We start from the raw sequence: 57,671 nt of genomic DNA, 5'->3' as shown, positions 1-57,671 counted from the left end.
AGCAAACAACCAAAGCCGCGGAATCATGAGTTATGATTATATGGTGGCTCTGGTTGTAAATTATTTTGAAGATAAAACGCTGTGAAATCAAAATCGAAATCGAAACTGAAAATCGCACTTCTCACGTCTCACGTCTAAAATTTCAAGTCTATTTAACGTATTCTGCCTCGGCAGGTTTTGCGAAAACAGAAGCATCGAGCATCGTTTCGGTAGCTGTGATTTTATCGAATTTATAAGTTAACTTTTTATCTTTTGGCTTATTGTTTTCAACATTCCAAAAAGTAAATCGCTCTGGAAGCAACAATCCATTTACATTTTCCCATTTGTCGTATTTTATAAAATGCCAGTCATCACTTTTCTTTTGGTCTCTGAATGTTACTGTATAAGCCAACCACGTCATTTGGTTTGTTACGGAATCGAAGTATAAAATATACTCATCATCGGGCGAATCGCCCACGCCGTCGTTATATGAAATTTTAAAACCATTGTACATTTTTCCGTCTAATTCAGTTGCTTCAACGGCGGTATAATTGGTTCCGGGATCTGCGATTATAAAAGGCATTGCGTAAAAGTAGAACATCAAATTATGATAGAAAACAGGATTGCCTTTGTAGCCTAATTCGTTTTTTAGTAACCAAACGCCCTTATCGTCAAGACCAATGCTCCAATCTTTAGATTCAATTTTGGTCTTCCTGTCTGGCAATGAAATTGTGTGGATTTCGTCGCCATTTTTGCCTTTCATTTCAAAACAAAGATTGTTCATTTTTTGCCATTGCTTCAGGCCTCCGTGAGCTGTAAATATGTTTTGAAGTTGAGACGGAAATGTTTTTTCAACATTCATTGCCGTGTTTTTCGCTTCCCCATCGGGCGCTTCTATTCCGGTGCTGTCTAGTTCTGTTCCTTCTATCCGTGGATCTTCGCCACTCGTTTTTTTGTCGTTTTTACATGCCCAAAGTGAAAGGACAATTGCAGCTAATAAAATCAGTTTTTTCATAATTGGTTGGTTTATTAACCACTAAATGTAAAAAAGCTTCCCGTGTTGGGGAAGCTTTTTAGAAATGTTTATGATTAATAGATGTGAGATTGGAGATCTAAGATTTTAGACTTGCGTGATTAGTGCTTTATAATTTTCTTCACTGTTGAATTTCCTTCCGAAGAGATTTTCACGAAATACACTCCGTTTTCCAAAACAGAAACATTCATCTTCAACTTGCCGTTTTGCGGGAGCATAGTTTCAGAAAACAATTGTTTCCCTTGAATATCATAAAGTGAAATGGTTGTTTCTAAAACCAATTGGGACGATTGTACTGTAAAGTTTTCAGCAGTTGGATTTGGGTAAACACTTAAATCTTCAAAACCGAATGAATTTACAGAAAGGAACACTTCATCATCCAAGAAATCTGGAATGCTATTTCCATTAATATCGTCGTCTAATGGTGTGCCGTTGTTGTTATAGTCTTCATCAATAGTTAAAGTACCATCGCCATCATCGTCGTTGTCTAAATAATTTTCTACGTCGTCGCCATCGGTGTCAATATAGATATAAGACGGTGCAACGCCAGCGCCAATTCCAGTTGTTTCTACCAATGTTAAAACTGAATCGCCGTCGTCATCATCATCTAAATAATTTGGAATACCATCGCCGTCGGTGTCGTCATCGTTTAGGTTGCCGTTGTTGTTTATGTCTTCATCTTCATTGGCAATGCCATCACCGTCTGCATCGGGGGCTAGTTCATCTGTAGCGATTTCAAAAGTAGTTACAACAGAGCAGCTCGTATTTATATTTTCAACTCGAACATAAATTGTCTGTGGGTTGGAAGAGTTGGTGTACGAATTTGAATTCATTATTGGATTTAAACTGTTTAAGGCATCTGCCAGTGTTATATAAAACCCTACTATATAATCAGAAGGGTTCAACCCAGCCAAAATCACCGGAATATTCACCGTAAGATCAAAAATTGCAAACCCGTCGCCATCGCCTTCATTTATAAAGAGGTTGTTAGGTGGGGTTATTAAAGGATGATTAATTACCCTTAGTTCCAATTCAACAATAGTTGCACATTGAATTTGGTTACCTTCAACACGAACATAAACAATTTGTGAGTATGCTACTATATTTTCATATGGGCTAGGCAGTGGGGATGTTGCGTTCTCTGCGTCAATTAACGTTTCATGATAAGTAATACTAATATTAGATTGTCCATTGCCAATTTCAACATCCTTCACTGTAAGATCGAAAATAGCAAAGCCATCATTATCATCATCACACATTTCAAGCGGATAGGGGTTTTGATTGGGGCTTGGATTTGGCATTACAACCAACGTAAGCGTAACAAGGGTTTTGCAACCGTTAGTGGCTGCGACTCTACCAATTACGGTTTGTGGGGTAGAAGTGTTCTGAAAAGAATTTGGATTAGGAATAGGTACATTCGCCGCTTCATCGGCAGCGTTCATAAACCATACAACTGTTAGGCTGGGATCGCCATTTGTTACTTCATTGTGGACACTGGTAAGATCGAAAGTAGAGATTTCATCGGTTGGTGTGCTGCCGTTGATTTCATCATCACACAGCATCATTTCAAAAGGGCCCAGGTTTGGTGGTGTTGGGTCTATTATTAATTCAAAATTAGTTGTATCAAAATCGCCTGTTACAACAATTTCAATTCTAGCAAAAATAGTTTCTCCAGCACTTACATAGCTCTCAGGGTTTGCTATTGCATTTGTACCATTTAAAGCATCAATCAAAGTTTGGTAATAAGTAACACTATGTTCCGCGGGATTTTGAGTGCCAATAATAATAGTATCGTTTACTGTTAAATCAAACATTTCAACGCCGTCATTATTTAAATCGCAAGCATATAAATCTAGAGCTGGATTTGCCACTACTTGGGCAGATATTGTAATGGTAGTTATAAGAAAGCCTACTAAAAGTACAAATTTCTTCATAAGAAATATTTTTCTTGCAAGATATAAAAACAATTCAAAGCGTTAAGAAAGTTTTAACACTGAGTGCCAAAAATCAAATCGGTTCTAATTCCTGAAAGTTCAATCTGATTCTATGCTGAAATAGAAAGCAAAAAGCTTCTTCATAAATAATTTTCAGTAGCGTATCTTTGCGCAATGCACAAGTCCATTACAAGTTTTCATAATCCGTTGATAAAGCAGATTGTCCTGTTACAGGAAAAATCGCGCGAACGCCGCAAAACAAGTCTTTTTATTATTGAAGGCTTTCGCGAAATTTCGCTAGCAATAAAGGGCGGCTATCTCTTTAAAACCTTCCTTTTCTGTTCCGAAATTATTTCCGAAGAAGAAATATTCACGTTGAAAGAATCGGCAAATAACGAAGCAGAATTCATCGAAATTACTTCAGAAATCTATGAAAAACTCGCTTATCGCGGTTCTACCGAAGGTGTTTTGGCAATTGTGCATTCTAAAACTTTGGAACTTGCCAACCTGCAACTTGCAACCAAAAACCCTTTAATCCTAATAGCCGAAGCTCCCGAAAAACCAGGCAACATCGGCGCCCTACTTCGCACTGCAGATGCGGCAAATGTGGATGCTGTAATTATTGCCAACCCAAAAACAGATTTGTACAATCCCAACATCATCCGCAGCAGTGTGGGGTGTTTGTTTACCAATAAAATTGCTACGGGAAGCACTTCAGAAATTATTGCGTTTTTGAAAGCAAACAAGGTCAATATTTATTGCGCCGCATTACAAGCTTCGGTACCTTACCACACTTGTAATTTCAAAAAAAGTACAGCGATTGTTGTTGGAACTGAAGCCACCGGACTTTCGGATGAATGGCTCGAAAACAGCACCCAAAATATCATCATCCCAATGGAAGGTGAAATAGATAGTATGAACGTTTCCGTAGCTGCGGGAATCCTTATATTTGAGGCGAAGCGGCAACGAATTGCCCCCTAAGCCCCTTAGCCCCCAAAGGGGGAACTCGCTCCCAGTCTTTGAAAAAAAATGAATTTTGAATTTTAAACCTTGAATCTTTCCATTTGAAACCCGAAACCCTTTTCCTCATAATAATAGCAATATTAATTGTCAGTTTTATAATTGATCAATTGCTTGATTTTTTAAACGCCAAACATTTTAATGATCCACTTCCCGCAGAATTGCAGGACGTTTTTGATGAGGATGAATATAAAAAATCGCAGCGCTATAAAAAGGAAGGTTACAAATTCGGGATACTCAGCTCAGCAATTTCACTTGTTGCTACCCTCCTATTTTTCTTTTTTGACGGCTTTGCGTATGTAGACGAGTTAGCGCGTTCCTTTGCAAACAATGAAATAATTATCGCTTTAGCTTTCTTCGGAATCATAATGATTGCTAGCGATATTCTCAGCACGCCTTTTAGTTATTACAGCACTTTCGTTATTGAAGAAAAATACGGTTTTAATAAAACCACTCGTAAAACTTTTTTTCTCGATAAACTGAAGGGGTGGTTGATGGGCGCTGTTATCGGCGGTATTATTTTGGGTGCCATTATTTGGTTTTACCAAACTACGGGCAAAAACTTTTGGCTGTACGCTTGGGGAATCGTCACCGTTTTTACCGTTTTAATGAATCTGTTTTATGCACGTTTCATCGTTCCACTTTTCAATAAACAAACTGCGCTGGAAGAAGGTTCGCTGCGTTCACAAATAGAAACGTACGCGTCACAAGTGGGTTTTACGCTCGATAAAATATTCGTAATTGACGGCAGTAAACGCAGTACAAAAGCAAACGCCTATTTCTCTGGCTTCGGAAGTGAAAAGCGCATAACCCTTTACGACACCCTAATAAAAGATTTAAACGAAGAGGAAATAGTAGCCGTCCTCGCGCACGAAGTTGGACATTACAAACGCAACCATATCATCATCAATCTATTTGCCGCAATCCTAACCACAGGATTTACGCTTTGGTTACTTTCACTATTTATCGGCAATCCTTTATTTTCTGAAGCGCTGAATGTTTCGCAACCTTCGTTTCATATCGGGTTGGTTGTTTTTGGGGTTTTATACAGTCCTATTTCTGGGATAACAAGTCTTTTGATGAATTTCCTTTCCCAGAAATTTGAATACCAAGCAGACAATTTTGCGAAACAAACGTATGCCGCTCCCCCATTGATTTCAGGTTTAAAAAAACTTTCAAAAAATAGTCTGAGTAATCTAACTCCGCATCCATTGTATGTTTTTGCCCATTACTCGCATCCTACGCTTTTGCAGCGGTTTCAAAATCTGAAAAAATAAACTACCTTTCCTAGACCAACTAAGAAAGGTAAAGTGAAAACCACAATCACCCGCACCGTTTGGATTCTCTCCCTCGTCAGTCTGTTTACAGATATGGCCAGCGAAATGCTTTACCCAATAATGCCCATTTATCTAAAAAGTATTGGGTTTTCCATTATTTTAATTGGTGTTTTGGAGGGATTGGTGGAAGCCGTTGCTGGATTGAGTAAAGGTTATTTTGGACAGTTAAGCGATAGCAAAGCCAAGCGCGCTCCTTTCATCCAACTTGGCTACGCGCTCAGCGCTATTTCAAAACCGATGATGGCGTTTTTTGTATACCCACTTTGGATTTTCTTCGCAAGAACTACGGATAGATTGGGAAAAGGAATCCGCACTGGCGCACGGGATGCAATGCTTTCCAGAGAAACTACTAAAGAAAACAAAGGTAAAGTTTTCGGTTTCCACCGATCCATGGATACTTTTGGCGCCGTGCTGGGTCCTGCACTTGCACTACTCTATTTATATTTTTATCCCGCAGATTATATAAATCTTTTTTACATCGCTTTTATCCCAGGAGTTTTGGCTGTTGTTGCCTCTTTTCTTTTGAAAGATAAAAAAGTTGAATTCACTTCTGAAAAGAAAAAAATCAGTTTCTTTTCATTTATAAAATATTGGAAAACAAGCCCCCCCGAATATAGAAAAGTAGTACTCGGACTTTTATTTTTCGCGCTTTTTAATAGCAGCGACGTTTTTCTATTGTTAAAAGCGAAAGATGCTGGATTGGACGACACTTGGGTAATTGGCATTTACATTTTTTATAATTTAATATATGCCCTCACAGCATATCCTTTGGGTAGTTTCGCAGATAAAATTGGACTTAAAAAAATGTTCGTTTTTGGATTAGTAATTTTCAGTCTGGTGTATTTTGGAATGGGTTTAACCACAAACTTGTACGTTATTATTGCTCTTTTCTTTGGTTACGGAATATACGCCGCAGCCACCGAAGGCATTTCCAAAGCATGGATTACGAATATTTCCAAAGACGAAAATACCGCCACCGCCGTGGGCACTTATTCTGCTTTCCAAAGCATTGTTGCAATGGTTGCCAGTGTTATGGCGGGGCTATTGTGGTTTTATTTTGGCGCAAGCGTAACGTTTTTTGTATCTGCTTTTGCAACATTAATAGTCGTTATTTATTTTCTGGGGAATATTTCATCGTCGGTTAAACAATAATCTTTAGTGAAGACCTACAAGGTTTTTGAAACCTTGCAGGAGGTTTTAATAATACTTGTTTCGAATAATTCAACAAACGGCCACATTTCCAAAAAACAATAAACGATAAACAATAAACAATAACCAATAGAATATTATCTTTGCCCACTGTTTAGAATTTTACACTTATGACAATTTCATTTAACTGGCTAAAAGAATTTATCAACCTACCTTGGGACGCCGAAAAAACTGGCGAACTATTAACAGACCTCGGTCTTGAAGTAGAAGGAATAGAAGATTTTTCTTCCGTAAAAGGTGGCTTAGAAGGCGTAGTAGTTGGTTACGTTTTAGAATGCACCCAACACACCAACGCAGACCGATTGAAGGTAACAAAAGTAGATGTGGGCACAGGCGAACCAATTCAGATTGTTTGTGGCGCTCCTAACATTGCCGTTGGTCAAAAGGTTCCTGTAGCCACTGTGGGCACTACACTTTATGATGCAGATGGAAATCCTTGGCAAATAAATAAAGGTAAAATACGTGGCGAAGTTAGTGAAGGAATGATCTGTGCCGAAGACGAACTCGGCATCGGAAAATCGCACGACGGTATAATGGTTCTTAGCTCTAAATTAAAGCCTGGAACTGCATTAGCCAAAGTTTTACAAATTGAAAACGACAAAGTTTTTGAAATAGGTCTTACCCCTAACCGAGCCGACGCAATGAGTCATTGGGGAGTTGCTCGCGATTTAAAAGCGGGACTTCTTCACCATGGTATTTCAACAAAACTGAATACACCATCTTCTAGTAATTTTAGAATAGACAGCCGCACATTAAAAATTGATGTAAAAGTTGAAGACAATGCGCTCGCACCAAGATATTGCGGAATTACAATTAGCAATATAAAAGTTGGTCCGTCGCCTGCATGGATTCAAAATAGACTGAAAGCCATCGGGCAAACACCAATTAACAATATTGTGGATGTTACAAATTATGTGCTCCACGAACTTGGTCAACCCCTGCACGCATTTGATGCTGCAAAAATTTCTGGGAATACGGTACATGTAAAAACACTTCCAGCTGGCACAAAATTTACTACCCTCGAAGGTATTGAACGCGAACTTCACGAAGAAGATTTAATGATTTGTGATGCCGAAAAACCTATGTGTATTGCTGGTGTTTTTGGCGGAATGAATAGTGGGGTAACCGAAGAAACAACCAGTATTTTCCTAGAAAGCGCATATTTCAACCCTGTGAGCGTTCGTAAAACTGCAAAACGCCACAGTCTTAGTACAGATGCCTCTTTTCGTTTTGAGAGAGGAATTGATCCTAATATTGCAGATTATGCACTTCGCCACGCTTCTATTTTAATTCTTCAAATTGCTGGCGGACAAATAACCAGTGATTTGATTGATGTTTATCCAAAAAAGATTGAAGACCACCAAGTTTTTCTACATTTTGAAAAGGCGAATAAATTAATTGGCGAGGAAATTTCAAAGGAAACCATCAAGGAAATTCTTACATCGCTAGAGATGAAAATTATCAACGTAACTGAAACCGGAATTGGGATGACTATTCCAGCATACCGCAACGACGTTACCCGAGATGTGGATGTTATTGAAGAAGTTCTTCGGGTGTATGGTTATAATAACGTGAAATTCACCCAAAAATTAAACGCTTCTATTTCCACTATTTTGCCAGGTGGAGATTATACGGTTCAAAATAAAATAGCTTCGCAACTTACGGCGCGTGGTTTTCACGAAATGTTGAACAATTCGCTTACCTCACCAAATTATTCAGCTTTAAGCGAAACGTTAAAAGATCATTATAATATAACAATGCTTAATCCGCTAAGCCAAGATTTATCGGTGATGCGCCAATCTATGTTATTTTCTGGCCTTGAAGCAATTGAATACAATAGCAATAGAAAAAGTAGCGACTTAAAGTTTTTTGAATACGGAAAGACCTATCATAATTTTCCTGGCGGCAGAACCGAAACAAAGCATTTATCACTTTTTATTACAGGATTAAAGGCAGACGTTAATTGGGCTTTACCTGAAGCAAAGAGCAATTTTTTCTACGGAAAAGGTACCGTTTCAAGTTTAATGGAGCGTTTGGGTCTTGATGGTTATTCGGAAGAAAATACTGAAAATGATATTTTTTCCGAAGCAATTGCTTTCAAAAGAAACAAAGAAATTATTGTTGAATTCGGTATTGTGAAAAAGAAAATCACCAAAGAATTTGATGTTGATGCGGAAGTTTTCTATGCAGATTTTAATTGGGATGAAGTGTTGAAACAACTTACCACTAAAAATTTCAAATTAAAACCAATCGCGAAATTTCAAGCTGCACAACGCGACTTTGCATTGCTTTTAGACGATTCTGTAAAGTTTGATGATCTCCGCCAAGCGGCCTTTCAAACTGATAAAAAACATTTAAAAACAGTAACGCTTTTTGATGTTTACAAAGGTGAAAACCTTCCCGAAGGAAAGAAGAGTTATGCGCTTAGCTTCACCATTCAAGATGACGAAAAAACATTGACAGATAAGCAGATTGACAAAATTATGAGCAAGCTAAAGCAAAAATTCGAAAATGAATTTGGTGCTGCGCTGCGATAGATAAAACTTAAAATTAAAAAACGGCGACCCGAAAAGGTCGCCGTTTTTAGTAAAGGATTTTTTGGCAATATTACATTGGCAAAACCACGCTGTCAATTACGTGTATAACTCCGTTAGACTGATTTACATCGGCTATAGTAACTGTTGCCATACCACCGTTTTCGTCCATTAGCATTACTTTTTTACCTTTCATCATTACAGTTAAAGTTCCACCACTTACAGTTTTGTAAGTTGCTTTTCCGTTTCCTTTTTTTATGTCCATCATAATATCTGCAGCACTGTGTTTTCCAGCAACTACATGATACGTAAGTATAGATTGTAGTTTTGCCTTATTTTCAGGCTTCAACAATGTTTCCACTGTTCCTTTTGGCAATTTTTCGAATGCCGAATTGGTTGGCGCAAATACTGTAAATGGCCCATCACTTTGAAGTGTTTCAACTAAATCTGCTGCTTTTACCGCTGCCACTAGTGTAGTGTGGTCTTTTGAATTTACCGCGTTTTCAACGATGTTTTTGCTTGGGTACATTTCGGCACCACCTACCATTACTGTTTTTTCATTACTCATCATTTTGCTTTGTGCAAAACTAGAAGTTGTTCCTACTAAAAGTGCGATAGCAAATACTGCTGCTGTAAAAATGTTTGTTTTCATAATATGTTTTTAGGTTTATATTTATGTACCTATAAACGAAAGTCCCGAAGTTGCGGTTTCGCAATTTCGGGACTTTAATGTTTATTTAACTTTTATAAAACTAGTTTGCCGCTGGCGGAAAAACTAAACCATTCACTATATGAAAGAAACCATTTTTATGGTAGAAATCTGAAGCTATTAATGTTGCCGTATTATTATCCTCATCGAAAAGCATAAGTTGCCCAGCCTCCTCTTTTATTCCTAATTTTTGCCCTTCAACTGTAGTTAAATACGCAATACCACCATTTTTTTCAACCGCCATTATAAGGCTGTTGCTGTCTAATCTTCCTGGTACGGCTAAATATTTCACAACTGAATTTATCAACCTAGTATTTCCCAATACCGAATCTCTACTTTTCTTAGATAAATTAGTAAAAGCTTCATCTGCGATTGCGAAAATTGTAACCATTTCCTGAGCTTCCAACGTTTTGCGCAGCGGGTCGTTCTTTAATAATTTCGCCATAATTGTGAAATCTGGCGCTTCTTCCAGATTTTCATAAAAAGTTTTACTAGATGTAAAAGTACTTTCACCCAGTACTTTTGAAACTTCATCATTATTGGTCGAAATGTATTTCTGGGCCGAAACCGTGGTTGCGAAACATACTATTAAAAGCAGTAAAAATGTATTCTTGAGTTGCATAGAAAAAATTTAAGATTGTAAATATAACAAAGCCAACACTTCTATAAACGTAAAAGACTTGTACTTATTAAAAAAATGATTCGAAATGTGTTAAATTGTTGTCATGCTGGAATGTACTGTGTAATTTTAGTAATCTAAAAAATAGTTTCCATGTTTTCGAGGACCAATATTGAAAAGCAGCTTCTAAAGTCTCGATCTAAACGAATTGAAGAAGAAGCTATTATGGACGAAATTCAGTGTATATTTTCTGAAAACGAAAAACAACGCAAAGAAATTCTTTCTAATTTAACCGAAAAAGCTATTGAAGTTGAAAATCATTTCAATTTTGATTTATTGAATAGCACACATATTTTTCACATTGAAGATATTAAAAACCTCTGTATTACTTACAGATTACGCTTTTTAGACTCGCATTATTTTAAAGGAGATTTTCCCGAAGAAGCAATTTCAGAAATTAGAAGCCTTGAAAATTCACATAATATTACACTTAAAAACTTTAAAATAGTTGCTCCCTCAAAATTGATGAAATTAGAGAACGCAGACGACCCGATGCTTTTTGCACCAATGGGTAACGACTACTTTTACTTAATTTATAAATGGGGCAAAGACCTGCATCCCTTTAGAAAATTGATGATGTGGCCTTATAAAAATTTTGAGAACCTTTTATTTACTGTTACATTGCTGAGTGCTTTTATTACCACAATCGCACCTATGCATTGGTTCAGTAAAGAACCAAATTTTTCAGAATATTTATTTCTGTTCTTGTTTATTTTTAAAGGTGTAGGCGGAATGGTGATTTTCTATGGTTTTTCAAAAGGAAAGAATTTTAATGGCGCTATTTGGAACAGTAAATATTATAATGCCTGATTTCAATAGTCAGTGGTCAGTGGTCAGTGGTCAGTGGTCAGTGGTCAGTGGTCAGTGGTCAGTGGTCAGTGGTCAAAAAACATAAAAAATATATTAACTCAATAACATAAAAAATGTCAGATAACAAAGAAGAAACAATCCGCATATACACCGGATCAGATATTATGGCCGCAGCCTTAGTAGGAAGATTAAAAGACGCAAATATTACCCCAATACTTCGTGATGATGAACAAAGCGGCGTTATGTTTGGTTCCGGCAGCAAATATGACGATCAAGTGCGCGTATTTGTGCGTAAAGACGAACTAGCCACTGCACAACCTATCGTGGATGCATATCTTAAAGAAATAGAAGAATAAATGAATTAACAGTGAGCGGTGAGTGAAATACTTTTTTTTAACACGTTTACTATTCTACCTTTACCAAAAAAAACTATGTCTGAAACAAAAAGAATTTATACCGGCCCAACGCTTATTGCCAAAGGTTTGATAGCACGCTTAAATGAAATTGACATCAACCCAATTGAACGCAATGATCACGACAGCAGTGTACGCGCAGGCTTTACAATGAGTATTGCTAACCAAACTATGGTTTTTATCAGAAATGATGAATATGAAAAGGCGCAAAGCACCATAGAGGAGTTTTTAGTAGAAATTACTGAAGAATAAAATGAAGGTCAGTATTAATGAACTTTAACAACAAAAGAATATTCGCGTTTTTAATCGACTTACTGATTATCGCAACGATCTCGGCGCTATCTTCAGGGTTTTTTGAGATTGAAAGAGAGTTGGGCACAACGACAATTTTCGACACAACTTTTACCTACGGAATCAGTTGGTCCTTTTTATTCTATTCGATGTATTTTATTATTTTCGATATTTTCAACAATGCAATTACAGTTGGGAAGCAAGTGATGAAAATAAAAGTTGTTCTAAAAAACAATGACCAATTAAGCCTACAATCACGAATATATCGGACAGTATTAAAAATGATAAGTATTCTATTTCTTCCAATTAGTGCACTTGTATTTCTAATAAATGGAAATACTCTTGAAGACAAATATAGTAATACGAAAACGGTTGAAACTTCATTTAGTTTCTCCAATTAAAAAAAAGTCAGTATTGATTTGAAGGTTTTTCAAATCAATACTGACTTTTTAAATTTTTGATTAAAGCTATGCTTAAGCTTCTACAGCGTACATTTTATCGCGCTGCTCTTTCAATTTTTTATCGTTCATATACTCATCAAAAGTTGTGTAACGATCTATTGCGCCGCTTGGAGTAAGTTCTATAACTCGTGTTCCAACGGTTTGTGCAAACTCGTGATCGTGAGTTGTAAGCAAAATCGTTCCCTTAAAGTTTTTTAATGAATTGTTGAAAGCCGTAATAGATTCCAAATCTAAGTGGTTTGTAGGCTCGTCTAGCATTAAAACGTTTGCACGCTGCATCATCATACGGCTAAGCATACATCTTACTTTTTCACCTCCAGAGAGCACATTACTCGTCTTAAGTGCTTCTTCACCGCTGAAAAGCATTTTTCCTAAGAAACCACGGATGAAAACTTCTTCGCGCTCTTCTTCCGTTTTAGTGTATTGACGCAACCAATCTACTAGCGACAGATTATTTTTAAAAAAATCTTCGTTGTCTAGTGGCAAATAACTTTGGTTTGTAGTAATTCCCCATTGAAAAGATCCAGTATCTGCTTCCATATGGCCGTTTAATATTTCATAAAAAGCTGTAGCAGCACGAGAATCTCTAGAGTAAATTACTACTTTATCGCCTTTCGCTAAGTTGATATTCACATTTTTGAAAAGCACTTCGCCATCTATAGAGGCCGAAAGATTTTCACCAGTTAAAATTTGATCGCCAGCTTCACGCTCACGTTCAAAAATAATTGCTGGGTAGCGACGGCTTGAAGGTCTAATTTCTTCAATATTCAATTTTTCAATCATTTTTTTACGCGAAGTTGCTTGTTTGCTTTTTGCAACGTTTGCACTAAAACGCATAATAAATTCTTGAAGTTCTTTCTTCTTTTCTTCAGCTTTCTTGTTCTGCTGCGAACGTTGACGTGCAGCTAATTGGCTACTTTCGTACCAGAAAGTATAGTTACCGCTGTAATGCGTAATTTTTCCGAAGTCAATATCGCTAATGTGTGTACACACCGCATCTAAGAAGTGACGGTCGTGAGAAACAACGATTACGCAGTTATCGTAATTGGCTAAAAAGTTTTCTAACCAATTGATGGTTTCGTAATCCAAATCGTTGGTAGGCTCATCCATAATAAGCACATCTGGATTACCAAAAAGCGCTTGCGCTAAAAGCACTCGCACCTTTTGTTTTCCATCCAAATCTTTCATCAAAGTAAAATGAAGGCTTGCATCAATACCTAAGTTTGAAAGCATTGCTGCTGCATCACTGTCTGCATTCCACCCGTTCATTTCTTCAAAAGTTACTTGAAGTTCGCCAATTTTTTCGGCGTTATCATCGGTATAATCTTCGTAAAGTTTGTCTATTTGCGTTTTTATTGAAAACAATTCCTTATTCCCCCTAACAACGGTTTCCAAAACCATATAATCATCATAGGTGTTGTGGTTTTGTTCGAAAACAGACATACGTTTTCCTTTTTCCAAATGCACGTGGCCAGAAGTAGGATCTTGTTTGCCTGAAATAATTTTTAATAAGGTGGATTTTCCGGCGCCATTAGCACCAATAATTCCATATATATTGCCCGTAGTGAACTGTGTACTCACCTCGTCAAACAATACACGTTTTCCAAACTGTACTGAAAGATTTGAAATTGAAAGCATAACTTTTTAAATTTTGCGCAAAAGTAGGTATTTAAGCGACACCCCGAAAAGATTAACGTTTTAAAAATCCTTTTAACTACCATTTAACACATTGATGCCAATGTGTTGCTAAATTTGTTAGCTATCTTTAAATTAAAATCGATTGTTCAAAAAACTACTTCCTCTCTTAATATTTACACTATTGCTTTCCTGTAAAGATAAGGAAGAGAACATTGTAGAAATTACTTGGATAAGCGGCCAAATAATAAATCCAACTCTCGATTATATTATTTTTTCCAAAGGAGATAAAATATTAGACACCGTTAAATTAGACTCCAATAACTTCTTCTTATACAAAACCGATAAAATTAAGGCTGGACTTTATAATTTTAAGCATAACGAAACTCAAGTATTTTTTATTGAGCCCGGTGATAGTTTGTTACTCCACGTAAACACTATTGATTTTGATGAATCGCTAGCCTATTCTGGAAGAGGTGGCGAACAGAACAACCTACTAATGTATCTGTATTTAAATAATGAAACTGAAAATCAAAAACTTCCAAATTGGTATACACTCTCTTCTAAAGATTTCACAAAGAAGATTGACTCTTTAAAACAGATTAAACTTAAAGAATACAAAAATTATATAGCTCAAAACCCTGTTGCAGACGGTTTCAAAAGAACAGCCTTGGCAAATATTACTTACGATTATTATATAAAAAAAGAAAAATACACCGCAGCGAATAGAAAGAATATAGCCGAATTCGATAAAAACTTTTTCGACTATAGAAAAAAAATAAATTTTGAATTAGACGAACTTAAATTTTACTATCCATATTACCGATTTATGAACCGATATTTTGAAAATCTAGTGTTTTCAGAATACAAAGCAAATACAATTGTAGACCGTAACTCGTACAAATTTAATTATAGAAAAATTCAACTTATTGACAGCATAGTTACTTCAGACACGCTAAAAAATAGTTTGCTTCGTTCTAACGCTCTTTATTATTTTCTAAATGCTAAGAATGCCGACGAGGAAGGTAAATTTCTAGAGGCATTCACAAAAATGAATACGGATGAAAATTATCTGAAAGAGGTTCGCAAAATGTACAATACAACTGTTAAACTCACGCCTGGCAACACAATTCCCAACGTTACTTTGGTAAATGCAGATAATATTGTAAAAGATTTATTAAGCGTTATTAAAACACCTACGGTTCTTTATTTCTGGTCTGGAAAATCGCCTACGCTGTATAAAAACATACATAGTCGTGCCGCAGAACTAAAATCTAAATATCCAGAATATACCTTTTTGGGAATAAATACCGACACTCACTTTAAAAAATGGCGACAAACTATAATCAATGCTGGTTATAATCCATCAAACGAATTTCAAATTGAAAATTTAAATGATGCCGAAAAGAAGTTGCTCGTAAAATATATGAATAGCGCCATAATATTGGATAAAAACGGAGTAATACTTGAAGGGAAGATCAATTTGTTCAACACTAATTTTGAGCAACTACTTCTTGGTTTTCTAAATAAGTAACCGCTCCAAAAGATAATCTTTTCGTCTCTGTGCAACGCCTGCTATTAGATTGCACACAATAAACAGAATTGGCAGCCAAGAGGAGCCGAAGCAATTAGTGTCATTCTGACTCCGCTCAATTTCCCAAAATATTAATTACCCTTTTTATAATCTTCTAAAAATTGCTTTAAACCGCTATCGGTCAATGGGTGTTTTAGTAAACCTTCTATTGAAGAAAGCGGGCCTGTCATTACATCGGCGCCTATTTTTGCACAGTTAATTACGTGCATTGTATGGCGAATTGAGGCTGCAAGAATTTTTGTTTCGAAACCGTAATTATCATAAATCAAACGAATATCTGCAATTAACTCCAACCCGTCGGTCGAAATATCGTCCAAGCGTCCGATAAACGGCGAAACGTACGTTGCTCCCGCCTTTGCAGCCAACAATGCCTGTCCTGCGGAAAAAACCAAGGTACAATTAGTACGAATGCCGTGATCTGTAAAATATTTAATCGCCTTAATACCTTCTTTTATCATCGGTACTTTTACCACAATTTGTGGATGAAGTTCAGCAAGTTCCTCGCCTTCTTTTACCATTCCTTCAAAATCTGTTGCAATAACTTCTGCCGAAACATCGCCATCAACAATATTGCAGATATCAACGTAGTGCTTCAGAATATTATTACGGCCAGTAATGCCTTCCTTTGCCATCAACGATGGATTAGTGGTTACGCCGTCGAGCACCCCTAAATCTTGGGCTTCGCGAATTTGGTCAAGGTTTGCAGTATCGATAAAGAATTTCATAGGTAAGGTTTCAAATTAAGTTTAGCAAAAATAGCGAAGAATGTGTAAATTAAATACCGTTGTTTACAAAGATTGATAAGTTGAAAATTCAACAATTTTACTTCAACCCATAATGCTTCAAAAGCATGCGCTCATAAACTTTATCTGGCAAAACACGTTTCAGTACAATTGAAAATTTCTGTAGTGATGAGCCTACTTTATAATGAATTCTCGGATTCGGGTTTTCAATAATTTTATATACCACCTTAGCCATTTCCAACGGATCACCACCATTATCTACGTGCTCGTTCATCATTTTTAGCGTGTTGCCGTAGTTTTTGTTGTAAGGCGAATTTTCTAACACTGGCGCATGATAACGACCAGCGGCAATGTTTGTAGCAAAATCGCCCGGAGCAATATTCGCCATTTTTATTCCAAATTGCGAAGTTTCCATTCGCATTGCTTCTATGGTAATTTCCAATGCAGCTTTGCTCGCAGAATAAATTCCGCGGTACGGAAGTCCCATATATCCAGCGATAGAAGTAATATTTAAAATATGCCCAAAACCCTGTTTGCGCATTTGTGGCAAAACGGCTTTAATTACATTTATAGGTCCGTGAAAATTGGTTTGGAAGGCATTTTTAATTTCGCTTTCGGGAGTTTCTTCAATTGGGCCCGTAATCCCGACGCCAGCGTTGTTTATTACAACGTCTATCTTTTGGGTTTTACTAATAATTTCAGCAATTACCGCTTTAATGGAATCAGTTTCGTTCACATCCATTTTCAGAAGTGGAAACGCAGAATTAGTAATTTTATCGGGGTTTCGGCTAGTTCCGAATACTTGGTAGCCACGTTCAGAAAGATATTCGCCAATGGCTTTACCTATTCCCGAAGAACCGCCTGTAATGAGTACTACTTTTGGCATAAATGGTTGTTGAAGGGCAAAGGTGCGCTTATGTGCTGGGTTTTCCAAATAGTTTTTGCAAAAAGACACAAGAACCAATATCGCTTTGCTGCAAGAATCAAGACGGGTGTGAGATATTTTTTTGGAATCTGTCCTGTTTCCCTTCAGTCCTGTTTCGTGCTTCCCTTTCAGAACGAAAGTTTAGCGCACAAAAAATGGCAAGCTACCTACATCACACCGCTCAACTATTTACCTTTGCTGCGTTCCCGCCCTGGAGGATTCAACAGGAGCTGGTTGTGTAGGACTTGCCGCCGCAAAGATAAGGCTTTTTCAAGTTTTTGCAAGTATTTTTACATTTCAATTTTAATAAATACCTTGCAGCAAATTAATTGTTACACATGAAAATATATAACGTTTTAGCTCCTACACTTTTACTTCTTTTTTTGAGTGGCTGCGGAAGTAATTCTGAAGAAAAAAAAGATAATTTTTCATTGAAAATTGAGAATCCAAAGAAGACTTACACCACCAAAGATGTGCTAACAGTTTCATTAATCAACAAAAAGAATATTGAAACCGATTCTATCCTTTACTTTTTGAATAAAGACAAAATTGAAGTTTCTGGTAAAACCATTTCCCTTTCGGGGAAAAAGTTAGGCGAAAAAATGCTAATAGCTAAGATTTATAGAGATGGAGAAGAATTTGAAGCTTCACAAAACATCACTATTTTGTCCGCTATAAAACCAAAAATTTACACTTATAAAATTTTAGAAACCTATCCGCACGATATAAATGCCTACACTCAAGGTTTAGAATTTGAAAACGACACTTTGTACGAAAGTACCGGACAATACAGAGAATCTTCGCTGCGAAAAACAGATTATAAAACAGGCGAAGTATTGCAAACAGTTGGTTTAGCCGCACAATATTTTGGCGAAGGACTAACTATTTTAAACAACAAAATATACCAACTTACGTGGCGCGAAAACACAGGTTTTATTTACAATCTTAAAACCATGGAGCAAACAGGAACATTTGTTTACGGACAAAGTCGCGAAGGTTGGGGGCTTTGCCACGATTCCGAAAACAATATTTATAAAAGTGATGGCACCGACAGAATTTGGACATTAAATTCGAACACACTTGCTGAAAAAGATTACATAGAGATTTTTACAAATACCAGCAAAATAAGCAGTGTAAACGAGCTAGAATGGGTTGAAGAGAAAATCTATGCAAATGTATATCAGCAGGGGTCCATCGCTATTATTGATCCTACAAACGGTGCGGTAGAAGGTGTGATAGACTTAACCGATTTAAAAGATAAAGTTACCCAACACCCAAAGTTGGATGTGCTTAACGGAATTGCTTACAACGGCGAACCAAACATACTTTATATAACAGGAAAAAACTGGGACAAGCTTTTTAAAATCGAGATAATTCAGAAATAATTAGCTGTTTTTGATTAGCAAAGCGGAAAAATTTTACCACGAATGCACGAATAATTATTTAAAAATATTCGTGCATTCGTGGTTTGTTTTTTAATAACACTTTTCCCTCACCCAAATAGCTAGTTCCCTCAAAAGCTATTTTTTCATGGTTCAATATTTGATTTCTTTGAATCAACAAAACCATCGAAATCATGAAAAAATCTATCACAATCCGCATTCCAGAGCCTTGCCACGAAGATTGGGCTAAAATGACTACTACCGAAAAAGGCAAATTCTGCGGGGTTTGCACCAAAGAAGTGGTCGACTTAACTTCAAAAACCGATGAAGAATTGGTGAAAATTCTTTCGAAAAGTAAAAATACCTGTGGAAGGGTGAAAAAATCACAACTCAACCGCGAAGTAAAATTAGAGCGCAAAAGCGGACAAAGCTTCGCTCCCATTGCGGCTTCAATGTTACTTCCGTTGACGTTGCTTTCAAATAATCCAAAAACTGAAACTAACTCACTTTCAGAAAAACCGATGATTTCATTGGGAATTGGTCGTTTTAGCAAAGCACTTGATAGAATTCAAATAATTACCGAAGGAGTTGTAACTGATGAAAACGGAAACCCATTAAGAAATGTTGAAATAACTTCCAACGAAACGGGAGCACGTGAATGGACCAATAAAAAAGGCGAATACAGAATTGTAACACTGGATAACGAACGTCTTTCCTATAATCTAAAGGATTACTATACCAAAGTAATTAGTTTAAGTAGCTCCTCAAAAACAATTGCTGTTTCAATGAATCGTGAGGTAATTATAGAAAGTATCATGGTTGGCAAAATAGCTCCCACTATTGAAAAGCCAATAAAGCCTGATTCAATATCCAACTTCACAAAAGGTGTAGTTGCAGATGACACGGGCTTGCCGCTACCCGGGACAAATATTATAATAAAAGGAACTTCCACTGGAACACAATCAGATTTTGACGGCAATTATAGCATTGAAACTAAACCAGGCGATATTTTGGTTTTTAGCTACGTAGGATTTGAAACCCAAGAAATAACGGTTTCAAATATTTCAAATACTATAAATTTAGAACTTTCGGGAGCAATGATGGGCGAAGTTGTTGTTACTGGTGGAATTTCTTATAACGACTATTATGTACCTGATAAAGATCCTAATTGGTACGAAAAAGCAAAAGCTGCTTATAAAAACACTATTAAATTCAATAAACTTCAAAGAGCTCGCAAAAAAGCGGCGCGTAAAAACAAGTAGCGGGATGCAGCAAAATGGTGAAGCTCGAGATTATTTAGAAATAGTTATTCGTTTCTGATTAGAAAGGAGAAAATTTACACCACGAATACACGAAATATTTTTTTTTTAAAATATTCGTGTATTCGTGGTTATTCTTTTTTCTGGCACAGGATTCTCTCAATACAATCCCGACAGAAAACTTCTACCAGCATTACAATAATTAGCTTCATAAAAAGTTATATTTTTACCAAAATTATAATTGAATGAGATATTTATACGGTTTGGCAATTTTGTGTTGCCTAGTATTATGGAGTTCTTGCCGCAACGATTTTGAAACCGTTGCCAGCACCGGAAACTTAGAGTTTTCAAAAGACACGGTTTATTTAGATACTATTTTTTCAAACATTGGTTCTAGCACCTATAACTTAAAAGTTTATAACCGAAGCGATGAGGATATTAACATTCCTACCCTTCGTTTGGCGCAGGGCGAAGCTTCTAAATATCGCTTGAATGTTGACGGAATGCCCGGAAAGGTTTTTGAAAACGTACAAGTTTTGGCAAAAGACAGTATCTTCATTTTTATTGAAACTACATTCGATATAAACAACCTACCTACCAATCAACTGGATTTTCTTTATACAGACGAATTGCTTTTTGATAGCGGTGGAAATCAGCAAAAAGTAGATCTGGTAACCCTTGTAAAAGATGCCATTTTCCTTTTCCCTGAAAAATATGCCGACGGAACTACCGAATCACTTTACTTCGGTCTTGACGAGAACGAAGAACCAATATATATAGAAGGATTTTTATTAGACGATGACGAATTAACCTTCACAAATGAAAAGCCATATGTAATCTACGGTTACGCAGCTGTTCCCAGCAATAAAACGCTGACTATTGAAGCAGGTGCTCGCGTACATTTTCACAATGGCAGCGCTCTTTTAGTCGCTGAGAACGGAACAATAAAATCCATGGGTGAAAAAAGTGACGATCCCATTGCTTTAGAAAAAGAAGTGATTTTTGAAGGAGACCGTTTGGAGCCTGGATTCGCTGACATTCCGGGGCAATGGCTTAGCATTTGGCTAACATCTGGTAGTGTAAACAATGAATTTAATTATACCACGATAAAAAATAGTAGCATTAGTCTGAATGTGGAGGATAGCCCCGTAACCTTAAGAAATGTGCAAATTTATAATAGTTCATTTTACGGCATACTTGCAAAAACTGGTGTAATTGAAGGTGAAAATATGGTGATAAACAATAGCGGACGTTCCTCATTGGCAATTGAATTAGGAGGTAGCTATGAATTTAGACATTGTACTTTTGCTAATTATTGGACCAACAGTTTCCGCTCCTTCCCTGCTGTTTCAATAGATAATAGCCTAGAAAGTGGTGATGATATTTTTGTGGCAGATTTAATAAAAGCGAATTTCAAAAACTGTATAATTTACGGTAACGAACGCCGAGAATTCTCCGTTTTTAAAAATGATGCGGCCGCTTTCAATTTTAATTTTGAAAATTGTTTAGTCCGTTTTGAAGATCCAACGGGAGAGTTTAGCGACAATCCATTATACGATTTTAGCAATAACAATTTGTACACTGCAACTCAATTAAACTTAGATCCTATTTTTCAAAATACAGATATGAATAATTTCAATATTGAAGCTCAAACTTCTGGTGCAGAAAATATTGGTAAAAATGGTGTTGGTCCAGCATTAGATTTAAATGGAACTTCGCGTAGCACTCCGCCAGATGCCGGAGCTTATGAAACTACAATATTTCCCGAAGGTTAAGAAAAAGAAGTGTATAAAAAACCCGTCCAATGTGGCGGGTTTTTTTATGCTCAGTTTTTAAATTTGAAGTTATTGTGCTTTTAACCACTTCAGCTTTAGTTTTGAGTTTTTTCGCTCCACAGGCTGCATTATCAAAGTATCGCCACTAAAGTAGAAACGTCTTTCTGCCGTTAACCCAAATTCGGATGGGTTTGAGTGCGAAAGTTTGAAATGCGAAACAATACTATCTGCTTCAGAAACTTTGTAATTCCCCACATAATAGTATGATTTCGTGATATACTTTAAAGATTCCAATGGAATGGTATCGGTAAAATTTGGAAATTCAATTCCCGTGTTTTCGTAGCCTTTATCATATAAATGAAGCGCCACATGGCCACTATCATCATAAAGCAGATAACCGTCCATTCCACCGCGATAATGACTCCAAGTGTTTGTCGCGGTGTCGCGCACTTGCATACTTTCGAGCTTCCAAAGACCTTTAATTAATGGGCTTGTTGGTTTTTCGTTTTGACAGGAAATTGCAAATGCAAAAATTCCAGCGGCAACGATGTATTTTATTTTGTTCATTTTAGAGAAGTAATTTTGTTAGATACTGAAAGACCTACAAGGTTTTAAAAATCTTGCAGGATGTATTTATTTAATAGTCAATTTTTCCTTCTTTCGCTTCCCACTTTTTGAAAACTCTTCGGCCCTCTTCCCTATCCAGATTAATAAATTTAACCGTTCGGTTCTCGATATTTTTTTCTATTTCATCGTAAATAAAATCATCGTCGAAGCCTATTTCCGCGGCATCTTCCTTTGTACATGCATAGAAAACGGCTTTTGGTCGCGCCCAATAAATAGCACCTAAACACATGGGGCAAGGCTCGCAGGAAGTATAAACGATACAATCGTCTAGTTGAAATGTATTTAAAACAGCGCAAGCTTTTCGGATTGCAACTACCTCAGCATGTGCGGTTGGGTCGTTACTGGATGTTACTTCGTTGAAACCTTCGGCAATTATTTCGCCATTTTTTACCACTACTGCGCCAAAAGGGCCGCCAGCGTTGTTGTTCATCCCTTTTTCCGAAAGTTCTATGGCGCGTTTTATAAACTGTTTGTCTTTTTCTGTGATCATTTTTTAATAATTTTATTTTATGTATTTGCTTCTAAAAATCTATTTATAATGTTGACAATCTTTTCAACTGGGGCGTTTTCAATGGGATGTTTCAAATTTTCAATTTCCTTAAATGTGCCATTTGGCAACCATTCCGCTACTTGTTTTGATTCTACTTGGGTGGACATAGTATCCAACTCGCCGAGACAAATAAGTGTTGTATGATTAATTTGCTTAAAATCTGTTGCTTTTAAAGTTGGATTGTCGCCTAAGCGACCCATCATTTTAGCAGTTTTAATAACAACGCCTTTCCAGTTATCTATTCCATGTAATTGCTCCAAACGGTTTGCAAAAGCTGGGACTTTAATTTGGATGGTTTCCGGATTAAGCATTTTAATTTCACTTTGGGCAAAAGACGGTGTCCATTCAAATTTAGTGCCCAGAGTTATAATTTTTCCCACAAATTCGGGATAGTTTTTTGCCAGATTTAGAGCTACATATCCACCCATGCTAAATCCAAAGATATTCACTTTTGCAATTTTTATTTCGTTCAAAAAACTGATTATATTTTCAGAAAATAGGTCTATTGAAAATTCTGCATCGCTATTAAAATTGCCGTGTCCTTCAAAATCCAAGACGAAAACATCATAGTTTAATGATAGTTTTTCCTGAAGAGAAACCAATTGTTGGCTGCATCCCAGTGCGCCGTGTAATAATAGGATTGGATATTTCAAAGCAAATTTTATTACTATTAATTTGAAAACAGCAAAAGCTCCTCGCCATCTTTATAAACATAAGTTCCAATTTCGGAAAGACCTAATTTTTTTAAAAGATTTATGGAAGAAAGGTTAGTTTCAAGGGTAATAGCTAGTAATGTTTTGAGTTTTAAATTTTCCGAAGCAAACTGCATAACTACTTTTGAAGCCTCGTAGGCATAACCTTGATTTCCGAACTCTCGCAAAAACGCAAAACCAATATCTGGGTGGTCTAAATTGTCTCTTTTATAAAGTCCCGCGGAGCCGATGGGTGTTCCATCTTTTAGAGAAACTAAAAACGGACCGAACCCATTTTTTTCATAACTACTCAGGTAAAATTTCTGCATATAAGCCTCGGCATCTTCAACAGTTTTGATCTTTCTGTCGCCAATATTCTTTAGCCATCCTTCGCTATTCATCAACTCAAAAATGAATGGAGCATCGTTAATAGTATACTCCCTCAATTCAAGTCGGTCGGTTTCTATTTTCATATTATTAAAAGCTATTGAACAATGTTCAAAGATAAATAATTGCCAGATTGCTTACCATTACAAATAAAAAAACCTTCGGCTGCTAACCGAAGGTTTTCATTCAATATTCAAACAAACTACTTTAATCGAATTGTTTTGAAACTCCTTCATAAAAACCGTTTTCTGGAATTTCATACACTTTTCCTTGGATTCTAAATTCCAGAATATCTTTATATGAATTCAATTCGCTGTAATGCATTAATGATATCGAACCCAGCGGCAATGTTTCAAAACCATTTAATTCTGGGTACGTTCGCTGAATATTCAACCGTAAGTTTTCTTTTGAAAAAGCTACCTCAGGCGCAACTTCGCCATAAATGCTGTGGGCAACAGATACAGTTTCGTTGGTATTGGATCCTCGGAAAATTATATTATAAATAGCAGCATCGCCACTAGTGGTAATATTAAAATTTGCTGGGGATTGGTTGTTTACCGTAAAGCTTATTTGGGGAGTGGCAACAGTAGTTGGAATGGTAGCTGTAAGCATTTCATTAAAATACTGAAAATTAGCATCTCCGAAACTAAGTCGAAATAGAAAAACATCAAAAATAGAATTGGGCACAGGAATAGATAGCGAAGTATGACCATCGGGGTAATTGCCCTGCCTGATTGAATGACGAATCCCGTTGGTGCCTTTAATACCTTCAAGACCGAAACCGTATATAGTATTTGAAGGAATTTGTACATTTACACTGCTTTGAATTTCTGGCAAAGTGGCGTAATCTATATTAAAAACAGAACCTTCAGGAATGTCTCTTTGCCAAAAATATCTATCAAATTGATCGTTCGGGCTTTTTAAAGTTATGTAGAAATCACTCGTTGGCGATGCCGCTAAATTTCCTCGATAATTATAATAGCCGCCGTTTTCGGGACCAAAATTTCCTGCGCCAGACGTGCTAGAAGTTACTTCGCTCGGATAACCGGTATTGATGAAGTTTAAATAAATTTCATCATTTGAGTTTTCAAGCGTCGGTCTTGAACCTATTAAATATTCACCCGAATCTATATCTGAAAAAGTGATTAACGTATATAATTCTTCGCCAGCAATATCAATATTTGCATAATACATATAGCTTAAATCGTGAACTGATGAAGGCTCTCCTTCAAAATTTAGAGTTAACGATTGCCCTATTTGAAGTTCGCCACTATCTAATATGTTTCCGTTTTGATCGCTTAGAAAGGCTTAGAGGCTTTGGGTAAATTGGCTGAAACGATATTCCGGATCAACGTTTAATGTAACTGTAAAATCCTGTAATTCGGGAGCTGTGTCGTCAGCATCTTTTGAGCAACTAATGAATACTGCAGAAAGCACTAAAAGAATGAACCAGTTTTTCATAGCGATAGGTTTTTATGAATTTTTAAATTTTAAACTCTTTACCCTATAGTCTGAAAAAATTTAAATAGTTGCGTCGAAAAACAAAAAAACCTTCGGCGATCGGCCGAAGGTTTTATAAAAATTTGGTGCTGTTTTACTTAACTTTTAAAAAGAGGCAAGCCAGACATCATTTCATTTACTTTCACTGCAATGCTTTCTAATTTGGCTTCATCTTCTCGGTTCATAATTACTTCATCAATTAAATCGACGATTTTACCCATATCTTTTTCAACCAAACCTCGCGTGGTAACGGCTGCCGTACCAATACGAATTCCGCTAGTAACGAAAGGTGATTTATCATCAAAAGGCACCATGTTTTTGTTTACCGTAATATCTGCTTTCCCTAAAGCTTCTTCAGCTTCTTTTCCTGAAATATTCTTGTTACGAAGGTCTATTAGCATCATATGATTATCTGTTCCGCCAGAAATAACACCATAACCTTTTTCAACAAATTTTTGCGCCATTACAGCTGCGTTCTTCTTCACTTGCACCATATAATGAAGGAAATCGTCAGTCAAAGCTTCACCAAAAGCGATTGCTTTTGCGGCGATGATATGCTCCAATGGTCCTCCCTGATTTCCAGGAAAAATAGCGCTGTCCAAAAGACTGCTCATTTTACGAAGGTTACCGTTTTTCAATTTTATTCCGAAAGGATTGTCAAAATCTTTACCCATCAAAATCATTCCGCCACGAGGACCTCGAAGGGTTTTGTGAGTGGTTGTTGAAACAACGTGACAATGCGGAAGCGGATCGCCCATAATTCCTTTGGCAATTAATCCCGCAGGATGTGCAATATCCGCAAAGAGAATTGCCCCAATTTTATCTGCAATTTCTCTAAAACGTTTGTAATCGATTTCACGAGAATATGCGGAAGCTCCGGCAATAATCATTTTTGGTTTTTCCTTAAGGGCTATTTCTTCAACTTTATCGTAATCAATATAGCCAGTTTCTCTATCAACACCATAAAACACGGGCTCATAAAGTCTGCCCGAAAAATTTACGGGAGAACCGTGCGTTAGGTGCCCACCGTGTGAAAGGTCGAAGCCTAAAAATTTATCGCCGGGTTTTAAGCAAGCTGCAAAAACAGCGGTATTAGCCTGTGAACCACTGTGTGGCTGCACATTCGCATATTCTGCTCCAAAAAGCGCTTTGGCTCTATCAATAGCTATTTGTTCAACCTCATCCACCACTTCGCAACCACCGTAGTAACGTTTTCCGGGGTAGCCTTCGGCGTATTTATTGGTAAGTACAGAACCTGCAGCCTCCATTACTTGGTCGCTTACAAAATTCTCTGAAGCAATTAGCTCCAAACCATTTAATTGGCGTTGTTTTTCTTCTTCTATAAGTTCAAAAATTTGTGTGTCGCGTTGCATAGTAAATGTTAAAATTTTGAAGTTTAGTGTTTAAAATATGTGGAATTTATTGCTTCAGAACCATAAACTGAAACCATAAACACCTTTGAAAGTTAATTAAATCCAAAAATACTAATTACATTCGGTAACTATCATGAAATATATATATTTGATGCAGATTTTTACTAACAAATACTAGTTGAAGATAAAATCTAATTATCAATTAAATCTTTGATTTCTAACATTCTGAGTTTTTTTACTTAGTTTTATTTTCAACAAAAAAAATAACCATTCACATGCCTATAACTGCTAACGACCCCACACGAAAAACTTGGCTCGAAACCGCGCCAGACACAGATTTCCCTATTCAAAATATACCTTTTGGCGTTTTCTTGACTAGCGACGATATAATTACCATCGGTACACGTATTGGTGATTATGCCATTGATCTTGGCGCCCTACACCAATTGGGATATTTTAAAGGAATTGAACTCACAGACGATATATTTCTTCAAGATACCTTGAACGATTTTATTAGCGATGGAAGAAAAACTTGGCGTTTGGTACGTAACCGAATTGCCGATATTTTTGACAAAGAAAATCCAGACCTTCGCGACAAAAAAGATCATAGAAAACACATCCTTTTTACAATGGATGAGGTAGAAATGCAGCTTCCTGTGCAAGTAGGAGATTATACAGATTTCTATTCAAGTAAAGAACACGCCACGAATGTTGGTACTATGTTCCGCGGAAAAGAAAACGCGTTGATGCCAAACTGGCTTCACATTCCGGTGGGTTACCACGGAAGAAGTTCTTCAATAATCCCAAGCGAAATTAATGCTCGCAGACCTTGGGGACAAACCATGCCCGATGGCGCTACAGAACCTGTTTTTGGTCCGTCGAAATTGGTAGATTTCGAATTAGAAATGGCTTTTATCACAACAGATGCAAATGTTTTGGGTGAACCCATTCCTGTTAATGAAGCTGAAGATCATATTTTCGGATTAGTACTTTTCAACGATTGGAGCGCGCGCGATATTCAAAAGTGGGAATATGTGCCACTTGGACCATTCTTGGCTAAGAATTTTGCGTCTTCCATTTCTCCATGGATTGTTACATTGGATGCGCTACAACCTTTTAAAGTAGAAGGCCCGAAACCAGAAATGGAGCAACTGCCATACCTTCAATATAAAGGGAAGAAAAGTTATGATATAAATTTAGAAGTTTACATTGCACCCGAAGATGCGGACGAAACAAAGGTTACAACTTCTAATTTTAAATATATGTATTGGAATATGAGCCAGCAATTGGCGCACCATACCATTAATGGATGTAATGTAAATAGTGGCGATATGATGGGCAGCGGTACCATTTCTGGTTCTACTCCAGACTCATTCGGTTCTATGTTAGAACTTACTTGGCGAGGAGAAAAGCCCATAAAACTCTCTGATGGTACTGAAAGGAAATTTATAAATGATAACGATACCGTAATCTTAAAAGGGTATTGCCAAAATGAAACTGTGCGCATCGGTTTTGGAGAGTGCAGAACTAAATTATTGCCTGCAATTAAACAATAAATACATAATTTATTAAAAAAATAGGGCAGCTTTTTAAAAAAAAGCTGCCCTATTAGATATTTATATTCTACACAAATTTTAATTACAATTTAGACAATTTGAATCCAAACTGTTAGGATTTCAAAATTCTATAGGCATGGGCCTTCAGTGCATCCATGAGCCAAATGGGCTGCAACAGCATTTTCACTAATATAAATAGTTTGCTTGTTGGATGGATTGCCAGGAGGACTATGACAAACGTAAACTTTATGACCCACATCGGTCTGACCTTCGCTAAAACTAGAAGACATACAAGCCACTAGTAAGATTCCAAAAAATAAAGATAAATTTTTCATAAGCACTGGTTTTAAATGAGTTAGACTTCTTAAAGGTAATAAATTAATTATAATAAGGATGTTAAAATGAAGATTTATTCAGAATTAAAAACGTTAAGAATAATGATCTCAAAAAATATTTTTGATAAATCATCTGTTGGTGTTTAAATATTTCAATTGGAAATTATCAATCAATATTGGCACCACTATTGTACTTTAGCCTTCATAACCAAATCAATTTGTTATGAAGGCTTTCTATACGCTATTATTCACGATGTTTTTCATTATTTCTTGCAACAGCGTGAAGCGAACCCAAAAGTTTGTTTCTCAGGGAAATTATGATGAGGCAATAGAACTTGCCACTAAAAAACTTCAAAAAGATAAAGGAGCAAAAGAATATGATGCGCATATAAGTGTTTTGGAAGAAGCATTTCTAAAAGCGAAGGACGAAGATACTCGCCATCTTGCTTTTCTGAAGAAAGAAAATAGTCCTGCAAACGCTAAGGAAATTTATTACACCTATTTAGATCTTCAATGGCGACAAAATTTAATTCGACCTTTACTGCCGCTATACAGCGTTTCAATGGGGAGAAAAGCAAATTTTGTGTTTTCTGATTACAATAATGATTTGTTGCAGGCAAAGGATTATTATGTGAAATCTTTATATCAAGAGGCCGTTGTTTATATGCAACGCAACACTAAGCTAGATTTCCGCAGTGCATATAATGTTTTGTGTGAATTAGATGAAGTACAACCTAATTATAGAGATGTTTTTCAGCTTAAAGAAGATACGCACTTTCGAGGGACCGATTTCATTTTTGTTGCTTTAAATAACCATACAGGGCAATTTATACCTTTCCGTTTAGAGCAAGACTTGCTCGATTTCAACACTTATGGTTTAGACGATTTCTGGACTGAATACCACAGCCAGCGGGAGAATGGAATTAATTATGATTTAGGCATCGATTTGAATTTCCAAACCATTCAAATCTCTCCGGAACGTATTGCAGACAGACAATTCACCAGAAAACAACGTATAAAAGATGGTTACGATTACAGACGCGATCGCGCAGGAAATATAGTGCGCGACAGTTTGGGGAATCCTTTTAAGATTGAAAAATTTATAGACGTTTCTGCTACGGTTTATATTACCACTCAAGAAAAAGCCGTGTTAGTTGGTGGAGCAGTAATTTATAAAGATTTAAACAAAAGGCGAAACCTTAACAGTTTTCCGCTTTCTTCCGAATTTGTTTTTGAAAATGCATACGCCACCTTTCGTGGCGATGAACGTGCATTAACAGCCGATGACCGCAGACTTGTGAGCAATCGCCCTATCCCCTTCCCCAACAACGAACAAATGGTTTTTGATGCTGGGCAGGATATTAAAGAAAGGTTTAAGGTGATTTTGCGGGATAATACTACTTATTAAGATTTATAAGTTTTTTTTCTCAGGATTTTGACGCACATCGAAAAGAGTTAATATAATAATTCGATTGCCTTTTATTCTATAAAAAATTCTAGTTTGTTTACTGAATTGAAAACCGCGGATACTTTTATCGGCAACTTCCAAACTCCCCAATTCTGGATAATTTTTCAAAATTTCCAAAAAATCAATTAATTTATTGGCAAAAGCATTGCAGTTCTTAAGCCAAATTTCGTTTGTATATAATCCGTAATAGAAGAATAGTTTTTCTGGGCACGCTTGGTAAATAAAATTTCCATTGAAATTACCTGAAGATTTCTTTGTAAGGAATGAGCTCCTCTTCATTTTCAGATTCGTCATAAGCTAAAAGAACTTGCTCCTTTTCAAAGTCTGATAAACTGCTCCAAAGATTTGAAGACTTGCTTATTTCACGGCTTTTTAAAAAATCATATAATGATTGAATCAGGCGTTCATCCTTAATATTGCCCATCATTTCCAATAAATTGCTTTTTAATTCCGCAGTTCCCATAAAATAAGTTTTAGCTAAATTAAGGAAAATTATTGAACAAACTTCTCCAAATGCGCAGCCTCAATAGAATGATGCGAATCGTTATGAACCACTATTCCATCTTTAATCACAATCATTTGAGGACTTTCGTGAGGCACTTTAAAGCGCGCTGCAATTTCATTTGAAATATCGCGATTTTGAATAAGATCGAGGTAATACAGTTTTAATTTGTCATCGGCAAGATTGTAACTTTTCTCAAACATCTTCAAAACACCTCTGCTAATTCCGCAGCGAGTGGAATGTTTAAATATAGCAACAGGAATGGTTTTGGATTGTGCTACTAATTCATCCAATTGTTCCATATTGCTCAATAAATTCCAAGGCAATTCTTTTATTTCTTCCTTTACAATATCTTTTGGTGTTTTAAAAATATCAAATAATCCCATAATTATAATTTTTATTCAAAATTACGAGAATCATTATGGTTTTAGTCTAAAAGAAATGATAAAACTAAGATAGCTCAATCGGTCAAAATGTCTGTTGAATTGTAGTGATCGCCCGACATTTTGTCTTAATTTTACCATGGCTTTGTATTTGTATTTCGAATACACTCAATAACCTCTTCTTCCCTAAGCGAAGCCGAAGGGAATAATTATAAAGCAAACAAAACATTTTTATATATGAACTTTAACAACTTTACAATAAAAAGCCAGGAAGCCATACAGCAGGCGCAGCAAATTGCGCAAGGATACGGGCACCAACAGATTGAAAACGAACACATACTCAAAGGAATTTTTGAGGTAGATGAAAATGTAACCCCTTTCATCTTAAAAAAATTAAACGTTAATCTCACCACTTTAAAACAGATTCTCGACAAGCAATTGGAAAGCTTTCCAAAGGTTTCTGGTGGCGATATTATGCTGTCGCGCGACGCAAACAAAACCGTGCTTGAAGCAAGTAATATTGCTAAAAAAATGGGCGATGAATATGTTTCCATCGAAAACCTTCTTTTGGCAATTCTCAATTCTAAAAGCAGTATTGCACAAAGCCTAAAAGACCAAGGTGTAACTGAAAAAGGAATGAAAGCCGCCATTCAGGAATTGCGAGGGGGTGAAAATGTTTCTTCGCAAAGTGCCGAAGAGACGTATAATTCATTAAACAAATACGCAAAAAACCTCAACCAACTTGCTCGCGACGGCAAGTTGGATCCTGTAATTGGACGTGACGAAGAAATTAGAAGAATACTTCAAATCCTATCGCGAAGAACTAAAAACAACCCCATGCTCGTGGGTGAACCCGGAACTGGTAAAACCGCTATCGCCGAAGGTTTAGCGCATAGAATTGTAGATGGCGATGTGCCCGAAAATTTGAAAACTAAAGAAATTTATTCTTTAGACATGGGCGCGCTAATTGCCGGTGCAAAATATAAAGGTGAATTTGAAGAACGCTTAAAAGCTGTAATTAAAGAAGTAACTTCTAGCGAAGGCGATATTGTGCTTTTTATAGATGAGATACATACTTTGGTTGGCGCCGGTGGCGGACAAGGCGCAATGGATGCCGCAAATATTTTGAAACCCGCACTAGCCCGTGGTGAACTTCGCGCTATTGGTGCGACAACTTTAGATGAATATCAAAAATATTTCGAAAAGGATAAAGCGCTGGAGCGTCGTTTCCAAAGAGTAGTCGTGGACGAGCCCGATACTGAAAGTGCTATTTCAATTCTTAGAGGAATTAAAGAAAAATATGAAACTCACCACAAGGTTCGTATTAAAGACGAAGCAATTATTGCTGCCGTAGAACTTTCGGAACGCTATATCACCAACCGTTTTCTTCCCGATAAGGCAATTGATTTAATGGACGAAGCCGCTAGTAAACTTAGAATGGAAATTAATTCCAAACCTGAAGAACTGGATGTTTTGGACAGAAAAATTATGCAACTCGAAATAGAAATCGAAGCCATTAAACGTGAAAAAGACGAAACGAAACTGAAATCACTTCACTCAGATTTGGGTAATTTAAAAGAAGGACGCAACGAGCTGAATGCAAGATGGCAAAGCGAAAAAGAGGTTGTGGACAATGTTCAAAATCTAAAAACACAGATTGAAGATTTTAAATTAGAAGCCGAACGTGCAGAGCGCGATGGCGATTTTGGAAAGGTTGCCGAGCTTCGTTACGGAAAAATTAAAGATGCACAGGCTGCATTGAGCGAATTAGAAACGCAACTTGCCGAAAACGATGAAGGTACTTCTATGATAAAAGAAGAAGTAACGCGCGAAGATATAGCTGAAGTTGTAGCAAAATGGACTGGAATCCCGATTACCAAAATGCTACAAAGTGATCGTGAAAAACTACTCACCCTCGAAGACCATTTACATAAACGTGTAGTTGGACAGAATGAGGCCATAGTTGCTGTGAGTGATGCTATTCGCCGAAGTCGCGCAGGATTGCAGGATGAGAAAAAACCAATAGGTAGCTTCCTTTTTTTAGGAACAACCGGAGTCGGTAAAACCGAGCTTGCAAAGGCTTTGGCAGAATACATGTTTGACGATGAAAACTCGATGACCCGTATAGATATGAGCGAATACCAAGAACGCCACAGTGTGAGTCGTTTGGTGGGTGCCCCTCCAGGATACGTGGGTTATGAAGAAGGTGGCCAGCTCACTGAAGCCGTGCGCCGTAAACCGTATAGCGTAGTTTTGTTGGACGAGATTGAAAAAGCACATCCCGATACCTTCAATATTTTATTGCAGGTTTTAGATGAAGGAAGATTAACGGATAACAAAGGTCGCTTAGCAGATTTCAAAAACACGATTATCATTATGACCAGTAATATGGGAAGCCAGATAATCCAAGAGCGTTTTGAAGCTGTAAAAGATCCCGAAACCGCAATGGAAGGCGCAAAAGTAGATGTGCTTGCGTTGCTGAAACAATCCGTGCGGCCAGAGTTTCTGAACCGCATAGACGACATTATAATGTTTACGCCTCTTTCTAAAAAGGACATTCACAAAATCGTGGAGCTACAATTAAAAGGAGTTTCCAAAATGTTGATGAAACAGAACATTGTATTAGACGCTACGCCAGAAGCAATTACTTATCTTTCAGAAAAAGGGTACGATCCACAATTTGGGGCAAGACCTGTAAAAAGAGTAATTCAGCGCGAAGTGTTAAACGAACTAAGTAAAGAAATACTCGGCGGAAAAATAACTACCGACAGTATTATTCTGCTCGATAGTTTTGATGATGCATTAGTGTTTAGAAACCAAGAAGATTTGGTTAAGTAATATAGGTTTTTAAATATTTGAAATATTAACCCCCAATGCGTTTGCTTGGGGGTTAATATTTTTATTAGGGTTGCTATGCATTTCGAACTTGCTGTAACGGAGCTCACCTAATTTCCACAGAATTTTATTTAATGAGTTGTATGCGAAATATTGTATATTATTAACTTTGCACTTTTATGAAGAAGATCGAAAATAAACCTAATAAAACAAATAAGCCTTGGCCAACAAAACAGGCTATGGAGCAAGTTTATGAGATGAATCTTTGGGGTGGTGAAAAATCTGATTTCTATTCGGGGTCGGGGTCGCATAATCCTGAAATTGTAAATCCGTATTTAGAGGCTGTAACATCATTTCTCAACTCTTTTAAAAGTCCGATCACGGTTTGCGATTTAGGTTGTGGAGATTTTAATGTTGGAAAAGAACTGGTAAAGCACACTAAAAAGTATGTCGCTGTAGATATAGTTGAAGACCTTATTATACGTAACAAAGCGAAGTTTAAATCCGAAAATTTAGAGTTCCAGTGTTTAAATATCGCGGTAGCAGATTTGCCATCTGGGGATTGTGCTTTATTAAGGCAAGTGCTTCAACATTTATCGAATGCTGAAGTGCAAAATATAGTGAATAAGCTATCAGCTTTTAAATATGTTATCCTAACAGAACATATTCCCAACGGAGATTTCACACCAAATAAAGAGCTTATTTCAGGGCAAGGTATTAGACTTAAAAAGCAAAGTGGCATAAACTTATTAGCTCCACCCTTTAATTTGAAAGTTAAAGAAGAAAAACAATTATCGGCTGTTGTTGTGAATGATGGTAAAGGGGTTATTGTAACTACGCTTTATGAAATATTTTATTAAACCTTTCAGGAAATTCATCTATTAGAAAAACTTCTTCATTTGTAAATGGATGTGTGAATTTTAAAGAATAAGCGTGCAAATACAGGCCTTTCCCGTTTAAAATTAGTTCTTCAATTCCGTATTCTTTATCTCCTAAAATCGGATTTCCGATACTTGAAAGATGTATGCGCAATTGATGTCTTCTTCCTGTTTCAGGTTCTAATTGTACCAAATTGAGTTTGCCGAATCTTGGTGAAAAGACGGATTCGCGCACCCAAAAATTCGATTCTGTTTTTTTACCATCTATTTCTGAAATGATTTTTCCACTGTCGTTCATTTCACCAATAGTAACTGCGTAGTACGTTTTTTTAACGGCTCTATTTTCAAACAATTTATTTAGTTCACGAATGCTACCATTCGTTTTTCCAACCAATAAAATACCGGTGGTTGCAAAATCTAATCGGTGAACAGGTTGAGGTGTTGATGCATCAGATAGTTTGCTTTTTGTTAAGTTTTGAGCCAAAGCATTCGCAACGGTTTTAAAACTATTGCCGCTCACCAAAATACCAGCGGGTTTATGAATTACGGCTAAGTAATCGTCTTCAAATAAAATTTTTAGTGGAAAGATTAGTTTTTTCTTCGGAACGATTTCTTCTAAAATGGTTAAACGAATACATTCTCCTCCGTTTATAAATGTAGCCGAAGTAGCAATTACATTATTAACCGTAATATACTTTTTCTTTAATACTTTCTTTAAAGCTGATTTTGTTAATGCTGCCTGGAAAATACCCACGCCATATTCTTGAAGCCGAATAGGAGTTAGCAGTTTAGGAACAATATGGGTTTCTGTGGGGTTGATATAGTTTATATTGTCACATTTTAGAGTCGTGTCTAGTATCACATTTACTCAATTTTTATAATTTATTCTAATGTCAAATATAACGAAATATCCCGCCCACTTGCCAAAGCACTATCTAACTTGATCCTTCGCTAACATTTTCAAACGAAAAAAATTTCACCTAAAAAAAAGACTCCACAAGATTTCAAATAGTGAAATCTTGTGGAGTCCGGCTTCAAACAAAGCGGTAATTAAAGTTTAAATAAAACTACCACTTGTCAATTTGGTCTTTTATTTCTTCTTTGGTTTTACCCGTTTTTTCCTGAAGGCGTCCAAGTAATTCGTCAGATTTCCCTTCTGTGTACATTAGGTCATCATCGGTAAGGTCTCCATATTGTTGTTTGAATTTACCTTTTACTTGTTTCCATTTTCCTTTAAATTGATCCTCGTTCATAGCTTTTTGTTTTAAGTTAATTAATTCATTCTTTTTCGAATTATAAAATTACAACAGCAAACCGTCCGTATATTATAATGAAATATTAAAGATTCAATCCTTTTAGTTATAACTTTGCCAATGAGTCTTAAAAACTGTTATTTAATTATTTCCATATGAAAAACATCATCTTACTTCTACTTTTACCCCTTTTCACATTTTGTGGTCAGCAAAATGAAAAACAAGAAGAAAACAAAACTGTTGAAACTGAAAACTTAAACACTCCCGAGACTTATAGCGCTATTTATTACCTACTTCGCCACGCCGAAAAAGATCGCACAGACCCCAACAACCAGGATCCTAATCTGAATATTGACGGGATGATGCGCGCCAAACGCTGGGCTGCTTATTTTGAAACGATTAAAATTGATGAAATCTATATAACTAAATATGTGCGTACCAAACAAACTGTTTCATTAATCGCACAGCAAAAACTGATTTCGCCAAAACGTTACGAACCAAATACTATTTATTCGGATGAATTTTTAAAGCAAACTAACGGCAAAACAGTTCTTATTGCTGGTCATAGCAACACCACTCCACAATTGGTAAATAAGCTTATTGGCGAAGAAAAATTTAAGGATATGGATGATAGTGAAAATTCCACGCTTTATAAAGTTACCATTAATGGCAACGATAAAAAAGTAGAAACTATTACGGTTGAATAATTTAATCTATAGTACTCATTATTCGTTAATCATTATTGATTCTGCAATATTCAATCTATTTTTGCACTTATGGCAATTCAGAAAAACGTAAAAATTAAGAACCGCAAGGCAAGGTTTGAGTACGAAATCCTCGATACTTTTACTGCCGGCATTGTGCTTCGCGGCACCGAAATAAAAGCGATTCGCGAAGGACAAGCTTCTATAGCCGAAAGTTTTTGTGAGTTTAGCAATGGCGAACTGTTCGTTATAAATATGACCGTGCAGGAATACAGCCACGCCACACATTACAATCACGCCCCCAAAAGTGAACGCAAACTTCTCTTAAATCGCAGTGAACTCAAAAAGCTAGAAAAGGAAGTAAAAAACAGCGGACTTACAATTATTCCCTTAGTTCTTTTCACCAATAGCAAAGGCCTTGCGAAAATTGATATCGCTCTTTGCCGTGGTAAAAAAGAATACGACAAACGTGAAGTAATTAAAGATCGCGACTCCAAAAAGCAGCTTAGCAGAATTAAGAAGGCATTTAATAATTGATTGCGGAAGATAGATGTCATTTCGACTCCGCGCCCAATAACCTGCAAGGCATTGCCGACAACGGAGGCTTCCTTGTAGGTTTATCTACATTGCCGTGAGCATATATATCGGCAGAAAACCTAAGTCAACCAAAAACCTTTCTTTTACAAATTTGAAGTATTTTTATTAGTAATTTGCAATCGTTTAATCAACTTTTGAAAATACCGAATGCAAACAAAGCTTCTTCTCCTTCTACTCTTTTTATCCGCAACCCTTTCCGCCCAAATAGTTGGAAAAGTAACCGATACCAAAGGTGAACCGCTGCCTTACGTGAACATTTACCTTCAACATAGCTATGTTGGCACTACTACAAACGACGATGGTAATTACTCTTTAAACGTTTCAGAAAAAGCTGAATACGAAGTTATTTTTCAGTTTTTGGGTTATAAAACTTTGAGTAAAACGGTTGCTCCCGCTTCATTTCCATTCATTTTAAATATTTCACTTGAAGAAGAATCTACGAGTTTAGATGAAGTAATAGTAAACACTTCCGAAGATCCCGCATACCGCATAATCAGAGAAACGATTGCGCAACGAAAAGAAAATTTGGATAAGCTAAGCGAATACACCGCCGATTTCTACTCGCGCGGATTATGGAAAGTGAAAAACGTTCCGGAAAAAATTATGGGCCAAGAAGTAGGCGATTTTGATGGAATGCTTGATTCCACCCGAACCGGCATCATTTATCTCTCGGAAACTATTTCGGAAATCGCATATCAAAAACCTGATAAATTCACCGAAAAAATTATTGCCAGCAAAGTGAGTGGCAACGATAATGGCTTCAGCTTTAACAGTGCCCAGAGTGCTAATATTTCGTTTTATGAAAACACGGTGGAGCTAAATGCTGAATTGGTTTCGCCCATTGCTAATAATGCGTTTAATTATTACAACTATAAACTTGATGGTGTTTTTTATGAAGGTCCAAAACTCATCAATAAAATAAAAGTCATCCCTAAAAGACCTAACGATAGGGTTTGGCAGGGTTTTATTTATATAGTTGAAGATGACTGGCAATTGTACGGCACGGAACTTTCCGCTACTGGCGCAGCAATTCAAGTGCCTTTTGTGAACAACTTATTGGTGAAACAGAATTACAAATACGATGCAAAAAATGATTTTTGGATCAAGATTTCGCAAACTATCGATTTCGGTTTTGGTCTCTTGGGAATGAAGGGCGAAGGTGGATTTATAGCGGTTTATTGCAACTATAATTTTAAGCCAGAGTTTTCAAAAAAGACATTTACAAATGAAGTGCTTTCGTTTAAAGCGGAAGCCAATAAAAAGGATAGTCTTTTTTGGAAAGGAAGTCGCCCTGTGCCACTTACAAACGAAGAATTAAAGGATTACATTAAAAAAGATAGCCTTCAAGTGTTGCGGCAAACAAAACCTTATTTAGATTCATTGGACGCAAAATCAAACAAACCGGGCATTCTCAGTTTGATTACAGGCTATTCATATAAAAACTCCTTTGAAAAATGGTCGGTTGGTTATGAAGGACCTTTACAAAAAATCAATTTCAACACCGTTCAAGGCTGGAATAGCAAAGCTGGGTTAACCTATAGCAAATGGTACGACGACAACCGAACAAACACACTTTCTGCAGCAATTCGCGCAGATTATGGAATTGCTGAGGACAGACTTAGATTTACGGCAGGCATACTTCGGAATTTTAATTGGAAAGACAAACTGCGCCTTTCCCTTTCGGGAGGAAGCGAAGTGGCTCAATTTAACAATACGGAGCCTATTTCACCCCTGATAAATACTTTTGCCACATTGTTCTTTGAACGAAACTATTTGAAGCTGTACGAGCTTAATTATGGAAGAATTGGCTACAGCCAAGAAATTTTTAACGGGCTTCATCTTTACGCCGCTGCGGGATACGAAAACCGACAGCCGCTTTTCAATAACACCAATTACGTAACAATTCCTTTTGAAAATGTAAGCTATACGAGTAATAATCCACTAGCTCCCAACAATTTTAATAACGCTGCAATTGCGGAACATAACATTATAAAAAGTAAAGTGCGGGCGCGTATCAATTTTGAACAGAAATATTATTCCAACCCTGATATGAAGTTTAATATGGGCGATACAAAATTTCCAGAATTGACACTCTCAGTGGAAAACGGTACTGCTATTACTGAATCTAATTACGGTTATACGCAGTTTGAAGCAGGTTTAAACCAATCAATTTCCCTCGGAAACAAAGGTCAGTTTTACTACAATTTAAAAGGTGGTGCCTTTGCAAACGGCGATGGAATTTCGTTTGTAGATTTCAAACATTTCAACGGAAACCAAACGCGGGTGGGCACTTCGGCTAATTACACCAACGTTTTCAACTTGATGCCGTATTATGATTTCAGCACCAATAAAAGTTATTTTGAAGGACATGTGGAACATGATTTCCGCGGTTGGATTTTAGGAAAAATTCCCGGAATCAATAAGCTAAATCTTAACTTGGTAGCCGGCGCACACTTTTTGAGCACCGAAGAAAGGAAACCGTATTCCGAAATTTCCGTAGGAATTGACAATTTAGGTTTTGGAAAATTCAGATTGCTTCGGGTAGATTATGTTCGTTCTTATTACAACGGCGGCAGCGATGGAGCATTTATTTTTGGGCTGAAGTTTTTAGACATATTCGGACTTTAAATCGAGGTGAATCACAGAGTTTCACAAAGAAAAAATACTATGGCTATACCTTTCCCAGTTATTATCACCGAAAGATTAAATCTTCGGAAAATTGTACCGTCAGATTTAGATAGAGTTCATTATTTCCGTTCGGATAAAGAGATTAATAAATTCATAAAAAGAGAACCGCAAACACGTGAATTGGCGATTGCACATATTGAACTTATAACTGCCGATTTAAGAAAAAATAAATCCATCACTTGGGGAATTACAATGCAAGAATCTAATGTTTTGATAGGCTCAATTTGTCTATGGAATTTTTCGGATGATCGGAAAACTGCAGAAGTAGGTTACGGCCTCGATCCCGAATTTCAAGGCAAAGGAATTATGAGCGAAGCTCTGAAAGCTGTTTTACATTTCGGCTTCAGCCAAAGCGGTTTTGAAACCATTGTAGCTTACACAGATTATAGGAATATTCCTTCAAAAAAGCTTCTAAAACTCCATGGATTTATTCCAAGTTCAACCACTAAAGACCCTGATAACCAAAATAATGAAGTATTTTATCTAAACCGTTAGTTCTTGTCTTCTAAAAGAGGTACGAATCTAAACTCACCATACTCTTCTTTCTCGAATTCGGTTTCAGACTTACGTAAAAAGACGGTCATTATTTGCACATTTTCACCCACGGGAATTACTAATTTTCCCCCAACTTTCAATTGTGCCAACAGCGGATTTGGAACAAAAGGCGCTCCTGCTGTAACAATTATTCCATCAAAAGGAGCCTCTTCCGCAAGCCCAATATAGCCATCGCCAAACACCATCCGTTTTGGTTTGTAGCCAAGTTTTGGAAGAAATAATTTCGTCTTTTTAAAGAGTTCGTTTTGTCTTTCTACGGTATAAAGCGTTGTACCGATTTCTAAAAGTACAGCTGCTTGGTACCCACTTCCCGTTCCTATTTCGAGAATTTTATCGCCCTTTTTAGCCTCCAAAAGTTCTGTTTGTCGGGCAACAGTATAAGGCTGCGAAATGGTTTGATCTGCCGCAATTGGGAAAGCTTTATCTACATATGCGTGACCTTCAAAACCAGAATCCATAAAAAGATGTCGCGGAATCTTGCCTATGGCTTGCAATACATTTTTATCCAAAATCCCTTTCTTTTTTAGGGTTTCGACCAGTTTTTTCCGCATTCCTTGGTGAGTAAATGTATCTTTCACTTTTAGTTATATTTTAGTCCCGAAATTATCGGGAGGAGACTTGATATTTTAGACTGTACAAAGTAACCAAATTCGAGGATGAAGCACCAAATTTCCAGCATCAAATTTTCATATTTCAAATGGTCGAAACACTTAATAAAACCAATACACTAATCTTCAAACAACAAAGGATAGCAATCTAAAATTTGTATCTAGTTTTTAATGCAATCATTTCATCCTAATAACACCTAAAACTCTAAACTTTTAAACCCTCAACTTTTAATCTTTCCCTCTAAAACCCGTACATTTGTGAAAAACAGATATCAATGCTAAAAGCGGGAGTTCTGGGTGCTGGTCACTTAGGAAAAATACATTTAAAATTGCTGCAGCAATCCTCAAAATACGAACTTGTGGGTTTCTACGACGCCAGCAAAGAAGCTTCAAAAAAAATAGAAACTGAATTCGGTTATAAAAGTTTTCCATCTATGGAAAGCCTTATTGATGCTTGCGAAATGGTAGTGGTGGTAACCCCTACGAGCAAACATTTTGAATGTGCCGAAAAAGTAATCAATGCTGGAAAGCATCTTTTTATTGAAAAACCAATAACACAAACCGTTGCCGAAGCTGAGCAAATTCGCGACTTGGCAAAACTAAAAAAGGTACGCGGGCAAGTGGGACAGGTTGAACGTTTCAACCCTGCTTTTCAAGCCATTAAAGATAAAATACAGAATCCGATGTTCATTGAAACGCACCGATTGGCAGAGTTCAATCCGCGTGGAACGGATGTTTCGGTGGTTTTAGATTTAATGATTCACGATATAGACGCTATTTTAAGCGTTGTTAAAAGTCCCGTAAAAGCGGTAAGCGCAAGTGGAGTTTCGGTTATTAGTGAAACGCCAGACATTGCCAACGCTCGCATTGAATTTGAAAATGGATGTGTTGCCAATTTAACAGCGAGTCGTATTTCACTTAAAAATATGCGTAAAGCACGCTTCTTTCAGCGCGATGCTTATATTTCAGTAGATTTTCTGGAGAAGAAATGCGAGGTGGTAAAAATGAAAAATGCTCCCGAAGAACTTGACGATTTCGCAATGGTATTAACCAATGCCGAAGGAATTAAGAAGCAAATTTATTTCGAAAACCCAAAAATTGAAGCTAACAACGCCATCCTCGATGAACTTGAAAGTTTTTATGAAGCAATAAAAGCAGACAGAACCCCCGAAGTATCGCTTCGACAAGGCACTGAAGCATTGCGAGTTGCAATGTTGATAATTGAAAATTTTAAGAAAATATAGTTTAATTTAAAAGATACCCGCCTTCGCGGGCATTATTTATGAAGAATATAGCAGTAATAGGCGCAGGAACGATGGGCAACGGAATAGCCCACACCTTCGCGCAATTTGATTATAAAGTAAATTTAATTGACCTTTCACAGCCATCCCTTGATAAAGGAATGGCTACTATCACCAAAAATCTTGATAGGATGGTTGCGAAGGAAAAAATTTCGGAAGAAGATAAAAACCGTACACTTAGCAATATATCAACTTTTACAAATTTAGAAGAGGGTGTAAAAACCTCCAATTTGGTAGTTGAAGCCGCAACTGAAAACTTAGATTTAAAGTTGAAAATCTTCCGTGATTTAGATAAATTCTGTCTGGAGGAAACTATTTTGGCGAGCAATACTTCATCTATTTCAATTACTCAGATTGCTTCGGCTACTTCACGTCCCGGACAAGTTATCGGTATGCATTTTATGAATCCTGTGCCAATTATGAAACTGGTTGAGATTATAAAAGGATACAGCACTAGCGAAGAAACTTTCAAAACCGTTGAAGCTCTTTCAAAAAACCTGAATAAAGTTCCCGTAGAGGTAAACGATTATCCAGGTTTTGTAGCAAACCGTATTTTAATGCCGATGATAAACGAAGCCGTTGAAACACTTTATAATGGCGTTGCAGGCGTTAAAGAGATTGACACAGTAATGATGTTAGGAATGGCGCACCCAATGGGCCCGTTGGCACTAGCCGATTTTATTGGTTTGGATGTTTGTCTTTCAATCTTAAATGTGATGCATGATGGCTTCAAAAACCCGAAATACGCTCCATGCCCATTATTGGTAAATATGGTAATGGCTGGAAAACTGGGCGCTAAAAGCGGCGAAGGTTTTTACGATTACAGCCAAAACCGAAAGGCAGAAGTTGTTTCTTCACAATTTATAAAGTGATATTTTCAGTCACGTAAACATTTAAACTTCTAAACTAAAATCTTGGCCAAAATAATCCCTTTTAATGCCGTTCGACCCACCCGAGACAAAGTAAGTCTGCTCGCAGCACGATCTTACGAGAGTTACACGGCAATGCAAGTGGAGTCGCGATTACGAGACAATCCGTTTTCATTTTTGCACATCGTAAACCCTGGTTTTAAATACCAAAAGGAGATATCTGGCGTAGAACGCTACGGACTTGTGCGCAATAGGTATCAAGAGTTTAAAGAAGATGGTATTTTTATGCAGGACGAAAAACCTTCGTTCTACATTTATAAAATAGTAAACCGCGACGGATTAGAATTTCAAGGGATTGTTGCTGCTGCAAGCGTTCAAGATTATGAAGACGACATTATTAAAAGGCACGAAGACACGCTGGAATTTAGAGAGATAATCTTTAAAGAATATCTAAAAACAGTTGGCTTTAATGCCGAAGCCGTGCTCCTAACCTATCCCGACAATCCGGAGTTAGAAGAAATTATTAATAAGGTAATGGAAAATCGTCCAGAATATGAATTTACCACTACCTATCGCGACACACACTATCTTTGGAATACAGATGACGAAGCGTTATTAGAAAGAATTCAAAAAATTTATGGAGAAATGCCGGCTTTATATATTGCTGACGGCCACCATCGCTCCGCTTCCTCTTCTTTATTAGCGAAAGAATTAAAAGAAGAAAATCCGCACCATACAGGTGATGAGGCTTATAATTTTTTCATGAGCTTCTTAATTCCCGAAAGCGATTTAAAAATATATGAATTCAACCGTTTGGTGAAAGACTTGAACGGATTGAAAAAAGAAGAGTTTTTGATAAAACTGGACGAACATTTCAGAATCGAAAATCGTGGGATGGAATACTACAAACCTTCCAAACTGCATCATTTCAGTATGTATTTAGATGGCGAGTTTTATTCATTGTACCTTCGCAAAACTAAATATGAAATCAACAATGCGCTAGACGCGCTAGACGCTCATATTTTATACGTTACAATTCTAAAACCACTACTAGGGATTGAAGATTTAAGAAACGACCAGCGTATAGAATACTCCCACGGGAAAAGAGATTTGGCGTTCGTTAAAACAGCTGTCGATGCAGGAACATTTGCCGTAGGTTTCGGGTTAGTTCCAGTTACCACAGATGAGATGAAACAAATTGCCGACGAAGGCCTGAAGATGCCCCCAAAAAGTACTTATATCGAGCCAAAGTTAAGGAGCGGTGTTACTATTTATGAATTCTGAAAAAGAAAGAAAATAGAGGAAAGAGAACATGACGATACAGAAAAATTTAAAAAAATTTAAATCTCAATTACCCGAAAATGTAACGCTGGTTGCGGTTTCCAAGACCAAACCCGTAAGCGATTTGATGGAAGCGTATAATGCGGGGCAACGTATTTTTGGTGAAAATAAGATCCAAGAAATGGAGTCTAAATGGCAAGAAATGCCAAAGGACATTCAGTGGCATATGATTGGTCATGTTCAGCGTAACAAGGTGAAATACATGGCGCCATTTGTAAGTTTAATTCACGCTGTGGACAGTTTCAAACTTTTAAAGGAAATAGATAAAGAAGCCGAAAAAAACAATAGAACTATTAATTGTTTGCTTCAAATAAAAATAGCAGAAGAGGATAGCAAATTTGGAATGGAAAAAGCAGATGCCGCAAAACTGCTGGCATCCGAAGAAATTAAAAACCTGAAAAACGTAAAAGTTGTTGGTTTAATGGGAATGGCGACATTTACAGAAGATGAAAGTCAAATTTCAGCAGAATTCCAAAAGTTGACAAAAATATACAATCAATTCAGAAAGGAATACCAAGAGTCTGGGACAGAATTGAGTATTTTAAGTATGGGGATGAGCGGCGATTACAAAATTGCCATCGAAAACGGAAGTACCATGATACGAGTAGGTAGTTCAATTTTTGGCGAACGAAATTATTAGGTTGCCTTGCGATTTATCGAGCGCCTACTTTAAGAAATAAAAATACAGAATAGTTAATAGTAAGAATGTACGCAATATTAGACATAGAAACTACAGGCGGAAAATACAATGAGGAAGGAATAACCGAAATTGCAATTTATAAGTTTGACGGTCACGAGGTGGTAGATCAGTTCTCCAGTCTCGTAAACCCCGAAATACCAATCCAGCCTTTCGTAGTGAACCTTACGGGTATTAATAACGAAATGCTTCGGCACGCGCCTAAGTTTTATGAAGTAGCAAAACGCATTATCGAAATTACCGATGGTTGTATTATGGTTGCGCACAATGCGTTATTCGACAAGAGAATTCTTACCACTGAATTTGACCGATTGGGATATCAATTTGATAAAGAAACCCTTTGCACGGTAGAACTTTCTAAAAAATTGATTCCAGATATGGCATCGTACAGTTTGGGAAAATTGGTTCGTGCTTTGGGTATTCCACTCAGCGATCGCCATCGCGCACAAGGTGATGCGAAGGCTACGGTAGCACTTTTTAAATTGTTATTGACCAAAGACACTTCTAAAGAAATAATTTCTGAAAGTCTTCGGAATGACCCGAAACGGAAATTGGAACCAAAACTGATTGATTTAATTGAAAGCGCTCCTTCGGAAACAGGCGTTTATTATATGCGTAATGAAGCTGACAAAATAATTTATATTGGCAAAAGTAAAAATATTAAAAAGCGTTTGACGCAACATTTTACTAGCGACAACCGTAAATCGAAAAGAATTCAACTGGAAGTAAAATCAGTTTCTTTTGAAAAAACAGGCAATGAATTAATTGCTCTTTTAAAGGAATGTGAAGAAATTAAGCAAAACAAACCACTTTACAACCGTGCGCTTCGAAGAACACTTTTTACGCATCAGCTTACTTCTTTTGAAGATGAAAACGGTTATATCAATTTAAAAATTGAAAAGACAGACGGCAGAAAAAAAGCAATAACAACCTTTAGCAATTATCAGCAAGCTAAAACGGCACTTTTCAAAATTACCGAGGAGAATCAGCTGTGCCAAAAACTAACAGGGCTATACGAAGCAGAAAACCAATGTTTCAATTATACGCTCGAGGAGTGCTACGGAGCCTGTATAAACAAAGAGGCCGTTGACGAATACAACAATCGTGTTAATGCATTTTTGGAAAAGTGCAGTTACGAAAACCAAAACATGCTGGTTATTGACCGAGGCAGAGATATTGAGGAGCGTTCCGTTATTTTAATTGAAAATGGGGTGTATAAAGGATATGGCTTTTACAATCTGAATTATCAAATTAACAATCCAGAGATATTGAAATCCATCATCAATCCAATGCAGGATAATCGTGATGCACAACACATAATTCAAAATTACCTGCGAAAAAATAAAGTACTGAAAACAGTAAACCTTTCTACCAACTCAGTTAATTAGTATAAAGTTGCTTATTTTTAGCATGTCAAACACCCTAACTTGAAACCATCCAATAAAAAATCCTGGCGTTTTAAAGCTCATGAGATAATTTATGAAGCAGATACGCCCATGGGCAAGTTTTTCGACATTATTCTGCTGATATTGATTCTGCTTAGTGTGGTAATTGTAATGCTGGAAAGTGTGAATTCCATCGATATAGAATACCATCGCTTGTTTTATATAATTGAATGGATCATAACTATTTTTTTTACAATTGAATATATTGCTCGAATAGTTACTGTAAAAAAACCCCAAAACTATATTTTCAGTTTCTATGGGATTATCGACTTTCTATCCACAATACCTTTATACCTTTCGTTTATTTTAGTTGGAAGCAATTATTTACTTACTGTTCGCGCTTTACGACTCTTGCGTGTTTTCAGAATTTTAAAAATTACTCGATATATTGGCGAAGGAAATAAACTTAGAAAAGCACTTGTTGAAAGCAGAGCTAAAATCTTCATATTCATATTTGCGGTACTAATAGTAGCCATTATTGCTGGTACACTAATGTATTTAATTGAAGGCCCAGAAAGTGGATTTGACAATATTCCTATTAGCGTTTATTGGTGTATCGTAACACTTACAACTGTTGGATTTGGAGATATTACTCCTATTACTCCCGCTGGGCAATTATTGGCTACGATTATTATGATACTTGGTTACGGTGTTATAGCAGTGCCTACGGGTATTGTAAGTGCGCAATATGTAAAAAAAGCTAGTGATGATCTTGTACACGTAAACTCTCAATCTTGCAGAAATTGTGGCGCATCAAAACATAGTGATGGCGCTCATTTCTGCGACAATTGTGGTAATGAATTGCGACCAAATAATAATCCCGAAGCCTAATGTCTTCAAAAAAACCGTTGCTTATCTGTGTAGTTGGCCCAACGGCAATAGGCAAAACTTCTCTGGCAATTGCACTTGCCAATGCTTTTTCAGCTGAAATTATTTCGGCAGATTCACGACAGTTTTTTAAAGAAATGCCCATCGGCACGGCTGTTCCAAGTGAAGAAGAATTAAGTGCTGCGCAGCACCATTTTATTCAAAACAGATCCATTTTTGAAGAATATTCCGTTGGAGATTATGAAAGAGACGCTATTGCTTTTTTAACTAACTACTTCACCAATAAGAAGATTGCAATCATGGTTGGTGGTTCCGGACTTTACGTAGATGCGGTTGTAAAAGGTTTAGATAATTTTCCAGAAGTGCCTTCAGAAATTAGACAGCAGTTAAATACTGAATTAGACGAAAATGGAATTGAAGCGCTTCAAACTGAATTAAAAGAAGTTGATGAAGCGTATTTTGAAAAAGTTGATATTCGCAATCCACACAGATTGGTACGAGCATTAGAAATCTACCGATCTACGGGAAAACCTTATTCGACTTTCCTAAATAGAGAAGCTGTTGCACGAGATTTTGAAGTGCTTTTTATAGGTTTAACCGCTGAAAGAGAAACTATTTATAATAGAATAAACCTTCGAGTAGACCAAATGGTGGAGGCTGGATTAATTGAGGAAGCCGAAGCATTGCTTCCGCACAAAGACAAGAATGCATTACAAACAGTTGGGTATCGAGAGCTGTTTGAATATTTTGACAACAAAATAACGTTAGAAGAGGCAATTTCTGAAATAAAGAAAAACACGCGCCGATTCTCAAAACGCCAAAATACTTGGTTCAAAAAAAACGAAGCCATCCATTGGTTCAATTTTGAAACTGAGCCTACGGAAATCATTAATTTCATAAAAGAAAAAAACGCCCTATAAGGGCGTTTTTTTACACTTATCTTAAGCTAAGAATACTGATTAATTGTCTACTTCGCTCTTTACAACCAAACGGAAACCTTCCCCGTGGATGTTGATAATTTCTACACCGTCGTCTTGACTAAGGTATTTACGGAGTTTCGCAATGTATACGTCCATACTTCTTGACGTAAAATAATTATCATCTCTCCAAATCTTGGTAAGTGCCAATTCCCGTGGCATTAAATCGTTTTTATGAAGAGCCAAAAGACGCAATAATTCGTTTTCTTTTGGAGATAATTTAATAGGAGTTTCCTTATTGTAAGTTAAAAAGCGCAATTTAGAATTTAAGTGGAAATTACCAACTTGAAATTCAAATTGTTTGCTGTCTGCAATAGAATCTGTCGCTTTTCTTTGAATAATTGCTTTTATTTTCATTAGCAATACTTCACTATCAAAAGGCTTGTTTAGGTAGTCGTCTGCACCTACTTTATAACCTTTAAGCACATCTTCCTTCATTGCTTTTGCAGTAAGGAAAATGATTGGCACATCTTCGTTTTTTTCACGAATTTCCTTCGCTAATGTAAAGCCATCTTTGTAAGGCATCATTACATCTAGTATGCAAAGATCGAAATCGTCTTTTTTGAATTTTTCAAAACCTTCCATTCCGTTTTTAGCATGTGTAACGTTATAATCGTTCATTGCTAAGTAATCTTTCAATACTGTTCCGAAGTTGGGATCGTCTTCAACAAGAAGTATTTTTTTGTTTTCTGTTTCCATGATTTTAAGATATTAAGTGTAATTTTATTATAAAGGTGCTACCTTTTCCTTTTTCGCTTTCTACGAATATTTCCGCGTCGTGATCGTCTAAAATACGTTTAACGTAGGCAAGACCTAAACCGTGACCCTTTACGTTGTGTATATCGCCCGTGTGTTCACGGTAAAATTTTTCAAATATTTTCTTTTGAACGATTTTACTCATCCCCATTCCTTGATCTCGAATTTTGAGAATAACACTATTTTTTACGTTTTCTGAATAGATATCTATTTTAGGTGTGTCTTCAGAATATTTAATAGCATTATCAAGTATGTTTACTATCACATTCGTTAAATGCGATTCATTCGCAAGAACGGCAGATTTTAATGCCCCGTAATGTGTGTTTATATAACCTCCTCTATCTTCAACTATAAGACTTACGTGCGAGATGGAATCTTCAACAATGTCTTGTAAATCAAAGCGATCTTTGGGCAAATCCAACTCATTCTTTTCCAGTTTTGAAATTCGAAGCACGTTTTCAACCTGTGCGTTCATTCTTCTGTTTTCATCCCGTATCATTCCTAAATAGCGATCCAGAAACTCTTTATTGTCTTTGACTTTTGGGTTTTTAAGTGAATCCAAAGCCAAATTAATTGTTGCTATTGGAGTTTTAAACTCGTGGGTCATATTGTTTATAAAATCAGTCTTAATTTGTGAAATCTGACGTTGTTTATAAATCTGTGAGATTGCACTAGCATATGCTAAAATTATCACTGCTGTAAAAACAAGTGAAAGGATAGCCATTCCTAAAATGCTATTTAGCACGAGCCTTTCCCTTTCAGAAAAGGTTACATAAAGTTCGTAATTATTTTTGTTTTCACTTACAAAAAGTGGAACCATATACGTGCTTCCTTTATCAAGCTTAAAATTTTTAGAGCGTACTTTAGTTTCTAGATTATTACTGTAAACTGCAAATTCAAATTTAGATTTTAAACCTCTTTCTTTCAGTTCCTTTTCAATCAGGCTCCACACCTCTTTTTCATCTACCCTTTTATATATTGGGACCATTGCAGATACATTGCTCACAAAATCTTCAAACTGTTTACGTTCATAATCCTTCATTCTGGTAAAGGATTCTACGCGTGTATCTGTTATTGTTTGCCCATCAAGACCTTCTGAAATTTTAGTCTTTGTTTTTCTACTTGTAAGTTTTCTAAACTGAACACTATCCATTTCTGAATCAAAAAATCCCGAGGAAAGTTTATAATCTTGTTCTAGAATTCCGTCTGTAAAAATATAAGTTTCGTTTGTGGCTTTATTTTGAATTCGATAAGCCAACTCAGTAAAACTTTGATTATCTGGCACTTGAATACTGTCCACATACGCACTATAAACTTGATAGTACGCTTCGTTTTCTCTTAATTGGATTTCTTTTGCTACAGACAAAAGAACCTGTTTAGAATTTATAGTAAATTGCTCTGCTTTTGTTCGGTAAGCATTTGATATCCAGTATCCTTGAACAAATATTATTCCCAATAATGAGAGGCTCATCAGCGCTATCAGCAATACGAAAAGCTTTTTGTTCATTCCCCAAAAGTAAGATTTTAACATTTAGCTAATTGATTATTTAACCAAATGTTAACAAAAGAAAGAAATACGCTTAAGGATGGTTAGAAATAAAGGATTTGTGAATTTCAGAAACTCTTTTTTTGGTTGCTTCAAGGTCTATGTTTTCAACGATTAAATGAGCTAATTTACGTTTTTTTTCATCGCTCCATTGATTGTTCATGCGTTGTTCTATTTCAGCTTTAGAAGAATTATCTCGAGCTAAAACACGATTTATTCTAGTTGCCTTGGGCGCAGTAACAAGAATAATAGAATCACAATCTTTATAACTACCATTTTCAAAAAGAATAGCGGCTTCTTTTATTACATAAGCTGCATTTTGCTTTGAAGCCCATTTTTTAAAATGTGCAGCAACCCTAGGATGAATAATTTTATTGACCGCTTGCAGCAAATCTTTATCATTAAAAATTTTGTCTGCAACATACGCGCGATTTAAACCCGTTTCATTATAAACTGTTTCGCCTAATAGTTTAATTAATTCACGACGAATAATCTTCGATGTATTGGTAAGTTTCTTTGCTTCCACATCGGCTATATATATAGGCACACCAAGTTCAGAAAACATTTTTGCTACCGTTGTTTTCCCGCTCCCAATTCCGCCGGTAAGGCCTACAATTTTCATTAGTATTAAACTTTTGTGAATTTATTTTTCGATTTATTTAAAGATAAAGAAATCGATTTTTTTAGGTTCAAAAACTACATTTAGAATACTGGACGGTTTTTTATCTAAAACGGGAAGCATAAAATTCCCTTCTTTGTTTCTTTTAGAATAATCACATATTACCCTGAAGTTTTCTTTCGAAATTTTTGAGAATTCAGTTACCGATACATCAAATGAAACTGTAACGGAAGCACTCACCAATTTAATTTCCAAATCTGGTGGTAAATTTATAACCTCAACTGGAAGTATAAATTTTCCTTGGGAATATTCGGCAACATCCAGGCTTACCGTTACCATATTTGGTTTTATAGAAACAATTTCAGAATTACCGCTAACCACTTTAACAGATTTTGAAATATTCTTTTCAATATTTTCTATTAAAATCTCTTCGGTTCCAATTGTGTTTATTTTTTTCAAACTACCGGAGGGTCCGGAAATGGTTACGGAATCTGGAACTACTTTTATGCTGTCCATAGGCTTAAAGCCATCTTTAAAGCTAAGATTTGCCTTGGGTACAACCAGAATTCTTTTCAAAACAATTGGATCTAAAGCTACATTCAGTTCTTCAATAGAGAGATTTTTAATCGCCAAGTTTCTATTAAAATTAGAAGATACCATCCTGGTTAAATTGCTTTTATTAATGGTGAAGTGATCCTCTTCTTTATCATAAAAATCACCTACTTGTACATCAATTGTAGGTTTCTTTAATTTGTAAAACAAAATTTCAAAACCATTTGCCGTAAGATCGAAGGTGATTTCGTGTAGATTTTCATCAGATAGCGCAGTGGTTTCTGGAATATTCTCATATTGAATTTTGGCGACCATAGTCGAAGTAAATTCTCTACTAAACTTCGTTAAAACCCAAAAAATAGCAGCGATTAATAAAAAGAAAAGGAATCGCTTCACTTTTATATTTTTATTCTTCTTAAAGATTCCTTTAGTCATACTAGTTTTATTCACCATCAATAAATTTACTTAAAAAATAAAAAGGGAAATTGTTTCTGTGGATCTTTCTTTAGAAAGTTTATTAAAAAGCTAGATTTAAAAAACGCGATGCCATACCCGAAAAACTGAACAAATACAGCTCGTAAAGAAAGTAGACCAATATAGACGCTTTTGTTCTTTATGCTAGAATCTATAAAAATTAAGACTAAATAAGATAATATTGGCAATAAAAACAGCGGAGTAAAAAATATGGCAAACAAAACTGAGAAAATTACGAATACTACAAAAAGTGTTGGAAACCAAAATGTTACTTTAGAAGCGGAAGGGTGCCATTTATTTAAAATTGGACGTACTAATCCAAATTTTTTAACTTGTAAATAAAACTTTTCCCACGAAATTCTTCGTTTGTGATAAACAAAAGCATTTGGAAGAAAGGTAGTATTGTATCCCGCTTTTAATATACGCTGAGAAAGATCGGGATCTTCTCCGGGATGAATTTTTGAGTAACCGCCGGTTTTTAGAAAAACTTCTTTTGAAATTCCCATATTAAAACTTCTGGGCTCAAAACTATTAACGCTTCTTGTATTTCCTCTAATTCCGCCAGTAGTTAAAAAAGAAGTCATTACGTAATTTATCGCCTTTTGTAAAGGTGTAAAATTGGCGTGAGCAGCGTCTGCCCCACCAAAGCAATGAAAATAATTTTTATGAAGAAATTCGTCTACAACCAACAAATAATGCGGAGGTAACAAACAATCGGAATCCAATATTATAAAATAGTTGCCTTTAGCGCGACTCATGCCATAATTTCGGGAATCTCCCGGGCCTGAATTTTGTTTAAAGTAATATGAAATAGAAAGCTTTTCAGAGAACTCCGCAATAACCTTTTCCGAAGTTTCCGTGGAACCATCTTCTACAATAATTATTTCGAAATCACTTCCAAAATCTAAACCTGTAAAACTGTCCAAAAGCTCCTTAACTTCTTGTGGGCGATTATATACAGGGATTATGAAGGAATAGCTTATTTGCATCGGTCAAAGTTAATCAAATATAAAAAGCCACCCACTTTCGTGGATGGCTTTTCAATTAGATTATAAAAAATTTAGTTTTTCAAAATCTTGTAGGTTCCTGTTTGTCCATCTACAGTAACTTGCATAATGTAGCTACCTGTAGTAAGTCCAGAAAGGTTAATATTAGATGTTGTAGCACCAATATCAGTGCGCAACACTTGCTGACCTAACAGATTGAAAATAGAAACTGATTCTATATTATTAACCGATTTCAAGGAAAGAACTTCGGTAACTGGGTTTGGATAATAAGAGAATCCTGCAAGTGCGTTCTCACTAACACCTAAAATAGGATCGCAACTTCCGCTCCAGATATAAACTCCATCCATAAGAGGATCTGGAATACCCCAACCAGCATCAAACTGAGCACTAGGATTGCCTACCATAGTAGAAGAAGTAACAACCCAGAATACACTTCCTGTTGCTCCACCATCTGTAACTGAAAGTTCAATCCAGTAAGTGGTAGGCAAAACCAATTGTCCCATAAAGGTAAAAGGAGCAACTGTCAACTCAATTTCGTTAACATCGAAACCGAAGTTAGCGCCGATAACTGTTTGGTTGTCGATTGTAGCAGAGGCTTGAGAACCAATTATTGTTCCTGGAAGACCAGCTGCATCGTCATAATAATTAACATCAACGTTTGTAATTCCACCATTCGCAAAAATACTAGCAGTAATGTTATTCAAGGTAAAGTTCTCACCAGCTGCAACAGTTACATCGTTAGCAGTCAGAAATGCAGTTGTAGATGAACAGTTAAAGCCATTTTCGAAAGTACCATCATTAGGGTTCTCTTCGTCGCAGGCTCCGCCTCCTCCTCCAATTGGATCACAATCTCCTTCCCACATATACACACCATCCATAAGAGGATCTGGAATACCCCAACCAGCATCAAACTGAGCACTAGGGTTACCTACCATAGTAGAAGAAGTTACTACCCAAAATACACTACCCGTTGCACCACCGTCGGTAACTGACAATTCAATCCAATATGTGGTAGGAACTCCAGCTTGTCCATTGAACATAAAAGGTGTAACACTCAATTGAATTTCGTTAACATCGAAACCAAAGTTTGCACCAATTACCGTCTGGCTATCAATAGAAGCAGAGGCTTGAGATCCAATGATAACGCCTGGAAGTCCAGCTGCATCATCATAATAATTAACATCCACGTTTGTAATGCCACCGTTTGCGAAAATACTAGCGGTAATATTAGTTAAGGTGAAATTTTCGTCAGCCGCTACAGTAACATCGTTAGCAGTCAGAAAAGCAGTTGTAGATGAACAGTTAAAGCCGTTTTCAAAAGTACCATCGTTAGGGTTCTCTTCTGTACAAACGGCTAAATAAGTTGGATTGTTATTACCCAATAAAGCAATGTCCGTTACTGGTGTTGCATTGGAAGGTAAAATTGTTGTTGGATTTACTTCGGTTCTTTGTTGCTCAAATTCAACCGGATTATTAGTTCCGAGCATCTTAATTTGTTCCTGGCTAAATCCAATAGCAGCAACAAAAAAGAACATCATAATAGTAATTTTCTTCATAATATTATAATTTAATGTTAATTACTACTAAAGATATTCAAAATAAGTTTGTCTTCAAAGTTTTATTCTAAACAATTTAAGAATAATTATGAAGATTGTATAAAATTAACGTGGTCTAGGTAGTAAATCTTTGATGAAAGTTATGTAGTAGCAGTAGTATTAATTTTTTCTCCACATATTTTAGTGGGATTGTATGATATTCAACTATTACCTACGTTCCATAATATACTTTGTAGTTACTATACATATGCATCAGCCTTGCAAATGGGACTATATTCGAGGTTTTAAGTGATTATTTTATGCAATGTAATTTTGCAGTAAAAAAAAAGCCACCCACTTTCGTGGATGGCTTTTCAATAGGATTATAAAAAGTTTAGTTTTTCAAAATCTTATAGGTTCCTGTTTGTCCATTTACAGTAACTTTCATAATGTAGCTACCTGTAGTAAGTCCAGAAAGGTTAATATCAGATGTTGTAGCACCAATATCAGTGCGCAACACTTGCTGACCTAACAGATTGAAAATAGAAACTGATTCTATATTGCTTACCGATTTCAAAGAAAGAACTTCGGTCACTGGGTTTGGATAATAAGAGAAACCTGCAAGTGCGTTTTCACTAACACTTAAAGCATCACAATCTCCACTCCAGATATAAACTCCATCCATAAGTGGATCTGGAATACCCCAACCAGCATCAAACTGAGCACTAGGATTTCCTTCCATAGTAGAAGAAGTAACAACCCAGAATACACTGCCTGTTGCTCCACCATCTGTAACTGAAAGTTCAATCCAGTATGTAGTAGGAACGCCAGCTTGTCCTGCAAAGGTAAATGGTGTAACACTTAACTCAATTTCGTTAACATCAAAACCGAAGTTAGCACCAATAACTGTTTGGTTGTCGATTGTAACAGAGGCTTCAGAACCAATTATTGTTCCTGGAAGACCAGCTGCATCGTCATAATAGTTAACATCAACGTTTGTAATTCCACCATTAGCAAAAATACTAGCAGTAATGTTATTCAAAGTGAAGTTTTCATCTGCTGCAACAGTTACATCGTTGGCAGTAAGAAAAGCAGTTGTAGATGAACAGTTAAAGCCATTCTCGAAAGTACCATCGTTAGGGTTCTCTTCGGTACAAGCACCGCCACCGCCAACAGGATCACCATAAACTTGAAATGGCATACCTTGAGGTGCACCTGATCCAGTGTCCATAGCAGGACCGTAAGTTCCAGCTATATTTTGCATAGCATTTCCTGTAGTTGCATTTCCTGTAATTACAATAGGTGGTGCCCAAGGTCCAGAAGCTCCAGAACCTTCAAAGCTATATTCAATCCAATAGGTTCCCGCAGTAAGAGAAAGTCCAGCAGTATTTGCTGTAACTAATTGAATTTCTCTGTTTGTATCACCAGGAGCGCTTTCTAATTGTCTAAATGCACCAGAAGTAACATTATTAGAAAGAACATTAGTTGTAAGGTCACCCCAGATAACTGAAGCTCCACCACCACTAGGATCTCCATCCCAAACTTGTAAGTAAAGACCTGTCATAGTTGGAGGTGCTGAACCAGTTTGGTAAGCATAAACATCAATAGATGTAATGTCGAAATCTCCAGTTAATACCATATCATCAGCCATACTATTTCCAGCTGTAAACTGAGCTCCAAAACCGAATAATGACATTCCTAATGAAGTATCTTGTAACAAACTAACAGGAGGTGGTCCAGGTAAGTTATATACAAGGCCATTATCATAAACCAACGCAGCTACTGCGTTATTTCCAGGATCGCCATAGGTCCCAGTAAAAGGAATACGAAGGTTTGGATTCAAAGGAGTAGTATTCATCCCTTGAACGCCATCTGCCACAGGCACAGCATTGGTATTATTAAAATACGCAGCTGGTGCTGGAGCGGTACGAACAGGATTGTTTACCACATTTGGTAAATCAGCAATACTTTGTGAATTCACAAGCCCTGTAAATGCTACAAAGCATGATAAAAGAAGTGTAATTTTTTTCATAATTATTTATAGGATTTAGTTAAACTGCATTAAAAGTATATAAAAAAGTACTATAAAACAAAAGTTTTACCGCGAAATAAACAGTTGCGGAAATAAAAAACCACCCGCGAATGGCGGGTGGTTCTAGTAATATAATTAGTGATTTAGAACTAGTCTTTCAACACTTTGTAAGTCCCTGTTTGTCCGTTCACCGTGACCTTCATAAGGTAGGTGCCCGTACTAAGTCCAGAGATGTCAATCTGTGAAGTCGTAGCGCCAACACGATTATTAACCACAATCTGACCCAAAAGGTTGTACAGCGATACATGCTCGATGTTATCAATACTCTTCAGGTTTAAAATACCACTGGTTGGGTTCGGATAATAACTAAATCCTGTTAGGGTATTTTCTGTAAGACCAAGGTTAGTACCGTCAATCACGATATCGGTAATAGCTCCACTGTTCAATACAAAAACATAGTAAGCCTGACCTGCTAGAGT

The 57,671-nt window shown here is 36.6% G+C and carries 56 protein-coding genes and 1 other RNA gene (2 of these 57 cut by a window edge); 28 read left to right on the top strand and 29 right to left on the bottom strand.

Features of this window, described 5'->3' with window-relative positions; all coding sequences use genetic code 11:
* Nucleotides 1-85 carry the 3' end of a DUF3810 domain-containing protein gene (locus AC3RVG_RS00515; protein WP_489689469.1) on the top strand. Its footprint begins 983 nt before the window's first position, so the window shows 85 of its 1,068 coding nt (coding positions 984-1,068); its start codon lies beyond the left edge, outside the window; the stop codon is at nt 83-85.
* A 63-nt stretch (nt 86-148) separates the two neighbouring features.
* Here the strand turns inward: AC3RVG_RS00515 and AC3RVG_RS00510 are convergent, their stop codons facing one another.
* Both AC3RVG_RS00510 and AC3RVG_RS00505 read right to left on the bottom strand, forming a co-directional pair.
* Nucleotides 149-994, bottom strand: coding sequence for a DUF6503 family protein (locus AC3RVG_RS00510; RefSeq protein WP_489689468.1), 846 nt, complete (start codon nt 992-994; stop codon nt 149-151).
* Between the two features lie 119 nt (nt 995-1,113).
* On the bottom strand, nt 1,114-2,946 hold the full coding sequence (locus AC3RVG_RS00505) for a T9SS type A sorting domain-containing protein (protein WP_489689467.1): 1,833 nt from the start codon (nt 2,944-2,946) through the stop codon (nt 1,114-1,116).
* A 174-nt stretch (nt 2,947-3,120) separates the two neighbouring features.
* Between AC3RVG_RS00505 and AC3RVG_RS00500 the strand changes: the two genes are divergently transcribed.
* From AC3RVG_RS00500 to pheT, 4 genes are all read left to right on the top strand, one after another.
* Complete coding sequence (locus AC3RVG_RS00500; protein ID WP_489689466.1) at nt 3,121-3,927, top strand: TrmH family RNA methyltransferase; 807 nt, start codon at nt 3,121-3,123, stop codon at nt 3,925-3,927.
* A gap of 83 nt (nt 3,928-4,010) precedes the next feature.
* Nucleotides 4,011-5,243: a M48 family metallopeptidase gene (locus tag AC3RVG_RS00495; protein WP_489689465.1), complete on the top strand. Its 1,233-nt coding sequence runs from the start codon at nt 4,011-4,013 to the stop codon at nt 5,241-5,243.
* A 33-nt stretch (nt 5,244-5,276) separates the two neighbouring features.
* The gene (locus AC3RVG_RS00490; protein WP_489689464.1) at nt 5,277-6,455 is read left to right on the top strand and encodes an MFS transporter; all 1,179 of its coding nucleotides are present in this window, start codon (nt 5,277-5,279) and stop codon (nt 6,453-6,455) included.
* Between the two features lie 167 nt (nt 6,456-6,622).
* On the top strand, nt 6,623-9,049 hold the full coding sequence (pheT, locus tag AC3RVG_RS00485) for a phenylalanine--tRNA ligase subunit beta (protein ID WP_489689463.1): 2,427 nt from the start codon (nt 6,623-6,625) through the stop codon (nt 9,047-9,049).
* Nucleotides 9,050-9,119: 70 nt separating this feature from the next.
* Here the strand turns inward: pheT and AC3RVG_RS00480 are convergent, their stop codons facing one another.
* On the bottom strand, nt 9,120-9,698 hold the full coding sequence (locus AC3RVG_RS00480) for a fasciclin domain-containing protein (protein WP_489689462.1): 579 nt from the start codon (nt 9,696-9,698) through the stop codon (nt 9,120-9,122).
* A 100-nt stretch (nt 9,699-9,798) separates the two neighbouring features.
* Nucleotides 9,799-10,377: a fasciclin domain-containing protein gene (locus tag AC3RVG_RS00475; protein WP_489689461.1), complete on the bottom strand. Its 579-nt coding sequence runs from the start codon at nt 10,375-10,377 to the stop codon at nt 9,799-9,801.
* A 150-nt stretch (nt 10,378-10,527) separates the two neighbouring features.
* Here AC3RVG_RS00475 and AC3RVG_RS00470 point away from each other — a divergent pair, with 150 nt between their 5' ends.
* The 4 genes from AC3RVG_RS00470 to AC3RVG_RS00455 all read left to right on the top strand — a co-directional run bounded on the left by AC3RVG_RS00470 (nt 10,528) and on the right by AC3RVG_RS00455 (nt 12,349).
* Complete coding sequence (locus AC3RVG_RS00470) at nt 10,528-11,244, top strand: hypothetical protein (RefSeq protein ID WP_489689460.1); 717 nt, start codon at nt 10,528-10,530, stop codon at nt 11,242-11,244.
* A 113-nt stretch (nt 11,245-11,357) separates the two neighbouring features.
* The gene (locus AC3RVG_RS00465) at nt 11,358-11,600 is read left to right on the top strand and encodes a putative signal transducing protein (protein ID WP_489689459.1); all 243 of its coding nucleotides are present in this window, start codon (nt 11,358-11,360) and stop codon (nt 11,598-11,600) included.
* A gap of 75 nt (nt 11,601-11,675) precedes the next feature.
* Complete coding sequence (locus AC3RVG_RS00460) at nt 11,676-11,909, top strand: hypothetical protein (RefSeq protein WP_489689458.1); 234 nt, start codon at nt 11,676-11,678, stop codon at nt 11,907-11,909.
* Nucleotides 11,910-11,926: 17 nt separating this feature from the next.
* On the top strand, nt 11,927-12,349 hold the full coding sequence (locus AC3RVG_RS00455; RefSeq protein ID WP_489689457.1) for an RDD family protein: 423 nt from the start codon (nt 11,927-11,929) through the stop codon (nt 12,347-12,349).
* Nucleotides 12,350-12,421: 72 nt separating this feature from the next.
* Here the strand turns inward: AC3RVG_RS00455 and AC3RVG_RS00450 are convergent, their stop codons facing one another.
* The gene (locus AC3RVG_RS00450) at nt 12,422-14,047 is read right to left on the bottom strand and encodes an ABC-F family ATP-binding cassette domain-containing protein (protein WP_489689456.1); all 1,626 of its coding nucleotides are present in this window, start codon (nt 14,045-14,047) and stop codon (nt 12,422-12,424) included.
* Nucleotides 14,048-14,189: 142 nt separating this feature from the next.
* On the opposite strand from AC3RVG_RS00450, the gene AC3RVG_RS00445 reads away from it, so the two are divergent.
* Nucleotides 14,190-15,578 (top strand): TlpA family protein disulfide reductase, encoded by a 1,389-nt coding sequence (locus AC3RVG_RS00445; RefSeq protein ID WP_489689455.1) that lies wholly within the window; start codon nt 14,190-14,192, stop codon nt 15,576-15,578.
* 131 nt (nt 15,579-15,709) lie between these two features.
* On the opposite strand, the gene fsa is transcribed toward AC3RVG_RS00445, so the two are convergent.
* The 3 genes from fsa to ffs all read right to left on the bottom strand — a co-directional run bounded on the left by fsa (nt 15,710) and on the right by ffs (nt 17,557).
* Complete coding sequence (gene fsa, locus AC3RVG_RS00440) at nt 15,710-16,363, bottom strand: fructose-6-phosphate aldolase (protein ID WP_111845058.1); 654 nt, start codon at nt 16,361-16,363, stop codon at nt 15,710-15,712.
* A gap of 97 nt (nt 16,364-16,460) precedes the next feature.
* The gene (locus tag AC3RVG_RS00435; protein ID WP_489689454.1) at nt 16,461-17,267 is read right to left on the bottom strand and encodes an SDR family oxidoreductase; all 807 of its coding nucleotides are present in this window, start codon (nt 17,265-17,267) and stop codon (nt 16,461-16,463) included.
* 192 nt (nt 17,268-17,459) lie between these two features.
* An RNA gene (gene ffs, locus AC3RVG_RS00430) (signal recognition particle sRNA small type) lies at nt 17,460-17,557 on the bottom strand.
* An 87-nt stretch (nt 17,558-17,644) separates the two neighbouring features.
* On the opposite strand from ffs, the gene AC3RVG_RS00425 reads away from it, so the two are divergent.
* The 3 genes from AC3RVG_RS00425 to AC3RVG_RS00415 all read left to right on the top strand — a co-directional run bounded on the left by AC3RVG_RS00425 (nt 17,645) and on the right by AC3RVG_RS00415 (nt 21,722).
* Entirely contained in the window at nt 17,645-18,691 is a 1,047-nt protein-coding gene (locus AC3RVG_RS00425) for a glutaminyl-peptide cyclotransferase (RefSeq protein WP_489689453.1), read from the top strand.
* A gap of 191 nt (nt 18,692-18,882) precedes the next feature.
* Entirely contained in the window at nt 18,883-19,950 is a 1,068-nt protein-coding gene (locus AC3RVG_RS00420; RefSeq protein WP_489689452.1) for a carboxypeptidase-like regulatory domain-containing protein, read from the top strand.
* A 242-nt stretch (nt 19,951-20,192) separates the two neighbouring features.
* Entirely contained in the window at nt 20,193-21,722 is a 1,530-nt protein-coding gene (locus AC3RVG_RS00415; protein ID WP_489689451.1) for a hypothetical protein, read from the top strand.
* A gap of 69 nt (nt 21,723-21,791) precedes the next feature.
* Here the strand turns inward: AC3RVG_RS00415 and AC3RVG_RS00410 are convergent, their stop codons facing one another.
* From AC3RVG_RS00410 to glyA, 7 genes are all read right to left on the bottom strand, one after another.
* On the bottom strand, nt 21,792-22,289 hold the full coding sequence (locus tag AC3RVG_RS00410) for a lipocalin-like domain-containing protein (protein ID WP_489689450.1): 498 nt from the start codon (nt 22,287-22,289) through the stop codon (nt 21,792-21,794).
* A gap of 70 nt (nt 22,290-22,359) precedes the next feature.
* Nucleotides 22,360-22,839 (bottom strand): nucleoside deaminase, encoded by a 480-nt coding sequence (locus tag AC3RVG_RS00405; protein WP_489689449.1) that lies wholly within the window; start codon nt 22,837-22,839, stop codon nt 22,360-22,362.
* 17 nt (nt 22,840-22,856) lie between these two features.
* On the bottom strand, nt 22,857-23,552 hold the full coding sequence (locus tag AC3RVG_RS00400) for an alpha/beta fold hydrolase (protein WP_489689448.1): 696 nt from the start codon (nt 23,550-23,552) through the stop codon (nt 22,857-22,859).
* Between the two features lie 17 nt (nt 23,553-23,569).
* Nucleotides 23,570-24,064, bottom strand: coding sequence for a GNAT family N-acetyltransferase (locus tag AC3RVG_RS00395; RefSeq protein WP_489689447.1), 495 nt, complete (start codon nt 24,062-24,064; stop codon nt 23,570-23,572).
* Between the two features lie 121 nt (nt 24,065-24,185).
* Complete coding sequence (locus tag AC3RVG_RS00390) at nt 24,186-25,172, bottom strand: hypothetical protein (RefSeq protein WP_489689446.1); 987 nt, start codon at nt 25,170-25,172, stop codon at nt 24,186-24,188.
* 114 nt (nt 25,173-25,286) lie between these two features.
* Entirely contained in the window at nt 25,287-25,439 is a 153-nt protein-coding gene (locus AC3RVG_RS00385) for a hypothetical protein (RefSeq protein WP_489689445.1), read from the bottom strand.
* A 137-nt stretch (nt 25,440-25,576) separates the two neighbouring features.
* Nucleotides 25,577-26,851 carry a serine hydroxymethyltransferase gene (glyA, locus tag AC3RVG_RS00380; RefSeq protein ID WP_489689444.1) on the bottom strand — a complete coding sequence of 425 codons (1,275 nt, stop codon included), beginning with the start codon at nt 26,849-26,851 and terminating at the stop codon, nt 25,577-25,579.
* A gap of 275 nt (nt 26,852-27,126) precedes the next feature.
* Between glyA and fahA the strand changes: the two genes are divergently transcribed.
* Entirely contained in the window at nt 27,127-28,407 is a 1,281-nt protein-coding gene (fahA, locus tag AC3RVG_RS00375; RefSeq protein WP_489689443.1) for a fumarylacetoacetase, read from the top strand.
* Between the two features lie 128 nt (nt 28,408-28,535).
* On the opposite strand, the gene AC3RVG_RS00370 is transcribed toward fahA, so the two are convergent.
* Entirely contained in the window at nt 28,536-28,697 is a 162-nt protein-coding gene (locus AC3RVG_RS00370; protein ID WP_489689442.1) for a hypothetical protein, read from the bottom strand.
* Nucleotides 28,698-28,965: 268 nt separating this feature from the next.
* Here AC3RVG_RS00370 and AC3RVG_RS00365 point away from each other — a divergent pair, with 268 nt between their 5' ends.
* The gene (locus tag AC3RVG_RS00365; protein WP_489689441.1) at nt 28,966-30,150 is read left to right on the top strand and encodes a hypothetical protein; all 1,185 of its coding nucleotides are present in this window, start codon (nt 28,966-28,968) and stop codon (nt 30,148-30,150) included.
* Nucleotides 30,151-30,448: 298 nt separating this feature from the next.
* Here the strand turns inward: AC3RVG_RS00365 and AC3RVG_RS00360 are convergent, their stop codons facing one another.
* Nucleotides 30,449-30,673, bottom strand: a complete 225-nt coding sequence (locus AC3RVG_RS00360; RefSeq protein ID WP_489689440.1) for a hypothetical protein — start codon at nt 30,671-30,673, stop codon at nt 30,449-30,451.
* Between the two features lie 29 nt (nt 30,674-30,702).
* Complete coding sequence (ytxJ, locus tag AC3RVG_RS00355; RefSeq protein WP_489689439.1) at nt 30,703-31,098, bottom strand: bacillithiol system redox-active protein YtxJ; 396 nt, start codon at nt 31,096-31,098, stop codon at nt 30,703-30,705.
* 234 nt (nt 31,099-31,332) lie between these two features.
* Between ytxJ and clpB the strand changes: the two genes are divergently transcribed.
* Both clpB and AC3RVG_RS00345 read left to right on the top strand, forming a co-directional pair.
* Entirely contained in the window at nt 31,333-33,933 is a 2,601-nt protein-coding gene (gene clpB / locus AC3RVG_RS00350) for an ATP-dependent chaperone ClpB (protein WP_489689438.1), read from the top strand.
* 176 nt (nt 33,934-34,109) lie between these two features.
* A complete protein-coding gene (locus AC3RVG_RS00345; protein ID WP_489689437.1) occupies nt 34,110-34,790 on the top strand; it encodes a methyltransferase in 681 nt (226 codons plus the stop codon).
* Here AC3RVG_RS00345 and AC3RVG_RS00340 read toward each other — a convergent pair.
* Nucleotides 34,765-35,628 carry an RluA family pseudouridine synthase gene (locus AC3RVG_RS00340; RefSeq protein ID WP_489690120.1) on the bottom strand — a complete coding sequence of 288 codons (864 nt, stop codon included), beginning with the start codon at nt 35,626-35,628 and terminating at the stop codon, nt 34,765-34,767. The genes AC3RVG_RS00345 and AC3RVG_RS00340 overlap by 26 nt on opposite strands.
* A gap of 247 nt (nt 35,629-35,875) precedes the next feature.
* Complete coding sequence (locus AC3RVG_RS00335; protein WP_489689436.1) at nt 35,876-36,061, bottom strand: CsbD family protein; 186 nt, start codon at nt 36,059-36,061, stop codon at nt 35,876-35,878.
* A gap of 155 nt (nt 36,062-36,216) precedes the next feature.
* On the opposite strand from AC3RVG_RS00335, the gene AC3RVG_RS00330 reads away from it, so the two are divergent.
* From AC3RVG_RS00330 to AC3RVG_RS00315, 4 genes are all read left to right on the top strand, one after another.
* Complete coding sequence (locus tag AC3RVG_RS00330; protein WP_489689435.1) at nt 36,217-36,768, top strand: SixA phosphatase family protein; 552 nt, start codon at nt 36,217-36,219, stop codon at nt 36,766-36,768.
* A 69-nt stretch (nt 36,769-36,837) separates the two neighbouring features.
* Nucleotides 36,838-37,302, top strand: a complete 465-nt coding sequence (gene smpB / locus AC3RVG_RS00325; RefSeq protein WP_489689434.1) for an SsrA-binding protein SmpB — start codon at nt 36,838-36,840, stop codon at nt 37,300-37,302.
* Between the two features lie 207 nt (nt 37,303-37,509).
* Nucleotides 37,510-39,990 carry a DUF5686 and carboxypeptidase regulatory-like domain-containing protein gene (locus tag AC3RVG_RS00320; protein WP_489689433.1) on the top strand — a complete coding sequence of 827 codons (2,481 nt, stop codon included), beginning with the start codon at nt 37,510-37,512 and terminating at the stop codon, nt 39,988-39,990.
* Nucleotides 39,991-40,029: 39 nt separating this feature from the next.
* On the top strand, nt 40,030-40,545 hold the full coding sequence (locus AC3RVG_RS00315) for a GNAT family N-acetyltransferase (protein WP_489689432.1): 516 nt from the start codon (nt 40,030-40,032) through the stop codon (nt 40,543-40,545).
* Here the strand turns inward: AC3RVG_RS00315 and AC3RVG_RS00310 are convergent.
* Nucleotides 40,542-41,183: a protein-L-isoaspartate(D-aspartate) O-methyltransferase gene (locus tag AC3RVG_RS00310; protein WP_489689431.1), complete on the bottom strand. Its 642-nt coding sequence runs from the start codon at nt 41,181-41,183 to the stop codon at nt 40,542-40,544. The genes AC3RVG_RS00315 and AC3RVG_RS00310 overlap by 4 nt on opposite strands.
* Before the next feature lie 305 nt (nt 41,184-41,488).
* Here AC3RVG_RS00310 and AC3RVG_RS00305 point away from each other — a divergent pair, with 305 nt between their 5' ends.
* The 7 genes from AC3RVG_RS00305 (at nt 41,489) to miaA (ending at nt 48,614) form a co-directional block, all read left to right on the top strand.
* Nucleotides 41,489-42,457, top strand: a complete 969-nt coding sequence (locus AC3RVG_RS00305) for a Gfo/Idh/MocA family protein (protein ID WP_489689430.1) — start codon at nt 41,489-41,491, stop codon at nt 42,455-42,457.
* Between the two features lie 38 nt (nt 42,458-42,495).
* Nucleotides 42,496-43,386: a 3-hydroxybutyryl-CoA dehydrogenase gene (locus AC3RVG_RS00300; RefSeq protein ID WP_489689429.1), complete on the top strand. Its 891-nt coding sequence runs from the start codon at nt 42,496-42,498 to the stop codon at nt 43,384-43,386.
* A 42-nt stretch (nt 43,387-43,428) separates the two neighbouring features.
* On the top strand, nt 43,429-44,667 hold the full coding sequence (locus AC3RVG_RS00295; RefSeq protein ID WP_489689428.1) for a DUF1015 domain-containing protein: 1,239 nt from the start codon (nt 43,429-43,431) through the stop codon (nt 44,665-44,667).
* Nucleotides 44,668-44,695: 28 nt separating this feature from the next.
* The gene (locus AC3RVG_RS00290) at nt 44,696-45,364 is read left to right on the top strand and encodes a YggS family pyridoxal phosphate-dependent enzyme (RefSeq protein WP_489689427.1); all 669 of its coding nucleotides are present in this window, start codon (nt 44,696-44,698) and stop codon (nt 45,362-45,364) included.
* A gap of 65 nt (nt 45,365-45,429) precedes the next feature.
* On the top strand, nt 45,430-46,809 hold the full coding sequence (locus AC3RVG_RS00285) for an exonuclease domain-containing protein (protein WP_489689426.1): 1,380 nt from the start codon (nt 45,430-45,432) through the stop codon (nt 46,807-46,809).
* A 39-nt stretch (nt 46,810-46,848) separates the two neighbouring features.
* On the top strand, nt 46,849-47,697 hold the full coding sequence (locus AC3RVG_RS00280) for an ion transporter (protein ID WP_489689425.1): 849 nt from the start codon (nt 46,849-46,851) through the stop codon (nt 47,695-47,697).
* On the top strand, nt 47,697-48,614 hold the full coding sequence (miaA, locus tag AC3RVG_RS00275) for a tRNA (adenosine(37)-N6)-dimethylallyltransferase MiaA (protein ID WP_489689424.1): 918 nt from the start codon (nt 47,697-47,699) through the stop codon (nt 48,612-48,614). Before AC3RVG_RS00280 ends, miaA begins: the two co-directional genes overlap by 1 nt.
* A 39-nt stretch (nt 48,615-48,653) precedes the next feature.
* Here the strand turns inward: miaA and AC3RVG_RS00270 are convergent, their stop codons facing one another.
* From AC3RVG_RS00270 to AC3RVG_RS00235, 8 genes are all read right to left on the bottom strand, one after another.
* Complete coding sequence (locus tag AC3RVG_RS00270; RefSeq protein ID WP_489689423.1) at nt 48,654-49,370, bottom strand: response regulator transcription factor; 717 nt, start codon at nt 49,368-49,370, stop codon at nt 48,654-48,656.
* 4 nt (nt 49,371-49,374) lie between these two features.
* On the bottom strand, nt 49,375-50,934 hold the full coding sequence (locus AC3RVG_RS00265; protein ID WP_489689422.1) for a sensor histidine kinase: 1,560 nt from the start codon (nt 50,932-50,934) through the stop codon (nt 49,375-49,377).
* 73 nt (nt 50,935-51,007) lie between these two features.
* Nucleotides 51,008-51,595 (bottom strand): dephospho-CoA kinase, encoded by a 588-nt coding sequence (gene coaE, locus AC3RVG_RS00260; protein ID WP_489689421.1) that lies wholly within the window; start codon nt 51,593-51,595, stop codon nt 51,008-51,010.
* A gap of 33 nt (nt 51,596-51,628) precedes the next feature.
* Nucleotides 51,629-52,579, bottom strand: coding sequence for a CdaR family protein (locus AC3RVG_RS00255; protein ID WP_489689420.1), 951 nt, complete (start codon nt 52,577-52,579; stop codon nt 51,629-51,631).
* Nucleotides 52,580-52,605: 26 nt separating this feature from the next.
* A complete protein-coding gene (locus tag AC3RVG_RS00250; protein ID WP_489689419.1) occupies nt 52,606-53,607 on the bottom strand; it encodes a glycosyltransferase family 2 protein in 1,002 nt (333 codons plus the stop codon).
* 71 nt (nt 53,608-53,678) lie between these two features.
* Nucleotides 53,679-55,181, bottom strand: coding sequence for a T9SS type A sorting domain-containing protein (locus tag AC3RVG_RS00245; protein WP_489689418.1), 1,503 nt, complete (start codon nt 55,179-55,181; stop codon nt 53,679-53,681).
* A 373-nt stretch (nt 55,182-55,554) separates the two neighbouring features.
* On the bottom strand, nt 55,555-57,192 hold the full coding sequence (locus tag AC3RVG_RS00240; RefSeq protein WP_489689417.1) for a T9SS type A sorting domain-containing protein: 1,638 nt from the start codon (nt 57,190-57,192) through the stop codon (nt 55,555-55,557).
* Between the two features lie 149 nt (nt 57,193-57,341).
* Nucleotides 57,342-57,671: the 3' end of a GEVED domain-containing protein gene (locus tag AC3RVG_RS00235; protein WP_489689416.1), read on the bottom strand. 3,384 nt of this gene lie beyond the right edge of the window; the window shows 330 of its 3,714 coding nt (coding positions 3,385-3,714); its start codon lies off the right edge, out of view — the gene reads right to left on this strand; its stop codon occupies nt 57,342-57,344.

This window comes from Aequorivita sp. IT1282 (assembly GCF_058068205.1).
The sequence above is the reverse complement of the archived record's forward strand: the minus strand, read 5'-3'. Positions and strand labels throughout refer to the sequence as shown.

What these genes read in the sequence shown, in the direction of transcription:
- AC3RVG_RS00510 (WP_489689468.1), bottom strand. Translation starts at nt 994, where the DNA reads ATGAAAAAACTGATTTTATTAGCTGCAATTGTCCTTTCACTTTGGGCA.
- AC3RVG_RS00505 (WP_489689467.1), bottom strand. Translation starts at nt 2,946, where the DNA reads ATGAAGAAATTTGTACTTTTAGTAGGCTTTCTTATAACTACCATTACA.
- AC3RVG_RS00500 (WP_489689466.1), top strand. Translation starts at nt 3,121, where the DNA reads ATGCACAAGTCCATTACAAGTTTTCATAATCCGTTGATAAAGCAGATT.
- pheT (WP_489689463.1), top strand. Translation starts at nt 6,623, where the DNA reads ATGACAATTTCATTTAACTGGCTAAAAGAATTTATCAACCTACCTTGG.
- AC3RVG_RS00480 (WP_489689462.1), bottom strand. Translation starts at nt 9,698, where the DNA reads ATGAAAACAAACATTTTTACAGCAGCAGTATTTGCTATCGCACTTTTA.
- AC3RVG_RS00475 (WP_489689461.1), bottom strand. Translation starts at nt 10,377, where the DNA reads ATGCAACTCAAGAATACATTTTTACTGCTTTTAATAGTATGTTTCGCA.
- AC3RVG_RS00470 (WP_489689460.1), top strand. Translation starts at nt 10,528, where the DNA reads ATGTTTTCGAGGACCAATATTGAAAAGCAGCTTCTAAAGTCTCGATCT.
- AC3RVG_RS00465 (WP_489689459.1), top strand. Translation starts at nt 11,358, where the DNA reads ATGTCAGATAACAAAGAAGAAACAATCCGCATATACACCGGATCAGAT.
- AC3RVG_RS00460 (WP_489689458.1), top strand. Translation starts at nt 11,676, where the DNA reads ATGTCTGAAACAAAAAGAATTTATACCGGCCCAACGCTTATTGCCAAA.
- AC3RVG_RS00455 (WP_489689457.1), top strand. Translation starts at nt 11,927, where the DNA reads ATGAACTTTAACAACAAAAGAATATTCGCGTTTTTAATCGACTTACTG.
- AC3RVG_RS00450 (WP_489689456.1), bottom strand. Translation starts at nt 14,047, where the DNA reads ATGCTTTCAATTTCAAATCTTTCAGTACAGTTTGGAAAACGTGTATTG.
- fsa (WP_111845058.1), bottom strand. Translation starts at nt 16,363, where the DNA reads ATGAAATTCTTTATCGATACTGCAAACCTTGACCAAATTCGCGAAGCC.
- AC3RVG_RS00435 (WP_489689454.1), bottom strand. Translation starts at nt 17,267, where the DNA reads ATGCCAAAAGTAGTACTCATTACAGGCGGTTCTTCGGGAATAGGTAAA.
- AC3RVG_RS00425 (WP_489689453.1), top strand. Translation starts at nt 17,645, where the DNA reads ATGAAAATATATAACGTTTTAGCTCCTACACTTTTACTTCTTTTTTTG.
- AC3RVG_RS00420 (WP_489689452.1), top strand. Translation starts at nt 18,883, where the DNA reads ATGAAAAAATCTATCACAATCCGCATTCCAGAGCCTTGCCACGAAGAT.
- AC3RVG_RS00415 (WP_489689451.1), top strand. Translation starts at nt 20,193, where the DNA reads ATGAGATATTTATACGGTTTGGCAATTTTGTGTTGCCTAGTATTATGG.
- AC3RVG_RS00410 (WP_489689450.1), bottom strand. Translation starts at nt 22,289, where the DNA reads ATGAACAAAATAAAATACATCGTTGCCGCTGGAATTTTTGCATTTGCA.
- AC3RVG_RS00405 (WP_489689449.1), bottom strand. Translation starts at nt 22,839, where the DNA reads ATGATCACAGAAAAAGACAAACAGTTTATAAAACGCGCCATAGAACTT.
- AC3RVG_RS00395 (WP_489689447.1), bottom strand. Translation starts at nt 24,064, where the DNA reads ATGAAAATAGAAACCGACCGACTTGAATTGAGGGAGTATACTATTAAC.
- AC3RVG_RS00390 (WP_489689446.1), bottom strand. Translation starts at nt 25,172, where the DNA reads ATGTATTATGCAAATATTGATATTGCTGGCGAAGAATTATATACGTTA.
- AC3RVG_RS00385 (WP_489689445.1), bottom strand. Translation starts at nt 25,439, where the DNA reads ATGAAAAACTGGTTCATTCTTTTAGTGCTTTCTGCAGTATTCATTAGT.
- glyA (WP_489689444.1), bottom strand. Translation starts at nt 26,851, where the DNA reads ATGCAACGCGACACACAAATTTTTGAACTTATAGAAGAAGAAAAACAA.
- fahA (WP_489689443.1), top strand. Translation starts at nt 27,127, where the DNA reads ATGCCTATAACTGCTAACGACCCCACACGAAAAACTTGGCTCGAAACC.
- AC3RVG_RS00370 (WP_489689442.1), bottom strand. Translation starts at nt 28,697, where the DNA reads ATGTCTTCTAGTTTTAGCGAAGGTCAGACCGATGTGGGTCATAAAGTT.
- AC3RVG_RS00365 (WP_489689441.1), top strand. Translation starts at nt 28,966, where the DNA reads ATGAAGGCTTTCTATACGCTATTATTCACGATGTTTTTCATTATTTCT.
- AC3RVG_RS00360 (WP_489689440.1), bottom strand. Translation starts at nt 30,673, where the DNA reads ATGGGAACTGCGGAATTAAAAAGCAATTTATTGGAAATGATGGGCAAT.
- ytxJ (WP_489689439.1), bottom strand. Translation starts at nt 31,098, where the DNA reads ATGGGATTATTTGATATTTTTAAAACACCAAAAGATATTGTAAAGGAA.
- clpB (WP_489689438.1), top strand. Translation starts at nt 31,333, where the DNA reads ATGAACTTTAACAACTTTACAATAAAAAGCCAGGAAGCCATACAGCAG.
- AC3RVG_RS00345 (WP_489689437.1), top strand. Translation starts at nt 34,110, where the DNA reads ATGAAGAAGATCGAAAATAAACCTAATAAAACAAATAAGCCTTGGCCA.
- AC3RVG_RS00335 (WP_489689436.1), bottom strand. Translation starts at nt 36,061, where the DNA reads ATGAACGAGGATCAATTTAAAGGAAAATGGAAACAAGTAAAAGGTAAA.
- AC3RVG_RS00330 (WP_489689435.1), top strand. Translation starts at nt 36,217, where the DNA reads ATGAAAAACATCATCTTACTTCTACTTTTACCCCTTTTCACATTTTGT.
- smpB (WP_489689434.1), top strand. Translation starts at nt 36,838, where the DNA reads ATGGCAATTCAGAAAAACGTAAAAATTAAGAACCGCAAGGCAAGGTTT.
- AC3RVG_RS00320 (WP_489689433.1), top strand. Translation starts at nt 37,510, where the DNA reads ATGCAAACAAAGCTTCTTCTCCTTCTACTCTTTTTATCCGCAACCCTT.
- AC3RVG_RS00315 (WP_489689432.1), top strand. Translation starts at nt 40,030, where the DNA reads ATGGCTATACCTTTCCCAGTTATTATCACCGAAAGATTAAATCTTCGG.
- AC3RVG_RS00305 (WP_489689430.1), top strand. Translation starts at nt 41,489, where the DNA reads ATGCTAAAAGCGGGAGTTCTGGGTGCTGGTCACTTAGGAAAAATACAT.
- AC3RVG_RS00300 (WP_489689429.1), top strand. Translation starts at nt 42,496, where the DNA reads ATGAAGAATATAGCAGTAATAGGCGCAGGAACGATGGGCAACGGAATA.
- AC3RVG_RS00290 (WP_489689427.1), top strand. Translation starts at nt 44,696, where the DNA reads ATGACGATACAGAAAAATTTAAAAAAATTTAAATCTCAATTACCCGAA.
- AC3RVG_RS00285 (WP_489689426.1), top strand. Translation starts at nt 45,430, where the DNA reads ATGTACGCAATATTAGACATAGAAACTACAGGCGGAAAATACAATGAG.
- miaA (WP_489689424.1), top strand. Translation starts at nt 47,697, where the DNA reads ATGTCTTCAAAAAAACCGTTGCTTATCTGTGTAGTTGGCCCAACGGCA.
- AC3RVG_RS00270 (WP_489689423.1), bottom strand. Translation starts at nt 49,370, where the DNA reads ATGGAAACAGAAAACAAAAAAATACTTCTTGTTGAAGACGATCCCAAC.
- AC3RVG_RS00265 (WP_489689422.1), bottom strand. Translation starts at nt 50,934, where the DNA reads ATGAACAAAAAGCTTTTCGTATTGCTGATAGCGCTGATGAGCCTCTCA.
- coaE (WP_489689421.1), bottom strand. Translation starts at nt 51,595, where the DNA reads ATGAAAATTGTAGGCCTTACCGGCGGAATTGGGAGCGGGAAAACAACG.
- AC3RVG_RS00255 (WP_489689420.1), bottom strand. Translation starts at nt 52,579, where the DNA reads ATGACTAAAGGAATCTTTAAGAAGAATAAAAATATAAAAGTGAAGCGA.
- AC3RVG_RS00250 (WP_489689419.1), bottom strand. Translation starts at nt 53,607, where the DNA reads ATGCAAATAAGCTATTCCTTCATAATCCCTGTATATAATCGCCCACAA.
- AC3RVG_RS00245 (WP_489689418.1), bottom strand. Translation starts at nt 55,181, where the DNA reads ATGAAGAAAATTACTATTATGATGTTCTTTTTTGTTGCTGCTATTGGA.
- AC3RVG_RS00240 (WP_489689417.1), bottom strand. Translation starts at nt 57,192, where the DNA reads ATGAAAAAAATTACACTTCTTTTATCATGCTTTGTAGCATTTACAGGG.